The following is a 57,671-nucleotide window of genomic DNA, read 5'->3' on the forward strand; positions in this document are numbered from 1 at the left end:
AACATCTGTTGAATGTGTGTTTTGCTGATAAAAAACGTTCTGAATTTTGCCTTAAACCGGCAAACCAGAATCAGACTTTCAAATATCATCGCTCAGTGAACCTTCCGGCTCTGAGACTTGTTTTTCCGAACCGACTTGTGATCGGACGGGTTGGCGAGAATATCTCATTCGCTTTCGGAGTCAACTGTTTCTGAAAAGTTTTTTAAGTTTTTCAGGAACCGCTGTCGGCACTAAAGCCAGACTCTTTTGCGGTCAGCTTCGGTCCGGAGACCTTGCTGGCAGCTCCATTTGGAACTGCTGAGAACTTCTGCCCTGCCGGACTTTCGTGCGGCGGGATGAGCAACCTAGTAAAACCACGCAAAAGGTCAACCACCCTTTTTGAAAAATTTCATAATCCTGGCGGATTCAGCCCGCACTTGTATAGACACATCCCGCCGCCAGCCCTGATAAACAAAGGGGCCGCACGATTCGTGCGGCCCCTGGAGATTTCCGAAAAGAATTTTCGGGCGACGGAATTTTCCGCCGGTTTTACTGCTTATCGGCGAACCACTCCGTATGGAAGAATTCCCCGGCGGGTTTGTCGACGCGCTCGTAGGTGTGAGCGCCGAAGTAGTCGCGCTGCGCCTGGAGCAGGTTGGCGGGCAAACGGGCCGAGCGATAGCTGTCGTAGTAGCTGAGCGCGGCGGAGAAGGCCGGAGCAGCCACTCCGTACCCGATGGCAGTCTGCACGGCGTAGCGCCAGTGGGCCTGCGTCTTTGCAATGATGTCGGTGAAGTACGGGTCGAGGATGAGGTTCTTCAGCGCGGGATTGCGGCGATAGGCCTCGGTGATGCGATTGAGGAACTGCGCCCGGATGATGCAACCGCCACGCCAGATGGAGGCGATGTCGCCGAAGTTCAGATTCCAGTCGTACAGCTTCGCGGCGACGCCGAGTTGGACGAAGCCTTGGGCGTAGCTGATGATCTTGCTCGCGTAGAGGGCGTCGCGTACGGCGTCGATGAGCTCCTGACGGTCGCCGGTGAAAGGCTTCACCTCCGGGGCGGGGAGGGTGGCCGAGGCCTCAACGCGCTCGTCCTTGAGCGAGCTGAGGATGCGGGCCTCGACGGCGCTGCTGATGACGGAGAGCGGCACGCCGAGTTCCACGGCATGGCCGACGGTCCACTTGCCCGTGCCCTTCTGGCCGGCCTTGTCGAGGATGACGTCGACGAGCGGCTTGCCCGTCTCGGGATCGACCTTGGTAAAGATGTGCTCGGTGATCTCGATGAGGAAGGAATTCAGCACGCCGCTGTTCCATTCCTTGAAAATGGCGTGAAACTCCGCCGCGCTGAGATTCAGGGCCGCCTTGAGAATCGCATAGGCCTCGCAGATGAGCTGCATGTCGCCGTACTCGATGCCATTGTGCACCATCTTCACGTAATGACCGGCGCCATCGGGTCCCATGTGGCGGCAGCAGGCCTCGCCCTCGGCGACGGCCGCGATCTTTGTGTAGATGGGGGCGATCGCCTCCCATCCTTCCTTGGAACCGCCGGGCATGATGGACGGGCCCTTGAGAGCGCCTTCCTCACCGCCGCTGACGCCGACGCCAAAGAAATGAATGCCCTTTTCCTTGAGATATTTTTCGCGGCGCTGGGTGTCGGTCCAAAGCGAGTTGCCGCCGTCGATGATGATGTCGCCCGGCTCGAGGAGCGGGATGAGCTGCTCGATCACGGCATCCACCGGGGCGCCAGCCTTCACCATGATCTGGGCTTTGCGCGGACGGGCCAGCGAGGAGACGAATTCCTCAAGCGTACGGGTCGGGACGATGTTCTTCCCCTTCGCACGGCCAGCGGCGAATTTTTCCGTGACCGCCGTCGTCCGATTATAGACGCTAACGCGAAAGCCCTTGCTTTCCATGTTGAGAACGAGATTCTCGCCCATGACGGCGAGGCCGATTAACCCGATATCGCTTTGACTCATGAAATAAAAAGTGAGCCGTCCACGCTACCTCACGCGTGTTGGACGGTCTAGGCAATCTTTCCCCGATGAATCTGCCCAACCTGCTGACCATTTTCCGACTGATCCTCGCCGGCTTTTTCGTCCTGGCGCTGTCGACGAGCTGGCCGTGTTCACACACGGTCGCGCTTGCCCTTTTCCTCGTGGCTACGGCCACGGACTACCTGGACGGGGTCATCGCTCGTAAGTACAACCTCATCACGGATTTCGGAAAGCTCATGGACCCCCTGGCGGATAAAATCCTCACCGCCTCGGCTTTCATCTGCCTCATCACCTACGGCTACATCCCGGCCTGGGCCGTTATCATCATCATCAGCCGCGAGTTTCTCATCACCGGCCTCCGTCTGCTGGCCAGCTCCAAGGGGATCGTCCTGCCAGCCGAGAAGCTCGGAAAGCACAAGACCGCCTGGCAGATGATCACGATCATCTACTTCCTGCTCCTGCTGGCCAGCGTGGAGTGGAGCATCAAAATCCCGCTGCTGACCGGTGCCGCGGCACAAATTCTCGGCGATTTGCTCATTGCCGTCACCGTGGCGCTGACCGTCTACTCTGGCGCGGCCTATTTCTGGAAAAACCGTCGGCTGATTGCCGCGAGCTAGCAATCAGGCAATACATATTCCCTCGAATCGCGGCGAGCGCCTGGGACGAACCCGTTTGGGAGGAATATTTTTCGCATCGGATTGAAATATCTCCGGTGTTTCCCGAGTTCAGCCAAAGAAGGCCCCAATTTCCCGAGCTTGCGCCTGCGGGGGAAGGTACTATTTTAGCGCAATTCCATGAAAACCGCTGTTGCGACGTTGGCGTCGTTTGCCGTTGCTGGCTCCGTGCTGGCCCAGGATGCTGCCTTGACCCCCGGGGGACCGGGTCCAAAGTCGGCGACGCTTTGGCAGATGGCCGTCTCGGGCGGACCCATGATGATCCCGCTGGGCATCCTGTCAGTCATCACCGTGATGCTGATCATCGTTTTCTTCTTTTCAGCCCGGCGGGGAGCAATGGTGTCGGGCCGGTTCATGCATACGGCGGATGCCTTGATCCGCAAGCGGGATTACCTCGGGCTGCTGGCGATCTCCAACCGGCACAATGAAGGCGTGGCCCGCGTGATGCGGCGCACGATGGACTTTCTGACGAAGAACCCGAAAGCAACCCTCGAGGAGGCTCGTGAGATCGCAATGACCGAGGGCACCCGGCAGGCCAGCGCCCTGAATCAACAGGTGGCCCTGCTGGCCGACATCGGCACGATCGCTCCCATGCTCGGGCTGCTCGGCACCGTGATCGGCATCGTACAGTCCTTTGGCGTGATCGCGATCGACGCAGCGGCGCAACGCCCGACAATGCTGGCGCATGGCATCGGCGAGGCGCTCATCGCCACGGCCACTGGCCTGCTGGTAGGTATCCCGGCGATGGCGGCATATGCATTTTACCGCGGACGCGTGCAGGGGGCTATCTCCGAGCTGGAGGGTGCCACGACGCACCTGATGGCGCTGATGAGTGCGAGCGGTTACAAGGGCTCTGACCGACTGTGAACTTTCGCTCCCATACCGCGCCCGAGCGCGTGGTGTTCCAGATTGCCCCATTTGTGGACATTCTGCTGTTTCTCCTCGTGTTCTTCATTCTCACGTGGAACTTCGCCCGCAATGAGGCCGAGCTGGATGTGAAGGTGCCTGCCGCCCGCGAGGGCAAGGAAAACCGCCGCCCGGTCGGCGAGGTGATTCTCAACGTCCGGCGCGATGGTTCCATCGTGATGAACCGCCGCTCGATGACGCCCGCGGAGTTGCAGGAAACCCTGGCCCGCATCGCCCAGCTCTACCCGGATCAGGCCGTCGTCCTGCGGGGTGACCAGAATGTCGACTACAAGTATGTGGTCGACGTGCTCGACATCTGCCGCGCTGCCAATATCTGGAACGTGGCCTTTGCCACGAGCAAGCCGGATTGATGAAAGGTTCGCTCACCCTTTCGCTGCTCGGCAGCGCAGCGTGCGTCTGTACGCTGATGGCACAGGAGCCCGAGGTGCGTCGCGCGATCCCGGTGATCCGGGGGGAACAGGGGTCTGATTTCGATTACCAGAATCCTTCATGGATGAACCACGTCACGCCAACCCCGGCGCAGACTCCCACTCCCACACCGGTCCCCGCACCGACCGTCGACCCACGAAACTTCGCGCCGGAGCCGGGCTTCACGCCCTTTCGCCCTCAGGGCCGCGTCACCGTAAGTCCCACACCAGAGAGCGGATGGCAGCGCATGCCTGCAGACGCTCCAGCCTCGACCCCGGTACGCGTGGCGACGCCGATCCCGATCGAGCGCCCAGCCCGGCCAACAACACCGGTGCCCGTGGCCACGCCGATCCCGATCCGCCGTGCGGAACCTGTGCAGCGCATGGAACCGATCCCGACCGCGACGCCAGCGGTGATTCCCACTGCAACGCCAGCCGCCGCCGTGGCGGTGCCGACGCCGGACGAGGATGGGATCATTCGTCTCTCTCCCGCCGCACCTGCCGCCGACACCACGGCAGACGACCTGAACCGCGCCAATGCCGTCTACGCCCGCAAGATGTACGACTACGCAGTGGCGGAGTATGAGAGATTCCTCATCGCCCATCCGACTGCCACCCAGCGTGACCAAGCGCTCTTTCGTCTCGGAGAAAGCCATCGGCTGCTCGGCAATGAAGCGTCCGCCCGCGATGCCTACCAGCGGCTGGTGACGCAGTTCCAGACCGGCGAATTCGTCGGGGCGGGTGCATTTCGACTGGGAGAGTATCTTTTTGCCGATCGGATGTACGAGCAGGCCCTCAAGCAATTCCAGACCGCGGCCTCGCAGGCCACCAGTCCCGAGGTAAAGCTCTCGGCAAAGTACCAGCAGGCCCGCTGCCTGGAGAAGCTCAAGCGTACAGACGACGCGGTGAGCGTGTACCAGGAAGTGGCCGACGTCACGAAGGACAATCCCTATCGCGACTACGCCCGGCTCTCCCTCGCCGAGGTGAATGCCAACGCCGGGAATAAAAAGGAGGCGCTGGAGGCATTTGCCAAGCTTGCCGCCGATCCCGGGCCCTCCGCCATGCGCGCCGAGGCTGCGGTAAAGGCCGCCGCGATCGCGGCCGAACTGGGTGACCAGAAACGCGCCGCCTCGCTCTTCGACGCCGCGCTAGCGCTACCCGATCTGGGCGACTGGAAGGCGATCGCCGTGCTTGGCGCGATGCGCACATTTTATACGACGGGGAACTACCAGAAGGTCACCTCGCTGAAAGACAAGTACCTCGATGGCCTCCCGGAAGATACCCGCGCCGAGGCCCTGCTGCTGGCGGCGAACTCCTACCGCCAGCTCGGTAACGCACAGTCTGCACAGACCGTGTACAACCAGCTCATCACCCAATACCCCGAGGCGGCACAGGCGCAGGACGCGAGGTTCCAGAAACTCGTGAGCATGTACCAGCTCGAGGACCCGGCACTGCTCACGGAGGTCGATAACTTCCTGCAGGTGAGCAAAGACCCGAAGCAGCGGGCGCAGGCCCAGTTGCTCAAGGCCGAGGCGCTTTTCAAGAAGCAGGACTACGGCGCCGCCGCCCCGCTGTACAATCAGGTACTCGCCTCCAGTCTCGATGCCGACATCAAGGGCAAGGCGATGATGAAACTCGGGTGGTGCCTGGGCAAGACGGGGCAGTATTCCCCGGCAGCCCAAGTCTACACAAGCTACCTCCAGCAGTTCCCAAAGGGTTCTTCCGCGCTCAACGCGACGATCCAGCGCGGGCTAGCGCTGCAGGAACTGAAGGACTACCCCGGCGCGCTGAAAGACTTCAACTCTGTCATCGACAACAACAAGGAGGCCAAGGAGCGTGAACTCGCTCTCCAGCAAAAGGCCCTCATTGAGGGCCAGCAGCAGGACTACAAGGCGATGACCGCGACCTTCAAACAGCTCCTCGCGGAATATCCGAAGACCTCGGCCGCCGGGCAGGCAAATTTCTGGATCGGCTGGGCCGCGTATGAAAACAAGGATTACGCGGGAGCCATCCCGAGCCTGGATGCCGCACGCAAGCTCGACCCGCAATACGCCGACCGCGCCACGCTACGGATCATTCTTTCCTACTACTACCAGCAGAATACCGACGCCCTGAAGCAGGCGCTGAAAGAAAATCCCAAGGTGCAGGTACCTGCCGAGATCAACCGCTGGCTGGGCCGCAAGAGCTTTGAGGAGGGTGACTACGCCACCGCCGAGCGCAATCTCCTCCCGGTCGTGACGGAGGGCAAGACGGCGGAACCGGACGCACTCATCGAGTTGGCGGAGGCGCAGATCCGCCTCAGCAAAGCCAGCGCGGCATCGCCGCATGTGGCGAATTACCTCAAGGTCGCACGTGATCCCGCCAGCCGTGCACGAGGGTTGATCGCCCAGGGCCGGATCGCCCTCGCGGCAAAGCAATATGACGAAGCCCAGCGCCTTGACGAGGAGGCTCTGCTCCTACAACCGGAAGGCTCCTACAATGCCGACGCCCGCATGCTCTCCGGCGAGATTTCCATGAGCAAAGGCGATTACGATGGCGCGGCGCGCGCCTTCCTGAGCCTGGCGGTGCTATACAACGATCCTGCCGTCACGCCCCGCGCGCTCGAACTCGCCGCCGAGGCTTACCGCAAGGCTGGCAATACCTTCGAAGCCGAGAAAGCCACGAAGGAATTGCGCGAACGCTTTCCTGATTTCAAAAAATCCGCCAAACTGACGAAGGAATGAAAGCATGCATGCTCCTCCTGCTGATCGCCTGCACGGCGATGCTGCAGGCCGCCGACCCAACGCCTGCGGGATCGACGGCTGAGTTGAAGGCGATCAAGGGCTCCGTCCAGCTGCCAAGCGGCTGGTTCCTGCATGAGGAAGGCGAAGACGGCCTGAGCGTCTACCAGATCACGCGCGAAAAGGTGGAATCGGAGAATGATCCGTTCACTGCCGGCCTCATCATCAGCGTCACGACCAAGGTGCCCGATCGCAACAGCATGAAGCCGAGCGAGTACGCGGCAGAACTCCTTTCCTCAACGCAGGACGAAGGCGGCGGCGAGTTGAAAAAGACAACCGAGGGCGATTACATCGTCTATCGCGCAGAGTACAAGATCGAGGCCGACTCAGGGAATGTCGAGGTGATCAATCTCGCCAAGGCCAACGACAAGACGGGCACGCTGTATTTCCTCACCTGGCAGGCTCCGATGGCCGAAGAGGCGAAAATGGGTCCGCTCCGCGAGGAGATATTCAAATCGCTCAAGCTGGACCCGACCTACTGAGTGGCCACGACCATTCTCAAGCTCAACTGCCCCGACGCCGTGGGCGTGCTGGCGCGCATCACCGGGCGCATTGCGGCCGAGGGCGGTAACCTGCTCGAGGTCAGCCAGTACACGGATAAAACGAGCGGGTGGTTCTTTGCTCGCGCCGCAGTGGAAGCCGGCGACTCTGCGTGGAGCCCGGAAAAGTTTGAGTCCTCCTTTGCCCAGCTGGCGGCGGAACTCAACGCCTCCTGGACGATGCGCCCGGCCGACCGCAAGCGACGCACCGCCATCCTGGTCAGCAAGCAGGATCATTGCCTCGTCGACCTCCTCTGGCGCTGGCGCTCCGGAGAGCTCGGCCTGGAGATCCCCGTCGTGATTTCCAACCATCCAGACTGCCGCCCGCTGGTCGAACGCGAGGGCATTCCCTACGAGCACGTCGATTTCTGCGACGACAAGGACGCAGCATTTCAGCGGGTGGGGGAGATCCTCCGCGCGAATGACGTTGAGCTGGCGGTATTGGCGCGGTTCATGCAGGTACTGCCCGGATGGCTGTGCCGGGAATACGACGCGCGGGTCATCAATATCCATCATTCCTTCCTGCCAGCGTTCGTGGGAGCCAATCCCTACAAGCGGGCCTTCGAACGCGGCGTGAAGCTCATCGGTGCGACTTGCCATTACGCGACGGAGGACCTCGACGCCGGTCCGATCATCGAGCAGGAGGTCGCTCGTGTGGAGCATTACCACGATCCCGATGATCTGGTACGCCTTGGCCGCGATTGCGAACGTCTCGCCCTCGCGCGAGGTGTCCGCTACCATGTCGAAGATCGAGTCCTCGTTCACGGCGCCAAGGCGATCGTTTTCCGGGATTAGTCACGCGTCAGAAACAGGACCGGTCCCCCTTTTTTGAAAAAGCTATTCCAAAGTCCTCCCGGGAGGTTCTTTCCCCTAAACTGCCCGTTTTCGTCCTTTTGAGTCTGTTTTTCTGTGAAATATTAGAAAATCTTCTTTAAGACAGAAATATTCGGACAGATAATCTGGGGAAAATATGAGTTCTCCCAATTCTCAAACCGCCCGCGCGGCGGTATTGCTCGGCCCGCAATCAATCGAAGTGCGTGAATTTCCCATCCCGACCCTGCGCGAGGGGGAAATCCTCGTCGAGGTGGAAGGTTGCGGCATCTGCGGCACGGACGTCCATGAGTATAAGCGCGACCCGTTCGGCCTTATCCCTGTGGTGCTCGGTCATGAAGGCACCGGCAAGATAGTCGCCCTCGGGGAAAATGTCGCTCCCGATACGACAGGCAAGACGCTATCCGTCGGCGATAGCATCGTCACCTCCGTGCTCGTGCCGGAGGACTGCCCGTTTACCAAGGATTTCCCCCATCGCTCCAATCTCAGTGATTCGCTCGGGGTATATGGCCTCTTTCCCGACAGCCCGGACTACCACCTGAACGGCTTCTTTGCCTCCCATCTCGTCGTGCGCGCCGGATCGACGGTGTTTCAGGTCAATGGCATGAGCTTGAAACAGCGTATCCTCATCGAGCCAATGGCCGTAACGGTACACGCCCTGGAACGAGCCAAAACCACTGGCCTTCTGAATTTTGCCAGTAATGTCGTCGTGCAAGGCTGTGGCCCGATCGGCCTCATGATGATCGCCACGCTTTATGCCTATGGCATCTCCGACATCACCGCAGTCGATGCAGTGCCGCAGCGGCTGGAGTTCGCCAAAAAGATGGGCGCGGCCACCACGCTCAACGTCAAAGAGCTCGGCACGGAGGGAACACTGGCCGCCATTCGCGGGGCCACTAAAGGACGCGGAGCGGATTTCGCCTTTCAGTGTACCGGCGTGCCAGCGGCCGCCGCGCAAATTTGGAAATTCGTCCGCCGGGGCGGCGGCCTCTGTGAGGTCGGATTCTTCATGGACAATGGGGAATGCTCGATCAACCCGCACGAGGACCTTTGTAAAAAGGAGATCACCGCCGTGGGTTCCTGGGTTTATACGGCTCAGGAATATCCGATTGCCATCGCCATGATTCGCCACCTTGTGACGATAGGCATCCCGATCGAGGATCTTGTCACCCATACGTTCCCGCTGGCCGAGATCAACCAGGCGATGCAGACCAATATCGCCTTGGAAGGTATTAAGATCGCGGTCGTGCCGTAACCCCCGAAGGGCACATTCACCCTCTCCCAGTCATACCGGGCGGGTAAATCCGCCCGGTATTTTTTCTTTGCCATTTGGTGGTATTATATCGATACGATCTAGGATCACTTCATCCTTGGAATGCGATATCGATCCCTCCTCTGCGCCGGCCTTGTTGCCATTTTGACGATTGGCCAGACCATCGCGGCCCAAGAGCCCGCTCATACCTTCCAAATCGGCAAGGCATCCTTCCTTCTGGACGGTCAGCCCTTTGTGATCCGCTGTGGCGAACTTCATTTTGCGAGAATTCCGCGGGAATATTGGAAACAGCGTCTCCAGATGTGCAAAGCGATGGGGCTGAATGCGGTATGTCTTTACCTGTTCTGGAATTTCCACGAATGGGAGGAGGGAAAATATGACTGGAGCGGGGAGCGGGATGCGCTGGAGTTTTGCCGCCTCGCTCAACAGGAAGGCCTGTGGGTCATCCTGAGACCCGGTCCCTATTCATGCGCCGAGTGGGAAATGGGCGGACTCCCATGGTGGCTCCTGAAAGGTGATCGCAATGTCCTGCGCACCCGAGACCCGGAGTTCATGAAGCCCGCGCTGGCATGGATCAAGGAAGTCGGCAGGGTCTTCGCACCCGAGCAGATCACCCAGGGCGGCCCGATCCTCATGGTTCAGGTGGAGAACGAGTACGGTTACTATGGCGATGACGTGAAGTATCTGGACGCGCTAAAGTCCGCGTTTACCGCAGCTGGATTCGACATCCCGATGTTTGTCTGTAATCCGCCGAACCTCCTTTCCAAGCCGGTGCCAGAGGGTCTGCTCAAGGTGGCGAATTTCGGCAGCGATGCTCCCGGGGCATTCAAGACTCTTCGCCAGATTCAGCCGGACGCACCATTGATGTGCGGGGAATTCTATCCCGGCTGGTTCGATGGCTGGGGCACCCCGCACCAGGAGGGCAACCTCAAGGGCTACCTCAAAAACCTGGAGTACATGCTGGAGAACAACATCTCTTTCAGCATCTACATGGCCCATGGCGGCACGAGCTTCGGACTCTGGGCCGGATCGGTCGGCCCGAAGCCGCAAAAAGCCGCGTTTTCGCCCGATACCACGAGCTACGACTACGATGCCCCGATCAGCGAGGCAGGCTGGGTGACTCCGAAGTTTCTCGCCACCCGCGAGTTGATCAAGAAACACAGCCCCGCGGAGCAACTCATACTCGAGCCTCCGCAGGCTGCACCTGTCGTCGCCTTTCCACAGATCACGCTCCGCGAACAAGCTCCTCTCTTTGAAAATCTGCCACAGCCCATCACGGACACCGAACCTCGAACGATGGAGAAGTACGCCCAGGGCCGTGGAGTGATCCTTTATCGCACGACGCTTCCACCCGGCCCCGCCGGAACGCTGGAGGCCGCCTTTGCCCACGATCTCGCCTGGGTTTTTCTCGACGGGAAGCCGATGGGCGTCATGGACCGGCGAAGCCGAAAATTCTCCATCGATCTGCCGGAGCGCTCCAAGGCAGCCACGCTCGACATCCTCGTCGAGGCCATGGGCCGCATCAACTTCAGCCCGCAACTCCATGACCGCAAAGGCTTGCAGGGGCCGGTCGTCGTAAAGAGCGGCGACCAAGTGACCCCCTTGCACGATTGGAGGGTTTTCCGTCTTGGTCTCGATGACAAGATGCTCGCCGACCTGCAGTGGAAGCCGACGACACAAAACGAAGGAGCGGCCTTTTGGAAAGGGGCTTTCACCGTGGACAAACCGGGCGACACCTTTCTGGACGTGTCGTCCTGGGGCAAGGGCGTGGTCTGGATCAACGGCCATTGTCTCGGCCGGTTCTGGAATATCGGTCCCCAACAGACTCTTTACCTGCCGGGACCATGGCTGAAAAAAGGGACGAACGAGATCGTCATCCTCGACCTCCTCGGCCCCGCCCAACCCGTGGTGCAAGGCGTGGAACGCCCCGTCCTGAACAAGCTACGCCCGGAAGCGGACTTCAGCCCTGCGGATTACTCAAAAATCCCGCCAACGCCAGTTCCTCCGCTCTCGATCCAACAACAGTAGCCGCTGCCTCACCGCACGCAGGCAGTGGGCTCCGGCGCGGAGGCAAACACCGACCGGCTTCCGCGGTTTTGCACGGCCCGGATTCCCAGCGTCGCGATCGCGATCCCAAAAACAATCACTCCGCAGAATGCCGCCGGGAGGCCGACGTGGGCCGCAACGAATCCCACGACTGGAGGCCCCGCCAGAAAGCCGAAGTAGCCAGCCGTTGTCACGGTCGCAAGGCTCGTGCCCGGAGCCTGCCCCTCGATGCGCCCGGCTGCGCCAAAGATCACCGGAACCATATTGGCCACGCCCAGGCCGACAAGGGCAAATCCCGCCAGGGCGAAGGGCCATGCCTGCCCAATCACGGCCAAGGCAATACCTCCGGCGGCAACCAGGCCACTGACACGCAGGATCGCGACATTGCCGATCCGAGCGGTCACCACGTCACCGAGAAAACGGCCTGACGCCATGCAGAGAGCAAAAACCGCGAATCCCAACGGGGCGGTGGAGACAGGAAGCCGGCTCACTGTCTCGGTGTAAACAGCACTCCAATCGAGCATCACTCCCTCACTGAAAAGAGCGAGGAAAGCCAGACCGCCTAAAAGTCCTAGCTGTAACCGCGAGGATTTCGAAACATCACCCTGGGCCTTCTCATCCCTCCGCATCGGCGCTGGATCGGGAAGCAGACGCCCGAAAGTCCACACCCCCATTGCCAGCAGCACCACGCTCATCATCGTCATCAGCAGCGAGTGCGAAAACCCCTGATGCAGCAACATGCTCAGGGAGCAGGCTGCTACCAGTCCCCCGAGGCTCCAAAATGCCTGAAAGCTCGACATGATGGGCTTCTGCATCGCGTTCTCCACCACGATCGCCTGAGCATTGACTGATACGTCGAGCGCTCCCTTCCATACACCAAAGAAAAATGCCGATACGATGAGCATGCCATAGGAGGGAGCCCAGGCCAGGGCCAGCAGCGTGGCGCTAAAGACCAGCGCGGCGGGATGAGACAGCCGGTGGCTACCCCATCGACCAATGAGGCGCCCGGTCACCGGCATCGACACCATTGCTCCGCCCACGAGGGCAAAAAGCACCCAGCTCAGCCCTCCCTCGGTGAGGGAAAATGCCCGTTTGAATGCTGGGATCAGCGCAGCCCAAGTTCCAAAGGTCAGTCCATCTACCAGAAAGAGCACCGCTGCAGCCCGCCTCGCCTGCCGCAATCTCGCCTCCGATGTCCGATGGGGTCGTTGCAGCTGCGGATCACACTCGATATCCAAATGCATGGCTCCATCATCGCCTGATCCAATTCGATGAATCCAATGGTGATTTCTTATCCTGGTGATAAGTTTCTTGCATGGAACTCCGGGAGATCCGCTCCTTTGTCATCCTGGCCGAGCAGCTTCATTTTGGAAATGCCGCCCGACTCCTGCATCTCACCCAACCAGCGCTCAGCCGGCAAATTCACAAGCTGGAGGAGGAGCTCGGTGGCGAATTGCTTACCAGAGGACGGCACGGTGCGCGTCTCACCGCCATGGGCTCTGCATTTCTGACGAAGGCGAGAGTCCTGCTGGCCGATGCCGATGATCTGGTCAGGTCCAGCCGTTTGATTGCCCAGGGCGGAGCCGGTCGGCTGCGCATCGGGTTCGGCTTTCACACCCTGGATCTCGTTTCTCGAGCGCTGGTCCGGCTGCGCAAAGTCCATCCTTTGGTGAGGGTAACTCTCAGGGACATGTCGACCTCGGAACAGATCGACGACCTGCTCGGGGACAAGATAGATATGGGATTCATTCGATCATCAAAAGTTCCCGGGCTGGAGATGCAGCAACTCCTCACCGATCGACTCATTCTGGCTGTCGGAGAGAGCATGGTATTTCCTCGAGACTTCGATTTGAGCCACCTCCGCGATCAGCCTTTCGTTTTCATTTCCCGGGAAAAGTCCCCCACGCTCCACCGGCACATCCTTGACTTGTGCAGTCGATACGGATTTCACCCCCGCATTGTTCAGGAAGTACCCGAAATCACGACAGTGCTTGGCTTGGTCCGCGCGGGGCTTGGCGTTTCAATGATTCCCGCGTCCTTCGCGCAAAACCACTACAATGGCGTCCGATTCCGCACGATTTCCGATTCCCGAGCCGTCTGGCCTGTGGTCGCCGTTTGGAAAAAACACGACCGCAGCCCGCTCATCGCGCGTTTTCTCGAGCTTTTGAAGATCGAAGCGCGATCAACGGACCCACGCGGGAGGCCTTAGGCCTCCCTTGGACCCCACTCCATCACCTAGGGTGACGGAGTGGTTACTGGAGTGGGATTAGGAGTGGTCGGAGGAAGCACCGGCGCTGGCGTCATGCCAGGCACCGTGCCCGTGGGCATGGTGGGATCGCTCATAATTATCGGTGCCGGAGATGGCGACTCGCTCCCGGTGGGCGTAGGAGGGACTGGCGGCGGCCCGCAGGCTGTGAGCAGAGCCGCTGCCCCAATCATGGTAGCTAACGTTTTCATCACACGAAGGAATCGCTTTTGCCGGCTCTTCCGACCTCATGCGAATCCCCGGTCAAGGTGTCGGGCCATGAATTGAACACATAGCCATTTCTCAGTCAGCCCTTCGCCGTCCAGCCGTAGGGGGTGTAGCTCCAACGGATCGTGTTGTCGGCGATCTCCAGCAGGCCGAAGCCGAAGTCGGTCTGGAGGTTGGGACCTTTCCACCACCCGGCACAAATGGCCCCTCCCTGGATGAAGTGCCGTCCGGCCCAGTCAATATGCTCATCGCTGTGCAGGTGGCCCTGCAAGACGACGGGCAGGCGGTGGTCGCGGAACAGGTCGAGGACTTCGTTGGCGTTCTCCACCACGAGGTTGTTTTTCAGCGCGGCCATCGGGCTTTCCTTGGCCTGGAGGAAGGTGGAGCGGAAGGGGATGTGCGTGAGCAGGATGATCGGCTGCTCCCTGGGGGTGCGCGCGAGGACATCGGCAATCCAAGCCTTTTGAACGGGAGAGATGTAACCGCGATAAATCTGCGGACCGGGTATGACCTCGACGGAATCCAGGATCATCACGCGGTAGTCACCGACATCGACGGTCCGGTATGGCTCGACGATGCCCAGGCGACGCATGGCGAGCTCGCGCGGGTTGGCCGCCGGATTCGGAGGGTCGGAGATTCCCGCCAGATCGTGATTGCCCAAGGCGTGCTCAACCGGGCGGCCGAGGGCCTTGAGAAATTCGTCATAAATATCGAAGAGCGGTTCGCAATCGCTCGCCGGAGCGCGCAGCCCGGTATTAATGACGTCGCCGCCGCAAAGAACGATGTCCGCCGGGATGGGTTTCATGGCCGCGGCCGCTTTCGCAAGAGCCTCGGGCGCAGCGAGATCCGGGCGGCTATGGACGTCTGTGTAGTAGAGGATGCGCAACGGCGGGAGCTTGTCGGGCACGGAAGCCGACCAGACGGGACGCAGCCCGGCGAGCGCAGCGACGCCCAACCCCTTGAGAAACTGTCTGCGGTGCATGCCGGGGAAGGGGTGAGACGGGAGATTCATAACCCGTGCAGCATCCTACGAAAACCGGGCGGATTCGGGCAAGGTTCTCCCCCAACGGGATTGCAATACCGACAGTTCTGCTATCTTCTCAACTTGTTATGGCCGATTATGACTTAATAGTGGTGGGCGGTGGTCCCGCCGGGTATGTGGGCGCGATCCGCGCTGCACAATTGGGCAAAAAGGTGGCGTGCGTCGAAATGGATCGCGCTGGCGGCACCTGTTTGAACTGGGGCTGCATCCCCACCAAGTCGTTGCTGAAGAACGCCGAAGTCTATCAGCAGCTCAAGAATCACGGCTCGGAGTTTGGCATCAAGATCGAGGGCCTTTCCTACGAATGGGATAAGATCATCGGCCGAAGCCGCAAGGTGGCCGACCGTCTCGCGGGCGGCATCGAGATGCTGTTCAAGAAGAACAAGATCGACTACATCCGCGGCGAAGCGGCGATCCCGAAAGCGGGCGTCGTGGAGGTCACGGACAAGGACGGCAAGAAGTCCGAGCACAAGGCTGGCAAGATCCTCGTAGCCACGGGTGTCGTCACCCGCGAACTGCCCGGATTCCCCTTCAACGGCAAGTCCGTCATCGGCAGCAAGCAGGCGCTCGTCATCGCGGAGCAGCCGAAGGAGATCATCATCATCGGCGCCGGTGCCATCGGCATCGAGTTTGCCTATTTCTTCAACGCCTTCGGCTCGAAGGTGACTGTCGTCGAGATGCAGCCGAACATCCTCCCCGTCGAGGATACCGAGGTCAGCGTCACGCTCGAAAAGTCCCTCGCCAAGCAGGGCATCAAGATCCTCACCAATACCAAGGTCGAAAAGACCGAGACGACCAACAAGGGCGTGCGCATCACCGTCTCCGGCAAGACGACCGAGACGCTGGAAGCCGACGTCGCCCTCGTGGCCATCGGCGTTAGCCCGCTGCTTCCGCAGGGCCTCAAGGTCGATCTCGACCGCGGCTACATCAAGACGGACGACAATTACGAGACCAGCCTCAAGGGCGTCTACGCCGCCGGCGACATCATTGGGCCCCCGTGGCTCGCGCACGTCGCCAGCTACGAGGCCATCCAGGCAGTCGAGGGCATGTTTGGCGTGACCAAGCCAAAGAAGGTGACCGTTTTCCCGGGTTGCACGTACTGCCACCCGCAGGTCGCCAGTGTCGGTCTCACCGAGCGCGCGGCCAAGGAGAAGGGCCTCAAGTTCAAGGTCGGCAAGTTCCCGTTCATCGCCAGCGGCAAGGCGCTCGCCACGGGCGACTCCGAGGGCTTTGTGAAGCTTATCGTCGGTGAACCGCACGGGGAAATCCTCGGTGCGCACATCATCGGCGGGGACGCCACCGAGATGATCGCCGAGCTGGGTCTCGCCATCAACCTCGAGGCCACGATCGACGAGATCGGCGGCACGATCCACGCGCACCCGACCCTGAGCGAGTCCGTGATGGAGGCGTCCCACGCCGCCGAGGGACACGCCATCCACATCTAGCCATTACAATCCCGGGAGCGATCCATCAACACGGTGGATCGCCTTCGGAACCCGGACGAGGCGGGCAGTCGCCAGTCTCTCCAGCAGCGGCAAACATTCGGTTTCCGCTATCAGCATGTCGCGATGCGAGGGGGATAAAAACCCCTCGCCGCAGGCATGATCGAGGAAGCTCACCAGGGGATCGTAAAAGCCCCCGACATTGAGCAGCGCCACCGGCTTGATCTGCAATCCCAGCTGCAGCCAGGTATAAGCCTCGATCACTTCCTCCAGCGTACCAATGCCTCCCGGCAGGGCGACAAAGGCATCCGCCAGCTCGGCCATACGGGCCTTGCGCTCGTGCATGGTATTGACGGGTATCAGCTCCGTCAGCCCGCGATGCCCGCGCTCTTCCGCTACCATGGCGTAGGGAATCACTCCGATCACCTTGCCGCCAGCCGCGAGAGCTGCATCGGCCAGCAGGCCCATGAGCCCAACTCCTCCGCCTCCGTAGACGATGGTGATACCGCGCTGAGCGCACAGGGTTCCCAGTTCCGTCGCAGCGGCGGCATAGGCATCGGAAATGCCAAAGCTCGACCCGCAGTAAACGCAAAGGCTGGTCACAGATTTTTTTCGGCGGCGGCAGCCTCCTGCTTGCGACGACGGCGACGCTGGGCGTCCTCGACAAATTCCTGCTGTGCGTCAAAACGCGGCTCACTGGAAATCCTCGGTACATACGTGCCATCGGGCAGCATGACCTTGGCCTTCACATTATCGCGCCAGAACCAGGCGAGGATCTCCTCGACGTGGTCCTTCATGCCCGGGCTGACGATCGGGAATACGATCTCCACGCGGCGGAAGAGATTGCGCGGCATCCAGTCGGCGCTGCCGAGATAGATCTTCGGCTCGCCGCCATTCTCAAAGCGGAAGATGCGACTGTGCTCCAGGAAACGCCCAACGAGGCTGCGCACCTCGATATTGTCGCTCACTCCCGGGATGCCCACCTTCACCGCGCACATGCCGCGTACCAGCAGGCGTATCGGCACTCCGGCGGCAGAAGCGCGATAAAGCGCTTCGATGACACTTTCCTCCACGAGGGAATTCACCTTCGCGTAGATGCCGCTCGGGCGACCGGCGCGGGCGTTTTCCGCCTCCTGGTCGATGAGCTTGATGAAAGACGGCGCCAGATCATACGGCGCGACCATGAGCTCCTTCATCTGCGGGAACTTCGAGATGCCCGTGATGCAGTTGAAGGTCTCGGCCAGTTCCGAGGTCAGCTCCTCGCGGCAGGTGAAAAGGCCAAGGTCGGTATAAATCTTCGCCGTTGAGGGGTGATAGTTGCCCGTGCCGAGGTGCGCGTAGCGGCGGATGCCGTCGCCCTCGCTGCGCACGATGAGCATGGCCTTCGCGTGAGTCTTGAGTCCTGCAACGCCATACACCACGTCGACGCCCGCCTCGCGCATCATGCGCGCCCACTTGATGTTGGCCGCCTCGTCGAAGCGCGCCTTCAGCTCGATCACGACCGTGACCTGCTTGCCATTGCGCGCCGCCTCAATGAGGGCTTGAACGAGCGGGGAATCCGAGCTCGTGCGGTAAAGCGTCTGCTTGATCGCCAGCACATGCGGGTCCTCCGCCGCCTGGGCGAGGAAATCGACGACGGTCTGGAAGTTGTCGTACGGGTGATGCACCAGGATGTCGCCCTTTCGGATGTGGAAAAAGATGTCCCGCTCGGTATCGAGCGACACGACCGTATTGGGCGAGAAGCGCTTGTACCGCAGGTCCGGTCGGTCGATCTGGAGCGCCAGCGGCATGAGGCGCACAAAATTCAACGGGCCATCGATGCGGAAGATATCCTCTTCCTCAAGACTGAAGATCTCTAGCAGGCGGTCGACCACGTTGGGCGGGCAATCCTTCTCCACCTCGATACGGACGGCGGCTCCGCGGTTCACCTTGCGCAATTCTGCCTCGATGGCGTGGAGAAGGTTCTGCGCCTCCTCCTCGTCGACGTACAGGTTGCTGTTGCGAGTGACGCGGAAAATGTGGGCGCTCTTCACCTTCACCCCATGAAACAGCGCACTCACGTGGTGCTGGATGATATGACCAAGAAAGACGTAATCATCGCCGTCGACCGACTTTGAAAACGGCACGACGCGTGGCAGGATGCGCGGCACCTGCACGACGGCGATGTCGGTTTCCAGTCCTTCGCCCTCCAGTTCAACGATGACATTCAGACTTTTGTTGAGCAGCTGCGGGAAGGGGTGCGAGGGATCGATCGCCAGCGGGGTGAGCACCGGGTAGATGCTCTTCTGAAAATATTCCGCGAAATGATCGAGTTCCTCTGCTGGTACGCTCGGGTACGTATGAAATCGGATGCGCTGGGCCTCGAGCTGAGGGCGCAGTTGCTCGCGCCAGCAGCGGTACTGGTCATCGACCAGCCGACGCACGCGCTTGCTGATGGCGCAGAGAGACTGGGTGGCGGTCATGCCATCCGGCCCCGTGGAAAAAAGATGCGTCTGCTTTTGCTGCTTCAGGCCGGCCACCCGCACCTCGAAGAATTCATCGAGGTTCGAGCTGACGATGCAGAGGAACTTCAGGCGCTCCAGCAGAGGGTTGGATTCGTCGATGGCCTGATCGAGAACACGCTGGTTGAACTCCAGCCAACTTAGCTCGCGATTATGGAAATGCGCCTTATTCGAAAAACCCATGGTCTGAAAATGCTGTGTCGATTCCTTCGGAAAGCAAGAGCCTGTTTGTCACAGAATGCGCCGATTCCAGGCGTCTGAGCCGTATCTGGCCGAGATCAGTTCCGATACCCTGTCGTTCAAGTCTGTTTGGGGGACAAATTCTTCTACACGATCCGACAGCTGAAAAGCGAGCGCGTTCGAAAGTCCCGGCGGAATGTCTGTCTGCTGGAGGCTGCCCTGGTGAAGGATGCCCTGCTGGGTGCGCCTCTGGGCTCCGCCGCAAACCTTGAGCCCATCCGCGCGAAGCAGATCCGCCTCGGCGGGAACACCCGCAAAACACGCCCCTGGAGCCATCGCCGTAACCGGGCCAGCCAGCGTCACCGCCGTCCCCGCCTGTTCCAGCGCCCGGGCCATCGCCCGATGAATCACCCGGTAGCTCTCGCAGGGGCGGATTTTGGCAAAGGCATCCGTCCGCGGCACGATGAGGGCGAAGGTGAAATCCCCCCGATGCTCGACGATGCCGCCGCCTGTCCAGCGACGGACGAGGGGAGTGGCGCCAATCGCTTTAGCGACAGCAGATTGCGATTGGGAAAATCCAAATGTCACCCATTCCTCCGCCCAGCAGTAAGTGCGCAGGATCGGGCGGCTCGCTTGTTCAAAGAGCGCCTCGTCGAGCGCCATCTGCTCCGGACCAGTGCGGGGGATTTCGTCAATGAAGAGGTCGAGGATGTCCAAGGCAGGCACCCGGAGAACAAAGCACCTTTCCCCGATCCTGTCTTGTGCGAGTTTGCCGCAGATGAGCGACGGATTGTCTTCGTCTTGTCATCCCCGGCAAAGCGAGCTAGGCCATAACAGACCATGGCAAAACCCGCGCTCGGCAGAGGGCTGGGTGCGCTCATCAATACCCGCGTGGCGGCCCCCGCTCCGGTAGAGGAACTTGGCGAACGCATTCAGAACATAGCCCTCGACCAGATCATTCCCAGTCCGCTCCAACCCCGTATGGAGTTCCGCAGCGAACACCTGCAGGAATTGGTCGAGAGCATCCGCGAGCGCGGCATCATCCAGCCCCTCATCGTCCGCAAGGTCGACGGAAAATACGAGCTCATCGCCGGTGAACGCCGCTGGCGCGCCGCCAACGAGCTGAAGCTCAAGGAGGCCCCGGCCATCGTCCGCGAGGCCAGCGACCAGGAGGTGCTGGAGCTCGCCCTCATCGAGAATCTCCAGCGCGAAGGCCTCAATCCCATCGAGGAAGCCATCGCCTACCAGCGCCTGCACCGGGAATTCAACATGACGCAGGAGGACATCTCCAAGCGCGTCGGCAAGAGCCGGGCCTCGGTGGCGAACTCCATGCGCCTGCTCGATCTCGCCGAAGATCTCCAGAGCCTCGTCAAGCAGGGCCGTCTCTCGGTCGGTCATGCCAAGGTGCTCCTTTCCCTCAAGTCCCACGACGAGCAACGTCTCCTCGCCGACCAGATCATCCGGCAGGGCGCCTCCGTCCGCGTCGCGGAGAAACTGGCTGCCGAACACCTGAAAAAGACCGGCAAGGCAACCTCCCGCTCGTCCTCGAGCGGCGGAGCAGCATCCTCCGAGCCTGAACTTTCTCCCGCTTTGCAGCGCGTTCAGAATCTTTTAACGCACCGTTTGGCGACTCGCGTCGTAATTCATCACAGTGAGAAACGCGGGACGATCCATATCGAGTACTACGGCAGCGACGACCTCAATCGTCTGCTGGGAGAGCTCGGCGTCACGCAAGAGTAGCCAGGCAGATCATATTCCTGGCTATTTCTCTCTGATAGTCAGGATATTATGAGATTTGTAACAACCTTAGGCCGCCGCCTCGTCGAGGCGGTGGACTCCGACTACTTCCCCGCCGGATCAGAAATCGTGCGCTCGCAGCCCGAGCGCATGGAGTTCGCTCGGCTGATTCCCTTTATCATTCTTCACCTTGGCTGCCTGGGGGTTATCTGGACCGGCTGGAGCTGGACGGCCGTCATCGTCGCTGCTGCGCTGTACGTCGTCCGGATGTTTGCCATCACGGCGTTTTATCACCGGTATTTCTGCCACCGCGCCTACAAGACCTCCCGCGCCGCGCAATTCCTTTTCGCCCTCATCGGCCTCACCGCTGTCCAGCGCGGCCCCCTCTGGTGGGCGGCGGTTCACCGCCACCACCACGCCCACTCGGATGAAGAGGTGGACGCCCATTCCCCCGTGCAGAAGGGCTTTCTCTGGTCCCACGTGGGCTGGCTGACCAGCAGCCGAAATTTCCCCACGGACTACCGGATCGTGCGCGATCTGGTGCGTTACCCGGAGTTGCACTTCCTCAATCGCTTCGACCTCATCGGTCCAGTACTCCTGCTCGTCCTCCTCTATGCACTCGGCGCAGGATTGGAAGCCTTCGCTCCGGGTCTCGGCACCAGCGGCTGGCAGATGGTCGTATGGGGATTTTTCATCAGCACGACTGTGCTTTTCCACGCCACCTGCGCGGTGAATTCTTTCGCCCATACGCTCGGCTCGAAGCGCTTCCCCACCGAGGACGAAAGCCGCAACAGTTTCCTGCTCGCGATCATCACCCTGGGCGAGGGCTGGCATAACAACCACCACCACTACCAGTCCTCCGCCCGGCAGGGGTTCTACTGGTGGGAGATCGACATCAGCTACTACCTGCTGAAGCTCCTCGCCGCCCTCGGCATCGTCTGGGATCTCCGCGAGGTGCCGGAGCAGGTTTACACGCAGGCAGACGCCAAGGCCCGCTCATGAAAGAGCGCATCGCCATCGTCGGAACCGGCGTGGCCGGCCTGGGCTGCGCCTGGCAGTTGCGCCATGATGCGGAGATCACCCTCTTCGAGCAGGATTCCCGGCCCGGGGGCCATACCAATACCGTGACGGTCTGCGAGGGCGGGCGATTCGTGCCGATCGACACCGGGTTCATCGTTTTCAACAAGGTCACGTACCCGAATCTCTGTCAGCTCTTCGATGAACTGGGAGTGACGATCAAACCGTCGGAGATGTCCTTCAGTGTCCAGCACCTGCCGACCGGGCTGGAGTACAACGGCATGGGCCTGAACAAGCTCTTCGCCCAGCGTCGGAACATCACCAATCTGCGCTTTCACGCGCTCATCCTTCAAATTTTCCGATTCTTCCACATCGGGAACAAGCTGCTCGCGATCGGAGGTGCGGAGGCGCTTACTCTCGGCGAATTCGTTCGCCGACATGGGCTTGGGCAGGACTTCCTCGACCTCTACCTCGTGCCGATGAGCTCGGCGGTCTGGTCGACGCATCCGAACGACGTGCTCGATTTTCCCGCCGCCACGCTGCTGAATTTCTTCAACAATCACGGCTTCCTCGGCGTCTCGACCCATCACCAGTGGTACACCGTCGATGGCGGGGCGCGGACCTATGTGGAAAAAATCCTCTCCGCCGTGCCCGCTACCCGGCTAACCGCAAAGGTGACCGGTGTCCGGGAATCCGCAGACTCCGCCGAGGTCATGCTGGCCACCGGGGAGCGCCATGTATTTGACCGGGTCATCCTGGCCAGCCACGCGGACCAAACGCTGTCCGTGCTGGAGAATCCGGATGCTGACCAGCGGCGGCTTCTGAGCGCATTCCGATATCAGCTGAACCCGGCCCTTCTGCATACCGACGCCTCGGTGATGCCGCGCAAACGCCTCGCCTGGGCCTCGTGGAACTACACCGTCGATGCCCCCGGCAGCGATCGAAAGGCCCGGGTTCACTACTGGATGAATGCCCTCCAGGGCGTTTCCCAGGAGCAGGATTACTTTGTCTCGCTCCATGCCGATGACCAGGTGGACAGCTCCAAGGTGCTGTACGAAACCACGTACGAGCATCCCGTCTTCACGCTGGAGGCCATGCGCGCTCAGGCCGAGCTCCCCAAGCTCAACACCCGCTCGTCCGGACAACGCATCTATTTCTGCGGGAGCTATTTCCGATACGGATTCCACGAGGATGCCTACAAATCCGCCGTCGATCTCGCTAAGGTACTGCGTCCCAACCTGGCCTCATGAACTCCGCGCTCTACGAGTGCACCGTGATGCACCGGCGCCTCAGCCCGGTGCGGCATGAGTTTGTCTATCGGGTGTTCCTTTTTGCGATCGACGTGGACGAGTTGCCGACTATCGCCGCTCAAGTCCCGCTCTTCGGCTACAACGAATCCGCGCCCTACGCATTCTTTGACTGCGATCATTTCCAGATGGTTCCAGGCGGCACCGCCCGGGAGAACGCCGAGGCGTATCTTGCCAGCCAGGGCATCGCGGAAAAGCCCGCCCGCATCCTGCTCCTGACCAACACACGAACCTTCGGCTACGTCTTCAACCCCATCTCGATCTGGTACTGCTACCGCTCCGATGGTTCGCCGCTGGCAGCCATCGCCGAGGTAGGGAACACCTTTGGCGAGATCAAGCCCTACCTCGTCCCGGTGTCAGGCAAAATGTTTGCCTCCCGCGCGATAAAGCATTTCTACGTCTCGCCATTCTCAACCCTCGACCAGCATTTCGATTTCCGCTTCGATAAGCCGCGAGAAACTCTCCGGATCGGCATCGATAATTACGCGGGAGAGGAACGCAAGCTCATCAGCACCCTGAGCGGGGAACGGGTGGCGCTGACGACCTCAAGTCTGGCGTGGTTCACCCTTAAGTACCCCGCCATGACCCTCCAGGTCATCACGTCGATCCATTGGCACGCCTTTCGGCTCTGGATGAAAAAGACGCCCTTCGCGATGAAGGAAGCCAGCCCGGAACTGCAGCGTGACCTCTACCGACCGCATGGGCGGTCCTAGCCGCGAATCACCCGCCAGGCTTCGGCAATGGCTCGTTCGGCTTTCTTTCGCAGTTCGGGGTCGGCCTTGGTCATTTTCGCCAGCAGGGTCTCGACCTCGTGAAGATAGACCCGGCCGAAATCGGGGTCGTTATGCGCGATGTCGCGGCTGTTGCTGGCGATGTCAGCGCACTTCACCGTCTGGGCCTCGGCGCTCACCCCCGCAAGCCGGTCGATCTCCCGGCTGCGGCGCTCGCGGCGGTTCAGGCCCGGGTGGTTCTCCTTGATGAAGACATCGGTCAGTTCTACGACCAGCCCACGCACCCGTTCACCGAAGCGCTCGGCAATGGCCTGTTCGTTCCAGCGGGCATCCTTGGGAGCCACATCCTCCAGCACATCATGGAGATGCGCGGCAGCGATTACCTCCGGGTCGTCCGTCACCCTTGACACGATGGCGGCGACTTCATCGGTATGCACCCAATAAGGCTCGCCGGAGTATTTTCGCACGTGCCCGACCGCATCGTGCGCAGCATGAGCAAAGGCCTGCGCCTCGGCGGCGAGATCGAATGCGGGAGGCATGTTTCCAGCATTCACCGCGTTTCGGAGGAAGAAAATCCCGAAATTCACACCCACCCTCGGAAACGCGATGGGTAATCCATGGTTGCAATCCCCCCGGGGTTCCGTATCCCTCTCTTTCGCCAAAATCCATGCTGACCGTATCTCAAGTCTCCAAATCCTACGGGGGAAGAACGCTTTTCTCCGACGCCTCGCTGCAAATCAACCGTGGCGATCGCATCGGATTGATCGGAGCCAACGGCGCAGGCAAGTCGACCTTGTTTTCCCTGATTCTCGGCGAAAACGAGCCGGATGACGGTTCGGTGACCTTCCAGCGCGGCGTCAGCGTGGGGTATCTGCCGCAGGAAAGCGCGCCCTCCGGCGACGAAACCATCCTGCATCTTGCGCTCAGCGGCGTGCCGGAGTGGGATAGCTACGCGCTGGAGCCCAAGGCCAAGCGCATTCTTTCCGGTCTGGCCTTCCGTGAGACAGACTTCGAGCGTGTCGCCCGCACCATGAGCGGCGGCTGGATCATGCGCGCGCACCTGGCGAAGCTGCTCGTGATGGAGCCGGACCTCCTGCTCCTGGATGAACCGACGAACCATCTCGATCTCGAATCCCTCGGCTGGTTTCAGAATTACCTCGCCGCCTACGGAGGTTCGATCGTCACGATTTCCCACGACCGCGCGTTTCTCAACGCCATCTGCGACACCATCGTCGAGATTTCCCGCCAGCGGCTGCACCGCTACACCGGCACGTACGACGAATTCGTCGAGCAAAAGAAAGCCCGCGAGGAGCAGTACCTCGCCGCGTACAAGAACCAGCAGCGCGAGATCGAGCACCTGCAGGATTTCATCAATCGCTTCCGCGCCAAGGCCAGCAAGGCCGCCCAGGCCCAGGAACGCATCAAGCGACTGGACAAGATGGAGCGCCTTGCCCCGCCGGAGCAGGCGGAAGCCACGGTGAAGTTCCGCTTCCCGCAGCCGCAGCGTTCCGGCCAGAAGGTGATGGAACTGACCAGCGTGCGCCAGGCCTACGGCAGCCACGTCGTTTACGAAGACCTCAACCTCACCGTGGAACGCGACCAGCGCACCGTCCTCGTCGGACCCAACGGCGCAGGCAAATCCACGCTGCTCAAGATTCTCGCCGGAATGCTCCCGCTCGAGGCCGGCGAGCGCACTCCGGGCCACAATGTTTCGACCGGGTACTTCGCCCAGCAGCGTGTCGAGACGCTCGACCTGAAGCGGACCGTGCTGCAGGAGGCCACCTCGCTCCCGCGTTACGTCTCGGACGAAGCCGCCCGCAGCGTGCTCGGGTCGTTCCTTTTCCGGGGTGACGATGTGTTCAAGACCGTCGGCGTGCTGAGCGGTGGAGAAAAGAGCCGCCTCGCGCTGGTGAAGCTCCTGCTCGACCCGCCGAATTTCCTGCTCCTCGACGAACCGACCACGCACCTCGACATGCCCAGCATCGACGCGCTGGTCAATGCCCTGCGCCAGTACCAGGGTACTCTGGTCTTCGTCAGCCACGACGTCCACTTCATCCGCGCCCTCGCCACCTCCGTGCTGCACGTCCATGCCGGGCGCCTCACGCCGTACGCGGGCAACTACGAATATTATCTGGAGAAATCCCAGGCTGTGGGCGAACGCGAAGCCCTCGTGGCCAAGCTGCACAACCACCAGCCCACTTTTGAAAAAGCGGTCGAAGCTCCTGCCGCCAAGGCTGCCGCTCCAACTCCCGGCCTCGGCCTGAAGGAAATCCGCGAGCAGCGCCGCGCCGAAAGCGAAGCCAACAAGGCTGCCGCCAAGGCCCGCCGCCAGCAGGAAGCCCGCATCGCCAAGCTCGAAGCCGAAGTGGTCGCCCTCGAGAAACAGCAAAAGGAACTGACCGCACAGCTGGAAGACCCCGCGCTATACGACCAGCCCTCGAAAGCCCTCGAGATCAACCGGCAGCTCGCCGGAATCACCGACGCCCTCGAAGCCGCCAACGAAGCCTGGATGACCGCAACCGAGGAACTGGCCGAGGCTTGACGACGCTCCGGCGCTCTGCCACAAGGCGGGTGAGTCGTACTGGAGGCTCCCTGTCCGCGGGAAGGGTTTAACCCACCTTTAACCACCCACCACCGAAACCTTTTCCTGCTCGTCCCGGCGGACAACGAGCCAACCGGAAAGGGTTTTTATGCCATCATCCCAAGACGGGCCGCAAAAGCGGCTCCCCGCTCGTCCTTCGCTGGAATTCCTCCGCAAGGAAGCGAAAAAGCTCCACCGTTCGCTCAAGGAGCAGAACCCGGGCAGCTCACTCTCTCAGGCACAGCATGCCCTCGCCCGAGAATACGGCTTCGCCAACTGGGCGGAACTCGTCGCCGAAGTCAGCAAGCGTCGCGGAGCTGACTCATCCCCGATGCCTCTGGATGTCCTGCAGGCATTTCTCAGTGCCGCCGTGCCCCGGCCGGAGGCTCACCACAAATCCGGCTCGCTCGCTCCTGCGGAGGCCATTCTTGAGAAGCATCTTGGTCTCGCCTCCCGATCACTCGCCGCCGCTTGCGCCCTCGGCGAAGTCGAGACGGTAAGGGATTTCCTGCAAAAATCAGCTCCCTCCCAGCCGGAACCGCCCCGCGACTGGACGCCGCTGGTTTATCTCTGCTTCTCGCGATTCCTGCGAGACCGCGCGCGACCGGAGGCGGATTTCGTTGAGTGCGCCCGCCTGCTGCTCGCCCATGGGGCTTCGGCGAATGAGCATTTCCTCTCGCCACAGGGCGAGGTCGAAAGCGCGCTGTATGGTGCGGCCGGGATAGCCAATTCCTCCCTCCTCACCCGCCTGCTTCTCGATGCCGGAGCTGATCCCGATGACGACGAGGCGCTTTATCATGCCTCGGAGTTTACCAGTCATGCCGCGCTCTCGGTCCTGCTGGCGGCGAATCCCGGCACGGAGCGGGTGAGCTACTGCATGTGCCACAAGATGGACCAGGAAGACCCGGAGGGATTGGCGCTGTTTCTCCGGCATGGAGCGGACCCCAATGCGCTGATCGGTCGCGGCGTCTTTCGAGGCTCCCGACCGCTGCATTTCGCCCTTTATCGCCGACGCAGCACAGGAATCCTGCGGCTCCTCCTCGATGCGGGAGCCGATCCGTCGCTCGCCGACGTCAATGGAATCACGCCCGCGCAGCTCGCGGCCCGGCTCGGACAAAAGGAGTCCGCGACGCTCCTGGGCGCGGATCATCTCGATGGGGAATCCCGCTACCTCATGGCTCTTTCCAGCGGGGACCGGCAGACCGCAGAGACAACGCAGGCGGATTTCCCCGACACTCCGCAAAAATTCCCGAATCTGCTGGTCGATGCAGCGGAAGCGGGAAACCTGGAGGCCGTACGACTGATGCTCGATGCCGGTTTTCCCATCAATACGCGCGGCGCGAGCTATGGCGGATGGAACGGCACCGCGCTCGACCACGCCGCCTGGGCTGGCCATGTTGAGGTCGTGCGGCTCCTGCTGGAGCGCGGAGCCGATTTCCGCCTCGTGCATTCCTATAATGGCACCGCCCTCGGCGCGGCGATAAACGGCGCCAGCCAAGCAGGACATGATCGCGGGGCGGCCACCATCGACATTCTCGCACGCGCCTATACTCCGTCGGAGCTGAACGGCTATATTTCCTACTCCGAAACGGAACCGAACCCCGACATTCCGCCCCTCCTGCGCCGCATCCAGCAGGAACTCCCGCAAGGCTGCGACCGCGAGATGGTTGAGGCCGCAGAAGAGGGCGATGCAGCGAAGCTCCGCCTCCTCCTTGATGCTCATCCTGAAAGAATGACAAAAGCCTGGGGTGGCCCGTGGGATCAACCTCTTCTGCACCTTGCCGCGACTGGCGGTCATGAGGAATGCGTACGACTGCTCATCGAGCGAGGCTTCGATCCCAACATGCGCGATCACATGGACAAGGCCACCGCATTGCATTTCGCTGCGGGCGAGGGACGGCTGGAGGTGGTAAAAATCCTTATTGAGGCAGGAGCCGATATCGAGGGCGGGGGCAACGACCATGAGCTGAACATCCTCGGCTGGGCGACCTCGCTCGGGCCGTTCCGCGAGGAAACCGCCCGTTACCTGCTCTCCCGCGGAGCCACGATGACTCTCTGGTCGGCCATCGCTCTCGACGATGCACAGGCCGTGCGCCGGATCGTCCGGGAGAATCCCAACAGCCTCGCGACTGCTCAAATGAGCCGCAACGAGGACGCCCGTTCTCCGCTGCACCATGCGGTGGAGCGCAACCGACCCGCGATGGTTCGCCTGCTGCTCGATCTGGGAGCTGACCCCACGCGCCATGACGCCCTCGGATTTTCCGCTCTGGGGTGCGTAAGCGAAAAGACTGATCCTGAGATCCTCGCGCTGCTGGAGCAATCCGGCCTCCGGCTCAGTCTTTACGACGCTCTCGTGCTGGCTCGTTACGAACAGGCGGAGGCATTGCTCGACCCTGCCTCGATCCGCCGGGGCGGCAACCAGACCCACCTCTTCGTCTACGCAGTCGCCAAGGGCAACTGGCCGATGGCGGAATGGCTCCTCGCACGAGGAGCGGATATCAATGCCATCGCGGAGGTCTATCAGTGTCCCGCCACCGCCCTCCACTTTGCAGTGGAAAACAAGCCGCCTGAGCGCATCCGCTGGCTGCTGGATCAGGGGGCAGACCCAGGAATCCGGGACGGCAAATTCGACAGTGATGTCCGTGGCTGGGCGACCTTCCTGGGCCGTGACGAGATCGTGCGCATAATTGACGAGCATTTGTCCTCGATTGAGCGAAGGTAATTACCCGGATTGTTCGCTGAACCAAACCCTCACGGAGGAAAACGCCATGACCCAGCCCGCCACGCTCACCGCCACGGAACTTCACACCCTTCTCCGCGAGGGCGGAGCGCCCGTCCTCATCGATGTACTGACGGAGGAGGCCTTCACGGAACGCCACATTGCGCAGGCGCAGAACTTTTGCGTCTACGAAACCGCGTTTCTCGACAAGGTGGCCGGGGCGATTCCTTCCAAAGAAACGACCATTGTCGTCTACGGCGAGGGAACTCATGGAGAGGCCGCGCATCGGGCTTGGGAACGATTGACGGGAGCTGGTTATACGAAAGTCCATATCCTTGACGGCGGATTCGCCGCCTGGGCGGAAGCCGGCCTGCCCGCGCATAGCGGCAAAGCCGCCTCGGGTCTGGCGGATGTCTCCGGGCAGTTCGCCGCCGATACGGAACGCAGCCTGATTTATTGGACCGGAAGGAATCTGTTCAATCACCACACGGGAACGGTCGGGTTGCGCGGGGGATCAGTCAGCCTCGAAGCGGGCAGGCTCACGGGGGCGGATTTCGTCGTCGATTTCGAAACGGCGACCTCCACCGACCTCAAGGACGAGTCGCTCGTCGCAGCCCTCATCGGGCACCTGAAGAGCAGCGACTTTTTCGACGTCGCCAATCACCCGGAAATCCGTTTCGTCCTGACAAAGGCCACGCAAATCCCGGACGCCACCGACGGTCGAGCCAATACGCGCGTCGAGGGGGATTTCACCCTGCGCGGACAGACGCATCCACTCACCTTTGACGCGCTCATTGCCGTTGACGGAAAGGGCGATCTCTATGCGCAGGCGGAGTTTGACCTCGATCGCACGATCTGGGGGGCGAATTATGGCTCGGGGCGCATCTTCGAGAGGCTCGGCATGCACGTGGTCAACGACCTCGTCCACCTGCACCTTAAGCTGGTCGCGCGCGCGGCCTGAGGGAATCCGGGATTTCCAATCGCGACCTGACGTTGTAATACGCAGACCGTGATGCGCTGCTTTTCCCTCCTCCTTTGCGGATTCCTCGCGGGTTGTGCCATGCCCAACAAGCCGTATTGGGTCAGCGACTGGAAACGCAATCCGCAGGCCGTCGAGCCCGCGCAGGTCGATCCCAAGCGGTTCTCCAGCCGCCTCGCGGTGGTGGAGCTTGATGAACAGGGCGACCTTTGGGGCGGGCATCAGTTGGAGACAGCCCGCAAGATGGTGTACGACAGCCCTAAACGCCCGCTGCTCGTCATCTATATCCATGGGTGGCAGACCAACGCCCATCCGAAGAATCGCGATCTCCAGACCTTCAGCAATTTCATCGCCAAACTCGAAGCCGCGCCCGAGGTGAAGGATTACTTCACGGTCACGGGCGTCTTCATCGGCTGGCGCGGCGCATCCTACACCTCGGAATCGTCCCTTACCGGAATCGGATACATTGCCCGCCAGGCATCCTTCTGGTCGCGCCTCGATGCGACGAACCGCGTGGCCGGCGTGCCGCTCACCGGGGCGATTTCGGAGCTCGTCTCGGCGGCGCGTTCCTGCCCATCCGACCGCGGCGTGTCGATGCTGATCGGCTATTCCTTCGGAGGGCGCATCCTTGAGCGAACCCTGGGTCAGGCTCTCGTCTCGCAGCATGCCTACTCCAGCGACCAAGATGGCGCTTTGCTTCCCGCCGACCTGACGATTCTCATCAATCCCGCCTCCGAGTCGCTCTACGCCCGCCAGCTCAAGCTGGCCATGAAGAACTGGAAGAGCCCGCATCCCGCCATCATCTCGCTAACCTCGGAATCCGACCTAGTCACCGCCGTGGCCTGGCCGGCGGCCAACTGGATCAGCAATATCTTCGGCGGCTTCCGCAAATACATCCGGAAGGGAACCAAGGAGTCGCAAAAGTCCTTCGTCGTCAGCACGGCGGGTCACGATCCGCGCATGCCGACCCATGCCTTTGTCTACGAAGGCCCGGCCACCGTGCCCGACGGGCGCTCGGCCTTTGAGTACAACGCTGACAAGGCGACGGCGCAACGCTTCTACGTGAGCCAGCCAAACGGCACGAGCGCCTACGGGCTGGAGACGCTGCCCGGGAATCGACCCGGCGTTCTGCCGACGGGCGGCTATTGGGTGCTGCACGTGCCCTCGGAGATCCTGAAGGGCCATGGCGGCATCTTTGAGGAGGGAGGCATTTTCTCCGAACAGGTGACCGACGTCCTCGCGGCGCTCTACAGCATCACGAATACAGATGCGATCCGGTCCACCCAGCGGGTCGAGTTGAATACCAGCAGGTAACGTCGATTTTCGCGCCCAAGTCCGGGCCCGGGGCGTAACTGACCTCGGACCACGTGAACGCGATCTTTCAGACCCTCCTGCTCAAGACCCTCAGCCGCCTCTCGCGCGGCTCGCTCGAGCTGCGCCTTCCGACAGGGAGGATCCATCGTTTCGGCGGGCTGGGGAAGGACCTGAGCGTCCGTCTCGATGTGGAGGATAACGCCTTCTTCCGACGTAGCGTGCTTGGAGGGCCGATCGGCTTTGCCGAGTCGTACATGGCAGGGGAGTGGACGACGCCCGACCTCACGCGTCTGCTGGCGTGGTTCATTCTCAATGGGGACGATGCGCTGGAGACCCCGGAGCGGCGCACCCGCGGCTGGCTCCTGAATGTCTACAACCGCTGGCTGCACTCGCGGCGGCACAACAGTGTCACCTCCAGCCGCCGCAACATCGGGGATCACTACGACCTGAGCAATGAGTTCTTCCAGCTCTGGCTCGATTCCACGATGACGTACTCGAGCGCGTACTTCGATCCTCCCACGCTGTCGCTGGAGGAGGCGCAGATCGAAAAGTACGACCAGCTGTGCCGCAAGCTTCAGCTCAAGGCTGGCGACCATGTGCTGGAGATCGGGTCGGGGTGGGGCGGATTCAGCCTGCACGCCTCGCGGAAATACGGCTGCCGGATCACGACGGTGACGATCTCCGAGCAGCAGTACCGCGAAGCCTCGGCGCGCATCGCTGCTGCCGGGTTGCAGGACCGCATCGACATCCGCATGGAGGATTACCGTCATATCCAAGGCTCCTTCGACAAGATCGTCTCCATCGAGATGCTGGAGGCGGTGGGTGACGCCTATGTCGACGGCTACTTCGCCAAGTGCCAGGAACTGCTCAAGCCGCGCGGCCTCCTCGGGCTGCAAGCCATCCTTTGCCCCGACCAGCAGTATCCCATCCTTCGCGACGGGGTGGATTTCATTCAGAAGCACATCTTCCCCGGTTCGCTCCTCATGTCGGTCGGTCGTATCGGCGAGGCCATGCGCCATGGGACAGCGTTTACCATGCTCGATTACGACGACATGGGACCGTACTACGCGAAGACGCTGAAGCTCTGGCGCGACAACTTTGAGGCGAAACTCGATGCGGTGCGCGCACTCGGGTTCGACGAAACGTTTATCCGAAAGTGGCGATACTACCTCTGCTACTGTGAGGCGGCCTTCGCCACGCGGCATATCACGGTGGCTCAGCTCATCTACACCCGCCCCGACAACATCGCGATCCATTCCCCGGCTTATGATCTCTTTTCTTAGGGCTCTCTTCCTTCTCATTCTCGCCGCCATGCTGGTCGTCACCGTGCGGGCCAGCCTCGACACGGCCATCTGGGCGATCCCGCCCATGGTCACGGCGGACAAGTGGTTCCAGGCCACGCTGGCGGACGCCTACTTCGGGTTTCTCACCTTTTTTGTCTGGGTGGCGTACAAGGAAAACTCCTTCGCGCGATCGGCGGTCTGGTTCATCCTCATCATGCTGCTGGGGAATATCGCCATGGCCAGCTATGCGCTGATCCAGCTTTTCAAGGTGGACGCCAGCGCGCCGCTCCGCTCTGTTCTGGTCCGATCATGAGCATCTGGACCCTTGTCGGAATCGGAATCAATGCCGCCATCTTGATGATGGTCGTCGTCTGGTACATCGCGAAGCGGTTGAACAACGCCGGGTACGTCGACGCGGCCTGGTCCTACGGATTCACCTTTGTCATCGGGGTCTTCGCCCTCACGGGTTCAGGCGATACCACACGCAAGCTTGTCCTCGCCGCCATGGTCGCGGTCTGGAGCCTGCGCCTGGGAACCCACATCCTGCTCCGCCTCCTCAAGCACCATCCTGCGGAAGATCCACGCTACGCCGAGCTGCGCGAGATGTTCCCAAAGCGCCCGTGGTTCATGTTCTTCGGCTTCTTCCAGCTCCAGGCCATTCTCATCGGCATCCTGTCGATTCCGTTCGCCATCAGCGCCAGTAATCCCGCCCCTGCGCTCAAGCCGTGGGAGATCGCGGGCGTGATTCTCTTCGTCGTGGCTTTCCTCGGCGAGATCATGGCGGATGCGCAGCTTGCGGCCTTCAAGCGCGACCCGGCCAATGCTGGCAAGGTCTGCGATGCAGGCCTGTGGCGGTACTCACGCCACCCGAATTACTTCTTTGAGTGGCTCATCTGGGTGGCGTTTTTCCTCTATGCCCTCGGCTCGCCGCATGGGTGGGTGGGAATCATTTCGCCGCTGCTCATGCTCCTTTTCCTCACGAAGGTCACCGGTATCCCGCCCGCGGAGGCGCAGTCGCTCAAGAGTCGCGGCGAAGCCTACCGCGACTACCAGCGGCGGACCAGCGCCTTCGTGCCCTGGCTTCCACGTACCTGATTCATGATCGACCTCGACAGCCTCCTCGCCCGTGATCTCCTCCCCGATGCGGCCATCCGCCTCGGCATCCGGAAACTCCTCGCCCGCAAGCTGAAGGAGGAAAACCTCGGAGATGTCGAGAAGCAGCAGGAGGCCATCGGGAAATTCATCGCCGATCTGGATCGAAGCCCGATCGCAATCAAGACCGCCGACGCCAACGAGCAACACTACGAGGTGCCGACGGCGTTTTTCCGGTACGTTCTCGGACCGCGCATGAAGTACAGCTGCGGGTACTGGCCGCGCGAGGACACCACCTTTGCCGAGAGCGAGGAGGCCATGCTGGCCCTGACCTGCGAGCGGGCGGATTTCTCCGATGGCCTCGACATCCTTGAGCTCGGCTGCGGGTGGGGGAGCCTCACGCTCTGGATGGCGGAAAAATACCCCGGTTCGCGAATCACCGGAGTGTCGAATTCCCGCACCCAGCGCGAGCACATCGAGGCCGAGGCGGCACGGCGCGGATTGACGAATGTCCGCATCCTCACCGCCGACATGAATGAGTTCGCGGCGGAACCGGCGGCCTACGACCGGGTCGTCTCCGTCGAGATGTTTGAGCACATGAAAAACTACCGCCAGCTCATGGCGCGAGTCGCCTCGTGGCTGCGCCCGGGCGGGAAGTTGTTCGTCCACATCTTCACGCACAAGGACTATGCCTATCATTTCGAGGGCACGGACCCGTCGGACTGGATCACGCGATATTTCTTTGCCGGCGGCACGATGCCCTCGGATCACCTGCTGCTGTATTTCCAAGATGACCTGAAGATCGAGCACCACTGGCGCGTCTGTGGCACCCACTACCAGCGCACCTCCGAGGCGTGGTTGAAGGAAATGGACGCCCATGCCGCCGAGATCCGCCCCATCCTTGAGGATACCTATGGCGCGGAGAATTTCGCCCGGTGGCGGGCCTACTGGCGGGTGTTTTTCATGGCGTGCGCGGAGCTTTGGGGGTATCGGGACGGGTCCGAGTGGATCGTCAGTCACTACCTTTTCCGAAAATGAAGCGCGCGCTCCTGTTCTTCGCCATCCCTGCCGTGGCCTGGAGCCAGAGCGTGCCCGAGCTTATCCGCAAAACCGACGCCCTCGACGCGAAGAACCGCAATACCGAGGCGCTGGTCGTCATCCAACAGGCCGACCAGCTCTCCCCCGACAACGCGGAAATCCTCTACCGTCTGGCCAAGCAGAAGGCCCAGCTGATGCTGGATGCCAAGTCCTCCGCCGAGCGCAAGCAACTCGGCAGCGAGGCCCTGGATGCCGCCCAGCGCGCAGTCGCCGCCGACCCAAAGAGCGCCGAGGCGCATCTTTCCCTTTCCATCGTCTATGGGCGGCTCGCCCAGGACGAATCCGCCCGGCGCAAAGTGGAGCTTTCCCGTCTCATCCGCGATGAGGCGGAAATCGCCGCGAAGCTTGATCCCAAGGAAGACTACGCCTGGCACGTTCTCGGGCGCTGGAACTATGAAATGGCGAACTTCAATGCCGTACTAAAGGCCCTTGCGCAGGCGATCTACGGAAAATTTCCCGACGCCTCGAACGAAAAGGCGGTCGAGTACCTGGAAAAGGCCGTCGCGCTGCGTCCTGACAGGGTTGTCCACCAGATCGAACTGGGCCGTGCCTACCTCGCAATTGGAGAAAAAGACAAGGCGCGCGCCGCCTTGGAAAAGGGACTTTCCTTGCCTTCCGTGGCCAAGGATGACAATGAGACAAAAGAACGGGGGCGCAAAGCGCTCAGCCAGTTGAACTGATCCTCCATGTCCCGAGTCCTCATCCTCACCGCCAGCATGGGCGAAGGCCACAACACGGCCGCCCGCAACATTCGCGAAGCCATCATCGCCGAGACGAACGGCACCGCCGAGGTGCTCGTCGCAGATCCCTACACCCGCACCAACCCGGTCATCAACAAGCTGATGCAGACCGGATACGCGACCGCAATCAACAGCTACCCGCGCGCCTGGAAGGTCGTTTTCGAGCTTCTGAGCAAGCCCGGCGTGGTCGAGGGCATGGGTCCCATGCTCAACGAGCTGACCACCGCTGTGAAATCTCTGATCGAGGAGTTTCAGCCCGACGTCATCGCCTCCACCTACCCGATTTTCTCCTATCTCATCAGCAAGATCCGCAAGAAGAATCCGGACCTCAAGACGCCGCTCTTCACCATCATCACGGACTCCACGATGATCAACTCGGCATGGTATCGGCATCCCTGCGAGGGATCCATCGTGGCCGATGAGCAGACCGCCAGCGTACTCCAGCACGATGGAGTGCCCTCCGAGCGCATTCATGTCCTCGGCTTCCCGGTCAGCCTTGCCTTTGAATCTCTCGCGCCCTGCGAGCCGCCGGAGAATGGCCATTGGAAGGCGCTCTTTTTCCCAGGCGGCACCTCGGTGCACGCGATCTCCGTCCTGGAGGCTCTCGGCGAGCTGCCCAACCTCGATCTCACTGTGATCACAGGCCGCCGCCAGCAGGTCATGCGCAAGCTTCAGGCCGCCGGAGTCCCGCGCCGGGGCAAGCTCATCGGCTGGACGGACCAGATGCCTCACCTGATGGCCACGCACCATGTCTTCATCGGCAAGGCGGGCGGGGCCACCGTACAGGAGGCCATCACGGCGGAAATCCCCTTTCTCGTCAGCCATGTGGTGCCAGGGCAGGAGGAGGGCAACATTTCGCTCATCGAGCAATGCGGCATCGGTGCGCTCGCCGTGGGAACTCCCAGCCGCCTACGCGATGTCGTGTCGGGCATGCAGGCCAACGACGGAGCGGTCTGGAAAGCCTGGCGGTGCAACCTTGCGAAGATGAAAAAACCTTCCGCCTCGCGCTCCATCGCGAAGTTTCTCCTCGCCCACGTGTGACCAGCATCCTTCGGCGTTATGCGGACGTGTACGCCATCATGTTCCGCAATTCCCTGATCCGGGAAATGAGTTTCAAGGCCAACTTCATCCTCTGGATGCTGGTCGAAGTCCTCTGGTTCATAGGCCAGCTCGTTTTCATCGAGGTCATCTTCAGCTACGTCGAGAAGATCGGGGACTGGACGAAATGGGAGGTCGTTCTGCTCGTGGGAACCCACCAGCTCATCTCCCAGATTTTCCAGGCGTTCTTCTACGCCAATCTCTCCGCGTTGCCGGAACTGGTGCGGACAGGGCGGCTCGATTTTCTCCTGCTACAGCCCATCGACGGACAGTTCGCCGTATCGACCAAGCAGTTCGGCCTCGACAACATGATCAACGCCCTCATCGGCGTGGCCTTCATCGTCATGGCACTGGTCAAGCTCGCCGTCGTCCCGACGGCAGCCCAGATCGCTCTCTTTTGCGCCGCCGTACTTCTCGGCGTGATGATCCACTACAGTCTCTTCCTGCTCCTCGCGACGGCGAGCTTCTGGATCGTTCGCGCCGAAGGGCTCATTTACGGGTACTACAGCATCTTCAATATCGGCCGGTACCCCGATGTGATCTTCACCGGCGCGTTCAAGTTTGTCTTCAGCTGGATCATTCCCGTCATCGTCGTAACCAACGTCCCGGCCCGCCTGCTTTTGCGCACCGGGGATTCTGCGTGGGTTTTGCTGGGCCAACTGCTCATCGCCGCCGCCCTCGTCCTCACCGCCACGCGCGTGTACTGGAAGCTCTCGCTCCGCCGGTACTCCAGCGCCAGCTCCTAGGCTGCGGCCTTCTTCGGCTTCCAGTAGAACATGATCCCGATGCCTATACAGATGGCGAGGGAGCCGACCCATTTCAGCAGCCAGCCTGGATCGTAGAGCACCTGGAGTGTCGTCTCATCGAGATCCCGGGGATTCCACTGGGCCTGGGAGAACTTGTAGTTGATGCCGGTGAGATTTGCCCAGAGCGTCCCGGGATAGCTCGCAGGATAGTTCATGCGGGCGATGCCAGTCTTGGTCGCCCCGTTGGTCAGATCGCGGAACTCGATTGTCGCGCGGAAATCCGCCGGGGTATCCGTTCCCTCGTCGCGCGGCACCTCGAAATTGACCAGTTGAAGCATGAAGGGAAGCGATTGCGGGCGTAAACCGTAGCCAAATCGCACCGAGCTGGTGGTGGTCGTGAGAGTGGCCACCTCGCCCGACTCGATCCAGACATCCGGGCCGCGCGAACCATCGGCATTCACCAGGTGGGTGCGAATACCCGGTATGCCCTGTACCCCCTTGGGCAGCTCGGGACCGGGCTTCACCTCGGAGGTGATTCGCGCCTGGGGAAGGATTTCCTCCACCTGTACCTGCCAGTCCGCCCAGCGGAGAGGGATCGTCTCGCCCTTGGCGGCCTGACCGCTGGCATAGACCTGACCTCCTCGCGACAGCTGGTACTTCAACCCTCCATTCTCGATCGCAGCCTTGAAAAGCGGCTTGGTATCAGCCGTCTCCGCACCCTTGGCGATGCGAACGAGCAAAGCAGGATTATTTGGCTGGTCGCTCCGGCTGGTGGGCTGACCGTTCAACATGGCAAAATCCGGCCAGTAGCGCTCGACCGAGATCAATGCCCCGGCCTCGTGGAAGGTCTGGCCGACCACCTCCTCGCGGGCGTAGGTCGCTCCCGTTCCATCAGGAGCCAGGACCGTCACCGTCTTCCCATCCGGACTGAGCCGGACACCTATGCCCGTCGTCACCGCCCCGGTAATCACTGGAGCGAATTTCGCAAAAACCAGCTGTGTCTCGCGCGGAATCTCGGCCGCCTCGCCAGCAAGCGCCGGAACGAGGGAAACCCGGGCTAGGCCAAAGAAATCCCTCTCATCCGCCTGCCCCGCCTGCACCACAAGCGGCATTTCCAATGATTGACCCATCATCCGGCTGGCGAAATGCAGTTGCACGCCGAGGCCGCCGGTTCCTTCTGGCGCGGCAACGAGCTTCTCCTCCCGAACCATGTTGGGAGAAAAATCATCGGCCACCACCTTCATCCCCGTCTCCGGAACCTGGAATGTCTTGGAGCGATCGGGTGACAAGCGAGCCGTCTCTCCATCAAAGGGCATGAGATAAACACCATCCTGCGACGGACTCTCCATCCAGATGACGCTCTGGCTCGTCGTGACACGATTGACCGGAGGTGCGCCCTTCTTGAGGGTGACATTGCCCTCAAATCCCGTGTGCAACCCAATCATCGCACCAGCCAGCAGGGTGATGATACCGTAATGAGTCACGATGAAGCCGACGTGCTTTTGCTGCCACGGCCAGCGGGTAAGCGTAACCGCAAACAGGTTGATGCAAAGCAGGACGAGGCCGAAAAGAAACCACGGCGATTTGTAGATGTAGGCCTGGGCGATACGGGTGTTGAACCCCGACTCTGTAAATGTCGCCGCCGCGCAGGCGATGGCGATGGCTGCCAACAGAATGACGGCAAATTTCAGCGATCCAAGGATGTGAACAACGCGCCAGAAGGTCGAGCGCCGCTGGCGTTCAGCAATCATCTCCCGACGGAGGCGGGCGGCATCGGGTGCGGGAGGTACGTCGGCGGTCATGACCGGAAGGAAGCTATTGCGTCAGGCGATTATTTCAACCATTGGCGTCGGAGCACAATCGGGGTACGTTCCCGGCGATGCCGCAGTTTCCCCGTGCTCTCCGCTGGATCATCCCGTGCGTGGTGGTGGTCCTCTTCCTGGCCGCCCTCGCCATTGGCTCGCTATGGGTAAAGTCCTATCTGCGAAGCGACGCCTTTCGCCGCCTCATAGAGGAAAAGACTGGAGAGGCCGTAAAAGGCCAGGCCACCTACGAGCCATTGCGCTGGATCGGTGCGTCTGTCTTCTCCAACCAACTCTCCGTCACGGGTGAAACTGGCTCTCCCCTGGCCAGCCTCACTGCCGACCAGCTCCGGGCCACTGTCGCCTGGCGGGCCATCTTTGATGGAGCATGGCGCATCGAGAATCTTGAGTCGGCCCGCGTGCTCGCGACCTTCCGCCCGGGGTCCTTTGCCACAGAGTCTCCTTCGTCTCATGTTGCTTCGCCAGAGCCTGCCGTCGCCAAATGGCTGCCGCACCGCTTCGAGATTGGCTCGGTTTCCACCCCGCTCGGCTCGGTGCGATTTCTGGATGCCGCGGAAAAGGAACGATTTGCCCTCAACGAAAGCTCGCTGCATATGAAGCCCGACGGGGCGAGCTGGCTGCTTGAGGGCCAGGGTGGGACTTTTCTCGTTGCGGAGTTCCCCGAGCTCAAGGTTGAGAAATTCCGCTCCCGCATCCACAAGGATGTATTTTTTCTCACCGACTCGCAGTTCCGACTGGGAGACTCCGGCGTGATCACAGCTTCTGGAGAATTCTCAAAAGCCGCCAAGGTGCGAGTGGCGTGGGATCGCGTGAATATCGACCAGTTTCTCGCCTCGCACTGGCGGAAGAAGCTCTCAGCCACCATGGCAGGATCGGCTGATATCGTCGTGCCGGATGGGCAGAATGCGACTGCGACGGGCAAAGTCGTTCTTACCGACGGCCTCGTGCAAAAGGTGCCGTTACTCGACCAGATCGCAAAATTCACCGGCGCTCCGCAGTTTCGCCGCATGCCGGTGCAGGAAGTCACCTCGGACTTCTCCTGGCAGAACGGCATCCTCACCCTGACGAACTTTATGGGCGAGTCCAAGGGGCTGCTGCGCCTGGAGGGCACCTGCACGATCGCAGCAGATCACCAAATCGATGGCACTTTCCGCATCGGCGTCACCCCGCAGACCGTTCAATGGTTGCCGGGTTCGCGAGAAAAGGTCTTCACCGAAGCCGGAGGAGGCTATCTCTGGACGTCGCTCAAGATCGGCGGCACCGTGGAGAATCCCACTGAAGATCTCTCGGGGCGATTGCTGGCCGCCATGGGCGAGCAAGTGATCGAACAGGGTACAAAAGCCCTCGATAATCTTCCTGCTCCTGCCCGCGAGGGCGCTAAACAGGCTATCGATCTCCTTAAGCCCTTTTTCCAGTAGCCATTGCCCCTCAGAGCTGGCGACGGTAATCAAGAATGCCCTGGGCGATGGCCCGGGCCAGACGGTCGCGATAAGCTGCGCTACGCGCCAGCGCGGTATCCTGGGGGTTCGTCAGAAAGCCACATTCCACCAAGGCGGCAGTTTTCTTGTTGTTTCTCAGGACATAGTAACGAGCGCGCTTGATCCCGCGATTATCGCCATCGGTGGTCGCTGCCACACGGCGATGAATGTAGCTGGCAAGACGGGCGCCCGATTGGCTGAAGTAAAATGTCTCTACGCCACGGGCTCCAACGCGAGTAGCCGAGTTGAAGTGGATGCTGACAAAGATGGCATTGGACTGGCGGTTGGAAGCAGCCACCCGGAAAGAAAGCGGGATGAACGTGTCGTCGCTACGAGTCATGACCACCCGCAGCCCGGCATCCTGGAGATACGTACGGACCCGCTTGGCCACATCCAGCGCCACACCTTTCTCGGGCATGATATTCTGGGGAATGCCCCCCTGATCGCTGCCACCATGGCCAGCATCGATTACAACGGTGCTAAACGGCGCTGCGACGACCCCGGCAGCGGAAAAAACGAACCAGACAACAAAGGCTAAAAACGCGCGCAGAGACATGGGAGCGATGGGGCACCTGTAAACCAGCTCACCCCTTCGCACAAGACCAGCGGGCATCTCTTCCTGATTTGCTTGGAAATTTTTCATCAACCCTCCAGATTTTCCCTGTTCATGGCTGAGATCTCTCCCGAAGCTGCCGCAAGGCTGCAACAGCTGCGCCGAACGCTGAATGACGTTCTCTTCGGCCAGGAGCAGCTTGTCGATTCCGTAATCATCGGCCTGCTTTCGCGCGGGCACCTGCTGCTGGAGGGCTTGCCGGGACTGGGCAAGACCGAGCTGGTCAAGGGCCTCGCCAAAACGCTCCAGATGGAAGCTCGCCGCATCCAGTTTACGCCCGACCTGCTGCCCGGCGACATCACAGGCAACCCCGTCCTGCAAGAAGTCAACGGCCGCCGGGAATTTGTCTTCCAGCCCGGACCACTCTTCGCGCCACTCGTCCTCGCCGATGAGATCAACCGCGCCTCACCCAAGACGCAATCCGCTCTGCTGGAAGCCATGCAGGAACGCCGCGTCACCGTGATGGGCGAGACGCATCAACTTCCCGAGCCCTTCTTTGTCCTCGCCACGCAAAACCCGATCGAGCTGGAGGGCACCTATCCGCTGCCCGAGGCGCAGCTCGACCGCTTCCTGTTCAAGCTGGAGGTCACGCGCAACTCCGTCGAGGTGCTCCAGCGTATTGTCCAGCACCGGGAGATCGGCATCGAGCCGACCGTGGAAGCAGTAATGAACCGTGATGAGCTGCTTGAACTCAGCGCTCTGGCTCGCGCCGTTCATCTTCCCGACGTGGTGGCAAATTACATCGCCCGGCTCGTGGATGCGACACACGAGATCACCGGCGTGAAATACGGGGCCAGTCCCCGGGCCGCGCTGGCCCTCGCTGCTGCGGCAAAATCCGCCGCTCTTCTCCACGGAAGGCCTAATGCCAGCTTTGAGGATGTCGAGGCGCTGGCTCGACCGGTCCTCCAGCATCGCCTGGTACTGGATTACACGGCCCGGCTGTCCGGCCGCACCTCGGCAGAGGTGGTACGTGAGATCCTCCACACGGTACCAAAGCAGATCAAGCCCGCCCCCGACGTATTGAAAGCCGCCAAGCTATGATGCGCCGACTCGCCGGCCTGCTCCTTGCGCTGTCGACGCTGGCCAGCGCGACAGCCCAGGAGCGCTTCACCGGCATCGAATTCGAGAAAGGCAGCGGGATCGCGATGAAGGTCACAAGCCATTACGACGATATCCCGCCCGCAGGTATGCTGCCCGTCCGCGTGGAGATCACCAACCACAGTGCGGCGAGCCGGAGATGGGATGTGCTCGTGATGCAATCGACACCTGTCCAGGGAGCCTCAAGCCGACTCCTCGCCTCAGTGGAGGTGCCCGCCCGTAGCGAGCGCTCCTTTGAGCTTCTCGCTCCTTTGCTCACCCAGGGCGAGTCCTACCGGTATTCGACCGTCTCCGTTTCCATCTCCGGCTACGGCGTGCGAAACCCGATCGCCTCGATCAATGCAAACTCCAGTGGCCGGCCCTCCGCCTACACCGGTGTCAGCAAAACCCTGTATGCCGACATCTGGGAGCACGTCCGCGACCGGCTCCAAAAGAAGAGTCTGAATCTCAATGGCTCCTCCCTCGACCTGCTCTGGCTGCCGGACGACTGGCGCGGCCTGACAGGTTTTGACAAAATCGTGCTTTCAACAGACGACTGGCTCGCCCTCGCTGCCGAACAGCGCTCGGCCCTGTCGAACTGGCTCATTCAGGGGGGCGAACTCTATCTGGTCGGAGATCCCGCCACGTCAGGGCTGCCTGCCCTGGGTCGCAATGGCGTGGGCCAGGTAATCTACTGGCCAGCGTCGGGAGATTTGGTCGCCCTCCTGTCCGACGTCATCGAGAAGGGCTTCACCTTGCCATCCCCGCTGGCGGATTACTCGTGGTCCTGGAAACTGGTTGAGCTCGTTGGGCGTCCTTTGCCGCCCTATATCGCTCTCATCGTCTTTATCATCCTCTTTGCGGTCATCGTCGGCCCGGTGAATTTCCTGGTCTTCGCCCCAGCGGGCAACCGGCATCGGCTTTTCTGGACCACACCGCTGATTTCTCTCGGCGCCAGCATCCTGCTAATGCTTCTCATCATCCTCTCAGAAGGACTCGGCGGCCATGGCAAGTATGTGATGGCCACGATGAGCCTGCCCTCGCGCAACCAGACCGTAACTTGGCAGGAACAGGTCTCTCGCACGGGCGTGCTGGTGAGTCAGGCTTTCCCTGCCATCCCGGGAACCACCCTTTCCTCGCTGCCGCTCAGTGAGACCTCCCTCAGAGGGAGAGGGCAGCGTGGCAAGACCTTCAGCCTTTCCGGCACGACCTGGAGCGGGGATTGGTTCCAAAGCCGCCGGACGCAGGCGCAATTGATCAAGGCCATCATGCCCTCGCGCGAACGAGTGGAAATCCGCGGCGACGAACAGGCCCCGCAGGCGCTCTCCACCTTCAGCCAGCCGCTCAATAACTTCTTCTATTTTGACCCGAGGGGCGGCATCTGGTTTGCCGCCCAGATCCAGCCGGGAAAACCGGCCAATCTGGCTTTATCGTCCATGCAGAAATTTGCGGCCTGGAAGAAAATCAATTCCATGGAAGCCGCCGGCGGTGTGATCAAGGAAGCCATCAAAGCCTTCGACGCCGACCCTCCAGGAGACAAATTTTTCGCCACCGCGGACTCCGCCCCGCTGCCAACGCTCGACTCGTTGAAGTGGACACAGGCTGGAGGTGTGGTATTTGGCGAAGTTCTGCGACCATGACATTTCTCGACCAGATCCTCAAAGATGCGGCGGACGAACTCTCCGCGACCAAATCCCGACGCCCGGCCACCGAGATCCGCGGCATGATCGCCGACGCCCCCCCGGTGCGTCCGCTGCCGGAATCTCTCGAGGCCAGTTTCTGCCTTATTGCCGAGATCAAGCAGCGCTCGCCCAGCGTGGGACCGATGCGCGAGCAAAACGTCGCCGAGGCACTCGACGCATACGAGGAATCTCCCATCGTACGCGGCATCTCGATCCTCACAAACAACCTGCACTTCGGTGGCTCCATCGAGTATCTCGCCTCATGCAGGGCCACGGCCACCAAGCCTCTGCTGCGCAAGGATTTCATCATGGAGGAGTACCAGGTGCGCGAGGCCCGTGCCTTCGGCGCCGACGCGATTCTCCTCATGGCCAATGTGCTCGATGCCGCACGGCTGGCGGGTTTTTACGACCTCGCACGCGAACTCGGAATGCAGGCGCTCTTTGAGGTGCATACCGAGGAGGAGATTGCCATGCTGCCCGCCGATGTGCGCCTCGCGGGCATCAACAGCCGCAAGTTTAAGTCCGACTCAGGATTCGTCGGGGCCAAGGGAGCGTCGGACAAGGATTTCAGCCTCGACTACGGAGCGTTTGAACTCGCCGCGAAACTCCCCGCCGGAGCGCTGAAGGTGGCTGAAAGCGGCCTGTCGGCTACAAATGTCGGATCGGTACGCGGAAAATTCCACGCCGGCCTCGTAGGGACATCACTCCTGCGCGATCCGCGCGGCATCCGCCCCTGCCTCGGGGAATTCGAGGACGCTCTGCATGCCTGATCCCATCATCGAGGTCGAGCGCCTGGAGCGCGACTTTGGCGACGTCAAGGCCGTGAAGGATGTGACGTTCACGATCGAGCGCGGCACCGTCGCCGGATTCATCGGCGCGAATGGAGCAGGCAAGACGACCACGATGCGCATGATGGTCACGCTGGAAACGCCAACGGCGGGAACGATCCGTATCGGCGGCGACGACGTGATCGACAAGCCCGCTGAGATTCGTCGCCGGGTGGGCTGGATGCCCGATCACTTCGGCACATACGACAACGTGACCGTTTACGAATATCTGGATTTCTTTGGCCGTGCCTTTGGCTATCCCCGCGCGGAGCGCCTGCGTCGCCTCGAGGAAGTGATGGATTTCACCGATCTCACTCCACTGGCCGACCGGGCGATGAACTCGCTCTCCAAGGGAATGAACCAGCGGCTCTGCCTGGGGCGCACGCTCATCCACGACCCCGAGGTGCTCGTGCTCGACGAACCTGCTGCCGGACTCGATCCCAAGGCGCGCATCGAGTTCAAAAACCTCATCCGCCTGCTCGCCGGGAAGGGCAAGACGATCTTCATCAGCTCCCACATCCTCTCGGAGCTCGGAGAGATGTGCGATCAGCTCGTCTTCATCGACAATGGTCGCATCGTCCACCACGGCTCTACGGAAAGCCTGACCCGCCAGACCGGCAGCGAAACCCTCCTCGAAGTGCGGATCGCCGGGGACCCGGAGCCCCTTTACCAATGGATCGCCGCCGCCACGGAGATCACACTCGCCGACCGACACAAGGATGGCGCAAGAATCCGCACCACGGAACTTTCCGACGAGGCTGCCGCCGCACTGCTGCGTCGAATGGTTCTCGACGGCGTGGCGGTAAAGGGATTCACCCGTCTCGAGCGTCGCCTGGAGGATGCCTTTGTCGACATGTTGCGCATGACCCCGCCTCCTCTCCCATGATCAGTTCCGCCACACGCTCGGATTTCGCAGACTGGGCCAGCCCGGTGCTCGTGAAGGAATTGCGGCAGGGGCTGCGCTCCCGGCTCTTCATGTCGGCCTTTTTCATCACGCAACTCCTCATGATCGTCAGCGTGATGATCAATCTCGCAGTTGCGAGCGCCTTTGACGCCCGCTCGGAAGAGACCCGGGGATTCACCGACGGCTTGTTCTGGTTCCTCATCAGCCTGCCACTCGTCCTCGGGATGCCCATGCGCGGGTTTACGGCGATCCACTCCGAGATCAAGGATCGCACCCTCGAACTGGTGCTGCTCAGCCATTTATCCTCCTGGCGCATTGCCTTGGGGAAATGGACCGCTCTGGTCATCCAGACCCTCCTGCTCGTATGCTCGGTCCTGCCGTATGTCCTGCTCCGCTACTATCTCGGCGGGGTCAACATCCTCGCCGATCTGCAAAGTCTCGGGCTGCTCTTTGTCTTCAGCTGCGTGCTCACGGCCGTGACGGTGGCCTTGTCCCCGTACGAGTCAAAGATCCTGCGGTCTCTCTTCATCGTCGTGCTGTTCGCGGGATTCTGGTTCCTCTTGGGGACCATCATGCTATGGCTGACTATGGCGACTTTTTATGGTGGCGTCCCGGGATCGGGCCGGTTGGAACCATGGAAGATCTACGTAATGATCGCGATCTTCGGGCCGGCCTTCATCATCCTCTGCCTGGAGATGGCTGCCTCACGCATCGCCCCGGCGGCGGAGAATCACTCCCTGCGCAAACGCGCTCTCGGTATCTTTCTCATCGCGGCTGCGGCCCTGCTGGACTTCACGGGGATCAGCAACCAGGTCGCCATCTTCGTGGCAGCCACGCTCCTCGTACCTCTCATCATTGACGCACTCGCAGAGTCCGACGCCTTCTCGATTCCGGTGGGCAAACGCCTGCTCGCCCACGGCTGGCGTGGACGGCTTGCCACTTGGATCCTTGCTCCGGGGTGGGTTTCGGCCACCGCTTTCAGCCTCGTCGTCATTGCTTCCCTGGCCATTGTGACAGGTCTGCAGGGACTCCTCGGTACGATGCAGGGCAAGATCATGATCGTGAGCTACGCTGGAGCGCTTCTGCTGCCAGCAGGTTTGATCCGCCTCCTCCAGCCAAACACACGGAGTTTTCTCGGTTTCTATATCACGCTTCAGTTCTTCTTCATCATGCTGACCCTGCTGGTGAACATCATCACGCATTCGACGCCAGAGGCATTCAGTTCATGGCTGGCTCCGATTCCCATGTCGGCTCTGCTCCTGAATCTTTTCAACGACGTTCCGGCCCCGGCCCAGCTCAACTTCCTGCTGCTCACCTCGGTCACCACCTGCGCCAGCGTCGCCTTTCTCGCCCTGCGTTCCCTCACGCCGTGGCGTGACTTCTCGGCAAACCTGCGCCAACATTCCGCGCACAATGGCTGATTTCGCTATCCCGTCCGGCGACACCCCGGATTCCGCTTTTGACATCTCGCTCCGTCCGCCGCTCTTTGACGAGTTCACTGGACAGGAAAAAGCCGTCGAGCGCATCCAGCTCCTGGTTGAAGCAGCGAAGCAGCGCGGCGAGGCGCTCCAGCACATCCTCCTCAGTGGCCCTCCTGGCCTCGGGAAGACGACGCTTGCCTATATCATCGGCAACGCCATGGAAACCGAGGTGAAAACGACCAGCGGCCCCATGATCGAAAAGGCCGGCGATCTGGCCGGACTCCTGACCAACATGGAGCGCGGCGGCGTACTTTTCATCGACGAAATCCACCGCCTCCAGCCGACCATCGAGGAGTACCTCTACCCGGCGATGGAGGACTTCAAGCTCGACATCGTGATCGATCAGGGGCCGAGTGCCCGCAGCGTACGGCTGAATCTCGCCCGGTTTACCCTCGTCGGCGCGACCACCCGCTCCGGGATGATCAGCGCCCCGCTCCGATCGCGCTTTGGCATGACGTGCCGCCTCGACTACTACGACGCCGAACATTTGCAAAAGATCGTCCTTCGCAGCGCTGGACTCCTCAACGCTGCGATCGAACCCGATGGCGCGCTCGAGATCGCCCGCCGGTCGCGGGGGACTCCTCGCATCGCCAACAACCTCCTGAGATGGGTACGAGATTACGCACAAGTCCGTAGTTCCGGTCTCATTACCGGTCCGGTCGCGCAGCAGGCACTCGCCATGCTGGAGATCGACGAGGATGGCTTCGACGAGATGGACAAGCGCATCATCGAGGCGCTGATCAGTCTTTTCAACGGGGGGCCGGTGGGCGTAAATTCCCTCGCCGTGGCCATCGGTGAAGAACCCGGCACGATCGAGGAGGTGCACGAGCCGTATCTCATCATGAACGGCTATATCAAGCGCACCCCGCAGGGCCGTGTCGCCCTCACCCGCTCCTATCGCAAGCTCGGCATGGAACCGCCGCGCAACGCGCCGCAGAGCGACCTCTTCGGCCAATAGCCAACACCCACTCCCAAGCGTATGCGTTACGCGCTCCTTCTCCTCCTCGCCGCCGCCCTCACCCGGGCCGACGGCGCGAATCTTCGTGATCAACTGCAACTGGCGAAAAGGGAGGCCGACCGCCCCGCGCAGATAGAGATCATTCGTCGCATCCTCGCCAATGAGCCCGATGAAGGAGACCTCCGTGGCCAACTGCTCGATCTCTGGCTGACAGAGGGCGACTATGACATGGCAGCCCGTACGCTCGACGACTGGCCGACGGCCCCGGAGAATATCTCCGTCTCCGCAAGGGCAACCATCTTCCTGGCTCGAGGTCACGAAGACGACGCCATACGCCTGCTGGAAAGCTATCATGCGAAGGCTCCCGCCGACCTTGCCATCACCCGCCAGCTGACAGGCTATCTGGCAGGAAACCCCGCCCGCCAGTTGGCTCTGCTGGAAGCCGCCCCCAGTGTGACAGAGAATCCCGACCTGCTCATCTCCCGCGCTTTTGCCCGCCTCCACCTCCATGACTACTCGGGCGCACTGGCGGACTTTGCCATCGCAGAGCGTATCGCGCCGCAAAGCGACGAAGTGAAAGCCAACCGAGCAGACTTCGAACGGGTGCGCGTGGCATCGGATGGCATCCGGCTGGCCTCCGAACAACTCGCGCAAAACCCGCAGGATTTCTCCGCCCGCACCCGCCGCGCCTATTGGTATCTCTCCTTGGGATATCGGGCCACCCCCCTGGGAAAAGCAACAGCCGACGCGGAAGCGGCTCTCGCTCTCGTGCCCGGCAGCTCGGCCGCGCGGCTCATGCTCGCCACTGCACTCGTCCGTTCGGGCAAGCTGACACAGGATGCCGCCCTCAAGGAATACGGCGTTGATTACTCAAAATCCTTCGTTATTCCCGAGACGCTTAATCAGCTCATTGCCGAGGATTTGAAGCTCCAGAAGAACCCTCGTGACGGAAAGGCTCTATCCGACCGCGCCGGGATCCTCAGCCATCTCCCAGCTCAGTTCCAACTCGCCCTCAACGACACAAATACCGCTCTCGATCTCGATCCCAACAACGCTTTCGCCGCCGAAGAGCGCATTTACATCCTGGTGAAGACCGGCAAACAGGACGAAGCCGTCTCCGCCTTGCGCAAGCTCGCTGCGACCAGACCACCACCGGGCATCCTCTCCGCGGCCTCACTCACGATCGCCGGTAGCTACCTGCAATCCAACCGCTATCGCGAAGCACTCGACTACGCCAACGCAGCTATGGCAGCCAAGCCGACAGCGGAGGCCTACAAATTCCGCGCTTCCGTATGGGTCCGGATGAACCGCGCGGAGGAGGCCCAAGCCGACATCGCGAAAGCCACAGCCCTCGAAAAGAACCGGCGATGAAACGTCTCTCTCTGCTCCTCATTGCAGCCCTCTCCACCGCCGTCGCCCTGGAGCCGCCCCCCGTGCGAAAAAGTGAGGCGGAACGAAAGGCCGCCGCTCCCGCCGTAAAGAACGAGCCTGTCTTCACCACCGAGGAGGATACCCGGCCCTTCGCCAACGCCCCCGCCGCCGGAGGCCTCTCGGTCAGCGGCAACGATACCCTGCTCCAGCCTTACAATAGTATTGACGTCTCCTTTCCCGCGCCGATGGTTTCCTCGGACAAGGTGGACGCCGAGGATCAACCCTCGCCCGTCGTGGCATGGCCGAAACTCGACGCGACATGGACCTGGCGATCGCCCACCGAAGGCTCGCTCATGATCAAAGGTCCGCTGGTTCCCGGGCAAACCTACCGGTTCCGCCTCGTCTCCGGCCTTACCGATCTTGCCGGCAACCCCGCACCGGTCGACACATGGGGATTTGAGGCGAAGACCGATCCGCTCCGCATCGTGGACTCTGGTTACGGCGGCAATGGCGGTCTGGGCAGCCAGCCCCAGGTGCGGCTGGAGTTTAAGTTTCCCATCCGTCTCGCCACGGCAGCGGAATCTGTATGGTTCCAGGATCGCGTAACGCGCGTGCGGTTCCCGGCGGAAGTCCTCCTCAACCGGGCCCAGGGCGTGCTCGACACCAAGGTCGTCGATGTCGCACCGGATGCCGACACGAAGGTGTACGACTTCCGCGTGCGTCCGCTTGCCCCGCTGCCGATGAATCGCCGGTTCGATCTCGTGATCGACGGCATCCAGGATGCCTACGCGGGACGGACGTTGCCTTTCCCGCGGGTGATTTCCCTGGGAACCACCGAGCCTCTTTCCATCCTCACCGTGGCGGCGGCAAACCGCCCGATGGAGAAACCTCGCATCGAGATCAAATTCGACGAATGGCTCGGAGATGACCCGCTACCGCCCAAGGCGGTGAAAATCACGCCCGAGGTGCCGCATTTGCAGCTGCGCAAGGACGGCCAGTTCATCTACGCCGAGGGCGACTTTGACCGGTCCGTCCACTACACCGTGGAGATCGATCCGGACATCCGGGGCTACAGCGGGTATGGGCTGGCCAAAGCGGAGCGCTGGGGCGCGACGTTCCGGCCCTTCCCCGGCACGGTGATCTTCCCCGACCGCGAGGTGCGCCAGCGCTCGGTGCTGGGGCTGTCCTTTACCTTTTATCAGTTCAACACTTCCGAGCTGACATGGAGGATCGCGCCGATCCCCCTCGACAAGCTCGCTCAGGTGCAGGCAGCGGAGAAGGAATTCACCCAACCTCTGACCGATGAGGCGGGCAACCAGCAATGGACCGAGGAGGGAAACTTCCGCTACGTCCCATCGCAGCCGCTCATCGAAACGCTCCAGCTCTCGCCGCTTGGGTCCGGGACATTCCCAGCCAGCGCCGATCAGAAGGAGGTGCTCCGCGAAATCGCCTGGAAGCCAGACAACTCCGCGACGCTCGACGGCCCCATGCTCCTCGAGGTCACGGGCAAGGACGCCAAGGGGCGCGTTATCGGGAATCGCGCCATCATTTACTTCGGAGAGGCCGTCATCACCCGGAAGGTTTCTGCCAAGCAGACCGACGTGCGCGTCGCCCGGATGACCGATGCCCAGCCTGTGGCGGGTGCCACGGTTTCAGCACTCGATTCCAGCCTACGCGAGATATCCACCGCCACCACCAACTCGCAAGGCATCGCCTCATGGCCCACTCCGGATGTCGCCGGAGCCCAATACTATCTCGCCCGGGCCAATGGTATCTCCACCCTCCAGCCCACACGTCTCTCTGATCAGATCGGCTCCGGTTCCCTGTCAGCCGTCCAACCTCCGCCGCTGCGGGCGTTCACCTTTACCGACCGCCCGCTTTATCGTCCCGGCCAATCGGTTCAGTTCAAGGGCATCATCCGGCAGGAAAAAGATGGCAGCCTCACCATTCCCGCCAAGGCCACTGTCACGTGGCGGATCGAGAAACAATACGGCTCCGAGGAAGCCGTCGCAGAGGGTTCTGCCAAACTCGACGCCGAGGGGAGCTGGAATGGCCAATGGACTCCCGCCGAAGGGAGCTCGGTCGGCGATTTTGTCGTCCGTACGTTGCTCGATGGAACCCCGGTCGGCGACTCCGCACAGTTCAAGGTCGAGGAGTTCCGCAATCCGCCCTTCAACGTCATCTGCGAGAAGGCCGAGGTGGAAAATCCCGCCGAGTCCGTCATCACGGTCAGTTCACAGTATTTCCACGGCGCTCCCAATGCCGGGAGCCGGGTGAAATGGACCGCAACATGGCTAAGTGACTCTACAGAGGGATATTATAACGGCTACGGATCGGACAGCATGACCCGGGTGGACATTTATTCAGAAGATGTTCACATCCCGACCTATATGGCGGAAATCTCCGGGGAAACAGCCCTCGATGGGAATGGGCATGCCACCCTGCGCTGCAATGCGCCTTTCCCCGATCCCGGCAATCGCGCCTATTGCAATGTCTCATGGAAGGTCGAAGTGACCGGACCCGACGGCCAGACGATTCCGGGCGGTACGAGCCAGGTCGTACCCATGGACAAGGTGCTCCTCGGGGTCAAGAACCGCGACCGGAACGACGGCACCATCGCCTTCTCGTGGGATGCCGATACGCCTTTCGGCTCGAAACCGGATGCCGTGAGCATTGAGTTGTTCCAGGTCGTCACCAAGTCGGTGAAGGAACGCCTCGCTCCAAACGTCTACCGATACCGGAACTTCGACCAGTACATCTCCGTCGAGAAGAAGGGCCATGTCACGGAGCACGACCTTTCCTTCCAGCCTAAGGAACCCGGCCGCTACGTGCTCGTGGTCTCTCCGATCAAGGGCAACGCGGCGTTCCCGGTGAGCGAGGACGCGTATCTCGAGGGACCCGCCCCGGCCCAGGTGCCGGTGCAGTCGGACAATACCGCCACGGTATTTTCCAGCGTTCCATCCGACAATGTGTCGGTCGATGATCAGCGTCCGGAAGGCAGACCCTGGAAGGCCGGCGAAACAGCCTCCGTGCGCATCCTCTCCTCCACCGGCGGCATCGCCTGGGTAACATTGGAGACAGATCGCATCCTCGAGACCTTCACCGTGCCGGTACCAGCGAACTCCACGCGCATCGACATTCCGATCAAGGCTGAGTACGAGCCCAATGTCACCGTCTCGGTGTATCTCCTGCGCCCGGGCGGAACCAACGAGCTCGCGGGGGAAATCTACGGATCGACGACGCTCTTCGTTCGCCAGCCCGGACGCGTGCTTTCCGTCGACGTAAAGACGACAAAGCCCGAATACAAGCCGCGCGAGCCGATCTACGGACGAGTCGCTGTGACCGCCGAGGACAAGCCGGTGGCCAATGCCGATCTCGCCATTTATGCCGTGGATGATTCGATCCTTGAGCTTGGCGAATGGCGGTTGCCCGTTCTCCTTCCCGCCTTCTTCCCTGGTCGTCCGCTCGGCGTCGTCACCTACTCATCCCTCCGCGCCTACGTCGACAAAATCAACCCACGCTGGCTGACGATGAAGGGCTTCACCGCCGGCGATGGCGGCGACGACGCTTTTGCCAACACCACATTTGCCCGCAAGGAGTTCAAGCCGATCATCCTCTGGCAGCCAAATGTAAAGACGAACGCTGACGGCATCGCATCGTTCCAGTGCGAAGCGCCGGATAATCTCACGCGCTTCCGCGTCATCGCGGTGGCACAGACGCGGGAAAGTCAATTCGGTGCGGGGAATTCCACGCTCACCGTGACCAAAAATCTGCTGCTCGACACGGCGCTGCCGCGCTTCGTTCGCGAGGGCGATGAGATCGAGCTGCGCGCCGTGGCCCGGCAGAAACTCTGGGATTCCGCCAGGCTCAAGGTGCGCTGCACGGTGGGCGCCGGGCTGGAGCTCACCGGTCCCGCTGAACAGGAGATTTCCGCCGACCGCGACGCGCCTGCGGTGGTAAGGTTCCGTGCCAAAGCATCCGCCGTCGGAGGCTCGACCGTGAAATTCGACGTGGTGGCGCTCAATGACACTACGGTAACGGATTCCGTGGAGGTGCCGATTCCCATCGCCGAGCCGGTGATCCTGCGCAAGGACGCCGTGGCCGGAACGGCGGGAAACACCACATTCAAAGTGGCCGAGGTTGCTCCCGGCGCGTGGGAGAACGCGAAGGGTGACTTTACCTTTTCCGTATCGACTACCCCATGGCTGCCGAAGCTCCAGGGCATTCCCTACCTGATCGAGTATCCGCATGGGTGCTTCGAGCAGAAGTCGTCGCGTCTGCTCGCCTACACCTATCTCGGCGGCCTGCTGAAATACATTCCCGACGCCGGCGTGCGGAAGGAAAACTACCAGGACGTGATCACACGCACGTTGGAGGAGTTTGAGCAAGGGCTGCTCTCCGATGGACGTCTGCCGTACTGGCCGGGCGGCACAAAAGCGAATGACTTCGTGACCATTCAAGCCGCATGGTGCGTCAGCCAGGCCGAGACGGCGGGATTTGAGGTGCCGGAGCGGCTGGCGAGCGAACTGCCCACCGCCCTGACCAACATGGTCCTCGGGCAGAATGGCCTCTCTGCAATGCCGACATTGCGCGCCTTCGCCTTCTTCACTCTCGCCTCATTCGGCAACGAGCCGGATGCCACGCTTAAGTCGGCTGCGAATGAACTCTATCTCCAGCGCGACAAGATGGGCACCGACGGAAAGGCCATGCTCGCGCTCAGCCTCTCCCTGCTCAAGATCGAGCCGGAGAAGCAGAAAACCATTGTCTCCGAGCTGCCGCGAGAACCCGAGGGTATTGCCTTTAACCCGGAAACGTTCTCCTCCCAGACTCGGACGCAGGCCCTCTGCGACTGGGCGCGCCTCGTCATCACACCAGGACCGCAGAACCAGGAAATCGTGGACCGCCTCGGCAAACTGCTGGAGAAAGCGCAAAGCCTCTCGACCCAGGAAAATCTCTGGCTGCTGGTGACGTTCAATACGCTGCTCGACAAATCCTCCTTCGCCAAGCTGCGCTCCAATCGCCTCAAACCCGCCGCCGCGACCGTTTCGGAAAACTCGACCGCCGCTGCGTGGTCTCCGCAGACGCTGGTAAATCTCGCGACCTTCGTGGTCGATGGCCTGCCGAAATCGACGGCTCCCGGCAGCTTCGTGCTAAGTGCGGCGTACCGTACCGCTCAGCGTGAAACTCCCGCCGAGATTCATGGCCTGAAAATCGAGCGCATCGTGAAAAACCTTACTGCTTCCGACCGCGACGGCAGTGCCGCGCATCCCTACAAGCTCGGCGACCAGGTGCTGATTTCCTACCGCTTCTCGGCGGAGGACAGGCAAAGCTTCGTCGCGCTGGAGGACATGATTCCCGCCGGGTTGGAAATCGTGAATCCCAACCTCGCGCTCTTTGGCCGATACTATGACATCCCGGCGGAAGGCGATGTCTCAACTGCCTCCCTCTCGCACAGCGAAATCCGCGACCAGCAGACGAATCTTTACTTTGACCGCGTGGACAAGGGTCGCAGCAGCTACTCCGTGCTGGCCCGTGCCACTGCCGCAGGCAACTTCATCTGGCCCGCCACCCAGATCGTACCGATGTACGACAGCCGGTTCTTTGGGCGATCGGCCTCGAGCCAATGCGCCGTCGTCTCCGAGTAATCCTCACCGCCGGTGCGCTGGCTGTCGCGGGATTCGCCGCTTGGGAGATGGCAATACATTACGCCCCGCTCCCGCGCACGATTGACGACCCGCCCGTTGCCACACCGGTGCTGGAGGATCGGCACGGCACGCCCTTCGCCGTCATTCCCTCCGCGACGATGCGCGCGGCGACTCCGGTTTCTCTCCGCGAGATGGGACGCTGGCTGCCCTGGGCGACGGTGGCCATCGAGGACCATCGCTTCTGGGAGCACCATGGCGTCGACTTCTACGCGACTACCGGCGCCGCGCTGCGCAATCTGCGCAATGGCACGATCATCTCCGGCGCGTCGACCATCACCCAGCAGGTGGTGAAACTCGCCAGCCGCCGCGAGGGCCGCGCCCCCCGCGCGAAAGTGCGCGAGGCTTTCGGCGCGATGAAGCTCGAGCAGCACTGGACCAAGCAGCAGATCCTTGAGTCGTACCTGAACCGTATTGACTACGGAAACCGGCGCTTCGGGGCCGAGGCGGCGGCGCAGGCGTATTTTGGCAAACAGACCGCCGACCTCTCACTGGCCGAGGCGATCTTCCTCGCCGGGCTGCCCCAATCTCCCACCCGCTTGAATCCCTGGCAGCGACCCAATGCCGCCATGGCCCGGTACCGGCTCAATGTCACGCGGCTCGAACGCCAGGGACTTCTCCCGGAGGGAGCAAGCGCTCAAGAATTGCTCGCCCATCCGCCCAACGTCTCGCGCAACGATCCCCCCTCACTCGCGCCCTACTTCGCCCGCATGGTGCCAACCAGCGGGCAGCCGCGTATCCGTACCTCCCTCGATCTCGATGTCCAGGCGGCGGCGGAACGCATGCTAAAGGATCACCTCGATCAAGTCGGAGGCGCCGGGGTGGGGGATGCGGCCATCGTCGTGATCGACAATGCGACGGGAGAAATCCGCGCCCTCGCCTGCGCGGGCAAGGCGGGACAAAGCGCAATCAACTCCGCTCTCGAGTCGCGCAGCTGCGGATCGACGCTGAAACCGTTCCTCTACTTGCAGGCCATCGACTCACGCGCCTTCACCGCCGCATCGCTCCTGCCAGATACGCCAGATGCCATCTCCGAACACTACGAGGATTACGATCCGCAGAACTACTCGACGAATTACCTCGGCCCGGTCCGCCTGCGCGACGCCTTGGGAAATTCTCTTAACGTCCCGGCCGTCGTCACCCTGAGCCGCCTCGGAGCTCGCGAAACGTTCCAACGGCTGAACCGCTGGGGACTGTGGTTCCCGCAAGGATTCGACGCCTACGGAGCGGGGTTCATTCTTGGGAATGTGCCGGTGCGGCTGGTCGATCTCGCCGCCGCCTATGCAGGAATTTCCCGGGGCGGGCAAGCGTGGCCGGCACGGGTGGTCCCCTCCGCGCCCGTCGAATCCCGCGAGGCCGCCTCGCCCGAGGCCTGCGCCATCATCGCCGATGTCCTTTCCGACAACTCGGCCCGGCTATGGAGCTTTGGCAATGCGTCGCCGTTGGATGTCGGCCCGCGCACGGCGGTGAAGACAGGAACGAGTTCCGGCTTCCGCGACGGATGGTGCGTGGGCTTCAACCGCGAGCACACCGTCGCCGTCTGGGCGGGCAATCTCGATGGCCGCCCGATGGGTGAACTTCTTGCCGTTCATTCCGCCGCTCCGCTTTGGGCTGCGATGATGAAGCATCTCTACGCTTCCGGTGACCACCCGCTGCCCGAACCGCAGCCTTCCGAAAAATTGCATTCCCTTGCCGTTGCTCGAGAAACCGGACTCCTCCCTCGCCCGGGTGAGCAAACCGTCAAAGAGTGGTTCCTCAACGGCACAGAGCCCAGGGAAAACGCAGCGTCCTGGTACGACGGCAGCGGCGCCCTGATGCTGCCGAAGGAATATGCCGCCTGGTGCGCCAGCCCGCAGAATCGCCTCGGGGCCAAGCTCCGCCCTGGAAAGCTGGCGATTTTGTATCCCCGCGAGGGCGCGGTCTTCGCGCTCAATCCGCATCTGCCTGCGGGCCAGCAGGTGCTTCCGCTCAAAAGCTCGTGGCCGAACTGCGAGTGGTTCCTCAACGGCAAGAAGCTCGCGGCCCCCGAGGTGCCGCTAACGCGCGGCGAATGGACGCTTACCGCCCGCGAAGCCGGGGAGGAAGCCGTTGCCCGCTATTCGGTCGAGTGATCGGGCTTTCGGTAGTGCTGACGGAGCTGGAGGAGAACCACCTCGCCGCCCATCTCACAATAAACCAGCCGATGCTCTGCGCTGATACGTCGCACCCAGCAACCTGCAAGCTT

The 57,671-nt window shown here is 61.5% G+C and carries 45 protein-coding genes and 1 pseudogene (1 of these 46 running past the window's edge); 35 read left to right on the top strand and 11 right to left on the bottom strand.

Features of this window, described 5'->3' with window-relative positions; genetic code table 11:
* Window positions 1-528 precede the first annotated feature (528 nt).
* The gene (gene gnd, locus TSACC_RS00785) at window positions 529-1,956 is read right to left on the bottom strand and encodes a decarboxylating NADP(+)-dependent phosphogluconate dehydrogenase (protein WP_075077504.1); all 1,428 of its coding nucleotides are present in this window, start codon (window positions 1,954-1,956) and stop codon (window positions 529-531) included.
* 65 nt (window positions 1,957-2,021) lie between these two features.
* On the opposite strand from gnd, the gene pgsA reads away from it, so the two are divergent.
* From pgsA to TSACC_RS00820, 7 genes are all read left to right on the top strand, one after another.
* The gene (gene pgsA / locus TSACC_RS00790; protein WP_075077505.1) at window positions 2,022-2,591 is read left to right on the top strand and encodes a CDP-diacylglycerol--glycerol-3-phosphate 3-phosphatidyltransferase; all 570 of its coding nucleotides are present in this window, start codon (window positions 2,022-2,024) and stop codon (window positions 2,589-2,591) included.
* Between the two features lie 177 nt (window positions 2,592-2,768).
* The gene (locus tag TSACC_RS00795; RefSeq protein ID WP_075077506.1) at window positions 2,769-3,515 is read left to right on the top strand and encodes a MotA/TolQ/ExbB proton channel family protein; all 747 of its coding nucleotides are present in this window, start codon (window positions 2,769-2,771) and stop codon (window positions 3,513-3,515) included.
* Entirely contained in the window at window positions 3,512-3,925 is a 414-nt protein-coding gene (locus TSACC_RS00800) for an ExbD/TolR family protein (protein WP_075077507.1), read from the top strand. Before TSACC_RS00795 ends, TSACC_RS00800 begins: the two co-directional genes overlap by 4 nt.
* Window positions 3,925-6,705 carry a tetratricopeptide repeat protein gene (locus tag TSACC_RS00805; protein WP_075077508.1) on the top strand — a complete coding sequence of 927 codons (2,781 nt, stop codon included), beginning with the start codon at window positions 3,925-3,927 and terminating at the stop codon, window positions 6,703-6,705. Before TSACC_RS00800 ends, TSACC_RS00805 begins: the two co-directional genes overlap by 1 nt.
* Entirely contained in the window at window positions 6,702-7,244 is a 543-nt protein-coding gene (locus TSACC_RS00810; RefSeq protein ID WP_075077509.1) for a hypothetical protein, read from the top strand. The genes TSACC_RS00805 and TSACC_RS00810 overlap by 4 nt, the downstream gene beginning before the upstream one ends.
* Window positions 7,245-8,096: a formyltetrahydrofolate deformylase gene (gene purU, locus TSACC_RS00815; protein WP_075077510.1), complete on the top strand. Its 852-nt coding sequence runs from the start codon at window positions 7,245-7,247 to the stop codon at window positions 8,094-8,096.
* A gap of 175 nt (window positions 8,097-8,271) precedes the next feature.
* On the top strand, window positions 8,272-9,387 hold the full coding sequence (locus TSACC_RS00820) for a zinc-dependent alcohol dehydrogenase (RefSeq protein ID WP_075077511.1): 1,116 nt from the start codon (window positions 8,272-8,274) through the stop codon (window positions 9,385-9,387).
* Window positions 9,388-9,417: 30 nt separating this feature from the next.
* Here TSACC_RS00820 and TSACC_RS22310 read toward each other — a convergent pair whose 3' ends face one another.
* On the bottom strand, window positions 9,418-9,663 hold the full coding sequence (locus TSACC_RS22310) for a hypothetical protein (protein WP_237764015.1): 246 nt from the start codon (window positions 9,661-9,663) through the stop codon (window positions 9,418-9,420).
* On the opposite strand from TSACC_RS22310, the gene TSACC_RS00825 reads away from it, so the two are divergent.
* Window positions 9,640-11,433: a glycoside hydrolase family 35 protein gene (locus tag TSACC_RS00825; RefSeq protein WP_237763996.1), complete on the top strand. Its 1,794-nt coding sequence runs from the start codon at window positions 9,640-9,642 to the stop codon at window positions 11,431-11,433. The two genes, TSACC_RS22310 and TSACC_RS00825, sit on opposite strands and share 24 nt — an antisense overlap.
* Before the next feature lie 8 nt (window positions 11,434-11,441).
* On the opposite strand, the gene TSACC_RS00830 is transcribed toward TSACC_RS00825, so the two are convergent.
* Window positions 11,442-12,695, bottom strand: a complete 1,254-nt coding sequence (locus TSACC_RS00830) for an MFS transporter (RefSeq protein ID WP_084400092.1) — start codon at window positions 12,693-12,695, stop codon at window positions 11,442-11,444.
* Window positions 12,696-12,766: 71 nt separating this feature from the next.
* Here TSACC_RS00830 and TSACC_RS00835 point away from each other — a divergent pair, with 71 nt between their 5' ends.
* Window positions 12,767-13,660: a LysR family transcriptional regulator gene (locus TSACC_RS00835; RefSeq protein ID WP_075077513.1), complete on the top strand. Its 894-nt coding sequence runs from the start codon at window positions 12,767-12,769 to the stop codon at window positions 13,658-13,660.
* A 343-nt stretch (window positions 13,661-14,003) separates the two neighbouring features.
* Here the strand turns inward: TSACC_RS00835 and TSACC_RS00840 are convergent, their stop codons facing one another.
* The gene (locus TSACC_RS00840) at window positions 14,004-14,936 is read right to left on the bottom strand and encodes a metallophosphoesterase (protein ID WP_084400093.1); all 933 of its coding nucleotides are present in this window, start codon (window positions 14,934-14,936) and stop codon (window positions 14,004-14,006) included.
* Window positions 14,937-15,034: 98 nt separating this feature from the next.
* Between TSACC_RS00840 and lpdA the strand changes: the two genes are divergently transcribed.
* On the top strand, window positions 15,035-16,411 hold the full coding sequence (lpdA, locus tag TSACC_RS00845) for a dihydrolipoyl dehydrogenase (RefSeq protein ID WP_075077515.1): 1,377 nt from the start codon (window positions 15,035-15,037) through the stop codon (window positions 16,409-16,411).
* 3 nt (window positions 16,412-16,414) lie between these two features.
* Here lpdA and TSACC_RS00850 read toward each other — a convergent pair whose 3' ends face one another.
* The 3 genes and pseudogenes from TSACC_RS00850 to TSACC_RS00860 all read right to left on the bottom strand — a co-directional run bounded on the left by TSACC_RS00850 (window position 16,415) and on the right by TSACC_RS00860 (window position 19,815).
* Window positions 16,415-17,011, bottom strand: coding sequence for an LOG family protein (locus tag TSACC_RS00850; protein ID WP_075077516.1), 597 nt, complete (start codon window positions 17,009-17,011; stop codon window positions 16,415-16,417).
* Window positions 17,008-19,098: pseudogene (gene ppk1 / locus TSACC_RS00855) on the bottom strand (polyphosphate kinase 1); the annotation flags it as partial. The pseudogene ppk1 and the gene TSACC_RS00850, both read right to left, overlap by 4 nt.
* A 42-nt stretch (window positions 19,099-19,140) precedes the next feature.
* Window positions 19,141-19,815, bottom strand: coding sequence for a lipoate--protein ligase family protein (locus TSACC_RS00860; RefSeq protein WP_153811187.1), 675 nt, complete (start codon window positions 19,813-19,815; stop codon window positions 19,141-19,143).
* A 114-nt stretch (window positions 19,816-19,929) separates the two neighbouring features.
* On the opposite strand from TSACC_RS00860, the gene TSACC_RS00865 reads away from it, so the two are divergent.
* From TSACC_RS00865 to TSACC_RS00880, 4 genes are read left to right on the top strand one after another with little or no spacing between them, the layout of a single operon-like run.
* Window positions 19,930-20,829, top strand: coding sequence for a ParB/RepB/Spo0J family partition protein (locus TSACC_RS00865; protein WP_075077519.1), 900 nt, complete (start codon window positions 19,930-19,932; stop codon window positions 20,827-20,829).
* 48 nt (window positions 20,830-20,877) lie between these two features.
* Entirely contained in the window at window positions 20,878-21,828 is a 951-nt protein-coding gene (locus TSACC_RS00870) for an acyl-CoA desaturase (protein ID WP_075077520.1), read from the top strand.
* A complete protein-coding gene (locus TSACC_RS00875) occupies window positions 21,825-23,093 on the top strand; it encodes an NAD(P)/FAD-dependent oxidoreductase (RefSeq protein WP_075077521.1) in 1,269 nt (422 codons plus the stop codon). The genes TSACC_RS00870 and TSACC_RS00875 overlap by 4 nt, the downstream gene beginning before the upstream one ends.
* Window positions 23,090-23,863 carry a DUF1365 domain-containing protein gene (locus TSACC_RS00880; RefSeq protein WP_075077522.1) on the top strand — a complete coding sequence of 258 codons (774 nt, stop codon included), beginning with the start codon at window positions 23,090-23,092 and terminating at the stop codon, window positions 23,861-23,863. The genes TSACC_RS00875 and TSACC_RS00880 overlap by 4 nt, the downstream gene beginning before the upstream one ends.
* Here the strand turns inward: TSACC_RS00880 and TSACC_RS00885 are convergent.
* Window positions 23,860-24,420, bottom strand: coding sequence for an HD domain-containing protein (locus TSACC_RS00885; protein WP_075080531.1), 561 nt, complete (start codon window positions 24,418-24,420; stop codon window positions 23,860-23,862). The two genes, TSACC_RS00880 and TSACC_RS00885, sit on opposite strands and share 4 nt — an antisense overlap.
* Window positions 24,421-24,548: 128 nt before the next feature.
* On the opposite strand from TSACC_RS00885, the gene TSACC_RS00890 reads away from it, so the two are divergent.
* From TSACC_RS00890 to TSACC_RS00940, 11 genes are all read left to right on the top strand, one after another.
* Entirely contained in the window at window positions 24,549-26,423 is a 1,875-nt protein-coding gene (locus TSACC_RS00890) for an ABC-F family ATP-binding cassette domain-containing protein (RefSeq protein WP_075077523.1), read from the top strand.
* Between the two features lie 148 nt (window positions 26,424-26,571).
* Window positions 26,572-29,184 carry an ankyrin repeat domain-containing protein gene (locus TSACC_RS00895; protein WP_075077524.1) on the top strand — a complete coding sequence of 871 codons (2,613 nt, stop codon included), beginning with the start codon at window positions 26,572-26,574 and terminating at the stop codon, window positions 29,182-29,184.
* Complete coding sequence (locus tag TSACC_RS00900; RefSeq protein WP_169809498.1) at window positions 29,171-30,142, top strand: YceI family protein; 972 nt, start codon at window positions 29,171-29,173, stop codon at window positions 30,140-30,142. The genes TSACC_RS00895 and TSACC_RS00900 overlap by 14 nt, the downstream gene beginning before the upstream one ends.
* 48 nt (window positions 30,143-30,190) lie before the next feature.
* Window positions 30,191-31,474, top strand: a complete 1,284-nt coding sequence (locus TSACC_RS00905) for a hypothetical protein (RefSeq protein ID WP_237763876.1) — start codon at window positions 30,191-30,193, stop codon at window positions 31,472-31,474.
* A 53-nt stretch (window positions 31,475-31,527) separates the two neighbouring features.
* Window positions 31,528-32,757, top strand: a complete 1,230-nt coding sequence (locus TSACC_RS00910; RefSeq protein ID WP_202815882.1) for an SAM-dependent methyltransferase — start codon at window positions 31,528-31,530, stop codon at window positions 32,755-32,757.
* Complete coding sequence (locus tag TSACC_RS00915) at window positions 32,741-33,070, top strand: DUF1475 family protein (RefSeq protein ID WP_075077528.1); 330 nt, start codon at window positions 32,741-32,743, stop codon at window positions 33,068-33,070. Before TSACC_RS00910 ends, TSACC_RS00915 begins: the two co-directional genes overlap by 17 nt.
* Window positions 33,067-33,852, top strand: coding sequence for a DUF1295 domain-containing protein (locus tag TSACC_RS00920; protein WP_075077529.1), 786 nt, complete (start codon window positions 33,067-33,069; stop codon window positions 33,850-33,852). Before TSACC_RS00915 ends, TSACC_RS00920 begins: the two co-directional genes overlap by 4 nt.
* A gap of 3 nt (window positions 33,853-33,855) precedes the next feature.
* Window positions 33,856-34,887, top strand: coding sequence for an SAM-dependent methyltransferase (locus TSACC_RS00925; RefSeq protein ID WP_075077530.1), 1,032 nt, complete (start codon window positions 33,856-33,858; stop codon window positions 34,885-34,887).
* Complete coding sequence (locus tag TSACC_RS00930) at window positions 34,884-35,627, top strand: tetratricopeptide repeat protein (protein WP_075077531.1); 744 nt, start codon at window positions 34,884-34,886, stop codon at window positions 35,625-35,627. The genes TSACC_RS00925 and TSACC_RS00930 overlap by 4 nt, the downstream gene beginning before the upstream one ends.
* Before the next feature lie 6 nt (window positions 35,628-35,633).
* On the top strand, window positions 35,634-36,728 hold the full coding sequence (locus TSACC_RS00935; protein ID WP_075077532.1) for an MGDG synthase family glycosyltransferase: 1,095 nt from the start codon (window positions 35,634-35,636) through the stop codon (window positions 36,726-36,728).
* The gene (locus TSACC_RS00940; protein WP_202815883.1) at window positions 36,725-37,531 is read left to right on the top strand and encodes an ABC transporter permease; all 807 of its coding nucleotides are present in this window, start codon (window positions 36,725-36,727) and stop codon (window positions 37,529-37,531) included. Before TSACC_RS00935 ends, TSACC_RS00940 begins: the two co-directional genes overlap by 4 nt.
* Here the strand turns inward: TSACC_RS00940 and TSACC_RS00945 are convergent.
* Window positions 37,528-39,333, bottom strand: a complete 1,806-nt coding sequence (locus tag TSACC_RS00945) for a cytochrome c biogenesis protein ResB (protein WP_075077533.1) — start codon at window positions 39,331-39,333, stop codon at window positions 37,528-37,530. The genes TSACC_RS00940 and TSACC_RS00945 overlap by 4 nt on opposite strands.
* A 77-nt stretch (window positions 39,334-39,410) precedes the next feature.
* Here TSACC_RS00945 and TSACC_RS00950 point away from each other — a divergent pair, with 77 nt between their 5' ends.
* Window positions 39,411-40,772 carry a hypothetical protein gene (locus TSACC_RS00950; RefSeq protein ID WP_075077534.1) on the top strand — a complete coding sequence of 454 codons (1,362 nt, stop codon included), beginning with the start codon at window positions 39,411-39,413 and terminating at the stop codon, window positions 40,770-40,772.
* A gap of 10 nt (window positions 40,773-40,782) precedes the next feature.
* Here TSACC_RS00950 and TSACC_RS00955 read toward each other — a convergent pair whose 3' ends face one another.
* Window positions 40,783-41,475: an N-acetylmuramoyl-L-alanine amidase family protein gene (locus tag TSACC_RS00955; protein WP_084400094.1), complete on the bottom strand. Its 693-nt coding sequence runs from the start codon at window positions 41,473-41,475 to the stop codon at window positions 40,783-40,785.
* 24 nt (window positions 41,476-41,499) lie between these two features.
* Here TSACC_RS00955 and TSACC_RS00960 point away from each other — a divergent pair, with 24 nt between their 5' ends.
* The 9 genes from TSACC_RS00960 to TSACC_RS01000 are packed head-to-tail and all read left to right on the top strand — an operon-like array spanning window position 41,500 to window position 57,558.
* The gene (locus tag TSACC_RS00960; RefSeq protein WP_075077535.1) at window positions 41,500-42,486 is read left to right on the top strand and encodes an AAA family ATPase; all 987 of its coding nucleotides are present in this window, start codon (window positions 41,500-41,502) and stop codon (window positions 42,484-42,486) included.
* Complete coding sequence (locus tag TSACC_RS00965; protein WP_075077536.1) at window positions 42,483-44,162, top strand: hypothetical protein; 1,680 nt, start codon at window positions 42,483-42,485, stop codon at window positions 44,160-44,162. Before TSACC_RS00960 ends, TSACC_RS00965 begins: the two co-directional genes overlap by 4 nt.
* Window positions 44,159-44,974, top strand: coding sequence for an indole-3-glycerol phosphate synthase TrpC (locus TSACC_RS00970; protein WP_075077537.1), 816 nt, complete (start codon window positions 44,159-44,161; stop codon window positions 44,972-44,974). Before TSACC_RS00965 ends, TSACC_RS00970 begins: the two co-directional genes overlap by 4 nt.
* Window positions 44,967-45,917, top strand: coding sequence for an ABC transporter ATP-binding protein (locus tag TSACC_RS00975; RefSeq protein WP_075077538.1), 951 nt, complete (start codon window positions 44,967-44,969; stop codon window positions 45,915-45,917). Before TSACC_RS00970 ends, TSACC_RS00975 begins: the two co-directional genes overlap by 8 nt.
* Complete coding sequence (locus tag TSACC_RS00980) at window positions 45,914-47,356, top strand: ABC transporter permease (protein WP_075077539.1); 1,443 nt, start codon at window positions 45,914-45,916, stop codon at window positions 47,354-47,356. Before TSACC_RS00975 ends, TSACC_RS00980 begins: the two co-directional genes overlap by 4 nt.
* Window positions 47,349-48,374: a Holliday junction branch migration DNA helicase RuvB gene (gene ruvB / locus TSACC_RS00985; protein ID WP_075077540.1), complete on the top strand. Its 1,026-nt coding sequence runs from the start codon at window positions 47,349-47,351 to the stop codon at window positions 48,372-48,374. Before TSACC_RS00980 ends, ruvB begins: the two co-directional genes overlap by 8 nt.
* Before the next feature lie 21 nt (window positions 48,375-48,395).
* Window positions 48,396-49,745, top strand: a complete 1,350-nt coding sequence (locus tag TSACC_RS00990) for a tetratricopeptide repeat protein (RefSeq protein ID WP_075077541.1) — start codon at window positions 48,396-48,398, stop codon at window positions 49,743-49,745.
* The gene (locus TSACC_RS00995) at window positions 49,742-55,390 is read left to right on the top strand and encodes an alpha-2-macroglobulin family protein (protein ID WP_075077542.1); all 5,649 of its coding nucleotides are present in this window, start codon (window positions 49,742-49,744) and stop codon (window positions 55,388-55,390) included. The genes TSACC_RS00990 and TSACC_RS00995 overlap by 4 nt, the downstream gene beginning before the upstream one ends.
* Window positions 55,369-57,558: a transglycosylase domain-containing protein gene (locus TSACC_RS01000; RefSeq protein WP_075077543.1), complete on the top strand. Its 2,190-nt coding sequence runs from the start codon at window positions 55,369-55,371 to the stop codon at window positions 57,556-57,558. Before TSACC_RS00995 ends, TSACC_RS01000 begins: the two co-directional genes overlap by 22 nt.
* On the opposite strand, the gene TSACC_RS01005 is transcribed toward TSACC_RS01000, so the two are convergent.
* Window positions 57,543-57,671, bottom strand: partial view of a Txe/YoeB family addiction module toxin gene (locus TSACC_RS01005; protein ID WP_075077544.1) — the 3' end only. 150 nt of this gene lie beyond the right edge of the window; 129 of the gene's 279 nt are visible here — the last part of the coding sequence; the start codon falls outside the window, past its right edge; the stop codon is at window positions 57,543-57,545. The two genes, TSACC_RS01000 and TSACC_RS01005, sit on opposite strands and share 16 nt — an antisense overlap.

The sequence above is a fragment of the Terrimicrobium sacchariphilum genome (assembly GCF_001613545.1).
GTDB classification, from domain to species: Bacteria; Verrucomicrobiota; Verrucomicrobiia; order Chthoniobacterales; family Terrimicrobiaceae; genus Terrimicrobium; species Terrimicrobium sacchariphilum.

What these genes read in the sequence shown, in the direction of transcription:
- gnd (WP_075077504.1), bottom strand. Translation starts at nt 1,956, where the DNA reads ATGAGTCAAAGCGATATCGGGTTAATCGGCCTCGCCGTCATGGGCGAG.
- pgsA (WP_075077505.1), top strand. Translation starts at nt 2,022, where the DNA reads ATGAATCTGCCCAACCTGCTGACCATTTTCCGACTGATCCTCGCCGGC.
- TSACC_RS00795 (WP_075077506.1), top strand. Translation starts at nt 2,769, where the DNA reads ATGAAAACCGCTGTTGCGACGTTGGCGTCGTTTGCCGTTGCTGGCTCC.
- TSACC_RS00805 (WP_075077508.1), top strand. Translation starts at nt 3,925, where the DNA reads ATGAAAGGTTCGCTCACCCTTTCGCTGCTCGGCAGCGCAGCGTGCGTC.
- TSACC_RS00810 (WP_075077509.1), top strand. Translation starts at nt 6,702, where the DNA reads ATGAAAGCATGCATGCTCCTCCTGCTGATCGCCTGCACGGCGATGCTG.
- TSACC_RS00820 (WP_075077511.1), top strand. Translation starts at nt 8,272, where the DNA reads ATGAGTTCTCCCAATTCTCAAACCGCCCGCGCGGCGGTATTGCTCGGC.
- TSACC_RS22310 (WP_237764015.1), bottom strand. Translation starts at nt 9,663, where the DNA reads ATGAAGTTCGCCACAGCGGATCACAAAGGGCTGACCGTCCAGAAGGAA.
- TSACC_RS00830 (WP_084400092.1), bottom strand. Translation starts at nt 12,695, where the DNA reads ATGCATTTGGATATCGAGTGTGATCCGCAGCTGCAACGACCCCATCGG.
- TSACC_RS00835 (WP_075077513.1), top strand. Translation starts at nt 12,767, where the DNA reads ATGGAACTCCGGGAGATCCGCTCCTTTGTCATCCTGGCCGAGCAGCTT.
- TSACC_RS00840 (WP_084400093.1), bottom strand. Translation starts at nt 14,936, where the DNA reads ATGAATCTCCCGTCTCACCCCTTCCCCGGCATGCACCGCAGACAGTTT.
- lpdA (WP_075077515.1), top strand. Translation starts at nt 15,035, where the DNA reads ATGGCCGATTATGACTTAATAGTGGTGGGCGGTGGTCCCGCCGGGTAT.
- TSACC_RS00865 (WP_075077519.1), top strand. Translation starts at nt 19,930, where the DNA reads ATGGCAAAACCCGCGCTCGGCAGAGGGCTGGGTGCGCTCATCAATACC.
- TSACC_RS00870 (WP_075077520.1), top strand. Translation starts at nt 20,878, where the DNA reads ATGAGATTTGTAACAACCTTAGGCCGCCGCCTCGTCGAGGCGGTGGAC.
- TSACC_RS00875 (WP_075077521.1), top strand. Translation starts at nt 21,825, where the DNA reads ATGAAAGAGCGCATCGCCATCGTCGGAACCGGCGTGGCCGGCCTGGGC.
- TSACC_RS00880 (WP_075077522.1), top strand. Translation starts at nt 23,090, where the DNA reads ATGAACTCCGCGCTCTACGAGTGCACCGTGATGCACCGGCGCCTCAGC.
- TSACC_RS00885 (WP_075080531.1), bottom strand. Translation starts at nt 24,420, where the DNA reads ATGCCTCCCGCATTCGATCTCGCCGCCGAGGCGCAGGCCTTTGCTCAT.
- TSACC_RS00890 (WP_075077523.1), top strand. Translation starts at nt 24,549, where the DNA reads ATGCTGACCGTATCTCAAGTCTCCAAATCCTACGGGGGAAGAACGCTT.
- TSACC_RS00895 (WP_075077524.1), top strand. Translation starts at nt 26,572, where the DNA reads ATGCCATCATCCCAAGACGGGCCGCAAAAGCGGCTCCCCGCTCGTCCT.
- TSACC_RS00915 (WP_075077528.1), top strand. Translation starts at nt 32,741, where the DNA reads ATGATCTCTTTTCTTAGGGCTCTCTTCCTTCTCATTCTCGCCGCCATG.
- TSACC_RS00920 (WP_075077529.1), top strand. Translation starts at nt 33,067, where the DNA reads ATGAGCATCTGGACCCTTGTCGGAATCGGAATCAATGCCGCCATCTTG.
- TSACC_RS00925 (WP_075077530.1), top strand. Translation starts at nt 33,856, where the DNA reads ATGATCGACCTCGACAGCCTCCTCGCCCGTGATCTCCTCCCCGATGCG.
- TSACC_RS00930 (WP_075077531.1), top strand. Translation starts at nt 34,884, where the DNA reads ATGAAGCGCGCGCTCCTGTTCTTCGCCATCCCTGCCGTGGCCTGGAGC.
- TSACC_RS00935 (WP_075077532.1), top strand. Translation starts at nt 35,634, where the DNA reads ATGTCCCGAGTCCTCATCCTCACCGCCAGCATGGGCGAAGGCCACAAC.
- TSACC_RS00945 (WP_075077533.1), bottom strand. Translation starts at nt 39,333, where the DNA reads ATGACCGCCGACGTACCTCCCGCACCCGATGCCGCCCGCCTCCGTCGG.
- TSACC_RS00950 (WP_075077534.1), top strand. Translation starts at nt 39,411, where the DNA reads ATGCCGCAGTTTCCCCGTGCTCTCCGCTGGATCATCCCGTGCGTGGTG.
- TSACC_RS00955 (WP_084400094.1), bottom strand. Translation starts at nt 41,475, where the DNA reads ATGAAAAATTTCCAAGCAAATCAGGAAGAGATGCCCGCTGGTCTTGTG.
- TSACC_RS00960 (WP_075077535.1), top strand. Translation starts at nt 41,500, where the DNA reads ATGGCTGAGATCTCTCCCGAAGCTGCCGCAAGGCTGCAACAGCTGCGC.
- TSACC_RS00965 (WP_075077536.1), top strand. Translation starts at nt 42,483, where the DNA reads ATGATGCGCCGACTCGCCGGCCTGCTCCTTGCGCTGTCGACGCTGGCC.
- TSACC_RS00970 (WP_075077537.1), top strand. Translation starts at nt 44,159, where the DNA reads ATGACATTTCTCGACCAGATCCTCAAAGATGCGGCGGACGAACTCTCC.
- TSACC_RS00975 (WP_075077538.1), top strand. Translation starts at nt 44,967, where the DNA reads ATGCCTGATCCCATCATCGAGGTCGAGCGCCTGGAGCGCGACTTTGGC.
- TSACC_RS00980 (WP_075077539.1), top strand. Translation starts at nt 45,914, where the DNA reads ATGATCAGTTCCGCCACACGCTCGGATTTCGCAGACTGGGCCAGCCCG.
- ruvB (WP_075077540.1), top strand. Translation starts at nt 47,349, where the DNA reads ATGGCTGATTTCGCTATCCCGTCCGGCGACACCCCGGATTCCGCTTTT.
- TSACC_RS00990 (WP_075077541.1), top strand. Translation starts at nt 48,396, where the DNA reads ATGCGTTACGCGCTCCTTCTCCTCCTCGCCGCCGCCCTCACCCGGGCC.
- TSACC_RS00995 (WP_075077542.1), top strand. Translation starts at nt 49,742, where the DNA reads ATGAAACGTCTCTCTCTGCTCCTCATTGCAGCCCTCTCCACCGCCGTC.
- TSACC_RS01000 (WP_075077543.1), top strand. Translation starts at nt 55,369, where the DNA reads ATGCGCCGTCGTCTCCGAGTAATCCTCACCGCCGGTGCGCTGGCTGTC.